The 57,671-nt window shown below is 64.2% G+C and carries 53 protein-coding genes (1 of these 53 running past the window's edge); 30 read left to right on the top strand and 23 right to left on the bottom strand.

The window, feature by feature from the left end:
- Positions 1-146: helix-turn-helix domain-containing protein (locus FJ956_RS22910; protein ID WP_140781987.1), on the bottom strand; the 146-nt coding region annotated here is incomplete at its 3' end.
- A gap of 551 nt (positions 147-697) precedes the next feature.
- Between FJ956_RS22910 and FJ956_RS22915 the strand changes: the two genes are divergently transcribed.
- From FJ956_RS22915 to FJ956_RS22925, 3 genes are all read left to right on the top strand, one after another.
- Positions 698-883 carry a hypothetical protein gene (locus FJ956_RS22915; protein ID WP_140678272.1) on the top strand — a complete coding sequence of 62 codons (186 nt, stop codon included), beginning with the start codon at positions 698-700 and terminating at the stop codon, positions 881-883.
- Positions 884-1,066: 183 nt separating this feature from the next.
- Complete coding sequence (locus FJ956_RS22920; protein WP_246672084.1) at positions 1,067-2,143, top strand: histidinol-phosphate transaminase; 1,077 nt, start codon at positions 1,067-1,069, stop codon at positions 2,141-2,143.
- Between the two features lie 39 nt (positions 2,144-2,182).
- The gene (locus FJ956_RS22925; RefSeq protein WP_140678270.1) at positions 2,183-3,088 is read left to right on the top strand and encodes an allantoinase PuuE; all 906 of its coding nucleotides are present in this window, start codon (positions 2,183-2,185) and stop codon (positions 3,086-3,088) included.
- A gap of 50 nt (positions 3,089-3,138) precedes the next feature.
- Here the strand turns inward: FJ956_RS22925 and FJ956_RS22930 are convergent, their stop codons facing one another.
- The 3 genes from FJ956_RS22930 to FJ956_RS22940 form a co-directional block, all read right to left on the bottom strand.
- Complete coding sequence (locus FJ956_RS22930; RefSeq protein ID WP_140678268.1) at positions 3,139-5,556, bottom strand: FAD-dependent oxidoreductase; 2,418 nt, start codon at positions 5,554-5,556, stop codon at positions 3,139-3,141.
- A gap of 147 nt (positions 5,557-5,703) precedes the next feature.
- Entirely contained in the window at positions 5,704-7,359 is a 1,656-nt protein-coding gene (locus FJ956_RS22935; protein WP_140678266.1) for an ABC transporter substrate-binding protein, read from the bottom strand.
- A 287-nt stretch (positions 7,360-7,646) separates the two neighbouring features.
- Complete coding sequence (locus FJ956_RS22940) at positions 7,647-8,534, bottom strand: LysR substrate-binding domain-containing protein (protein ID WP_140678263.1); 888 nt, start codon at positions 8,532-8,534, stop codon at positions 7,647-7,649.
- 280 nt (positions 8,535-8,814) lie between these two features.
- On the opposite strand from FJ956_RS22940, the gene FJ956_RS22945 reads away from it, so the two are divergent.
- From FJ956_RS22945 to FJ956_RS22985, 9 genes are read left to right on the top strand one after another with little or no spacing between them, the layout of a single operon-like run.
- Complete coding sequence (locus tag FJ956_RS22945) at positions 8,815-10,212, top strand: MmgE/PrpD family protein (protein WP_246672083.1); 1,398 nt, start codon at positions 8,815-8,817, stop codon at positions 10,210-10,212.
- 7 nt (positions 10,213-10,219) lie between these two features.
- Positions 10,220-11,461 carry an FAD-dependent oxidoreductase gene (locus FJ956_RS22950; RefSeq protein WP_140678261.1) on the top strand — a complete coding sequence of 414 codons (1,242 nt, stop codon included), beginning with the start codon at positions 10,220-10,222 and terminating at the stop codon, positions 11,459-11,461.
- 2 nt (positions 11,462-11,463) lie between these two features.
- Positions 11,464-11,730: a sarcosine oxidase subunit delta gene (locus tag FJ956_RS22955; RefSeq protein ID WP_140678259.1), complete on the top strand. Its 267-nt coding sequence runs from the start codon at positions 11,464-11,466 to the stop codon at positions 11,728-11,730.
- A complete protein-coding gene (locus FJ956_RS22960; protein WP_140678255.1) occupies positions 11,727-14,582 on the top strand; it encodes an FAD-dependent oxidoreductase in 2,856 nt (951 codons plus the stop codon). The genes FJ956_RS22955 and FJ956_RS22960 overlap by 4 nt, the downstream gene beginning before the upstream one ends.
- Positions 14,583-15,164, top strand: coding sequence for a hypothetical protein (locus tag FJ956_RS22965; protein WP_140678253.1), 582 nt, complete (start codon positions 14,583-14,585; stop codon positions 15,162-15,164). It abuts the gene before it with no gap.
- A 2-nt stretch (positions 15,165-15,166) separates the two neighbouring features.
- Positions 15,167-16,075 (top strand): dihydrodipicolinate synthase family protein, encoded by a 909-nt coding sequence (locus FJ956_RS22970; protein WP_140678250.1) that lies wholly within the window; start codon positions 15,167-15,169, stop codon positions 16,073-16,075.
- A gap of 7 nt (positions 16,076-16,082) precedes the next feature.
- Positions 16,083-17,051 (top strand): D-2-hydroxyacid dehydrogenase, encoded by a 969-nt coding sequence (locus FJ956_RS22975; RefSeq protein ID WP_140678248.1) that lies wholly within the window; start codon positions 16,083-16,085, stop codon positions 17,049-17,051.
- 20 nt (positions 17,052-17,071) lie between these two features.
- The gene (locus tag FJ956_RS22980; protein WP_140678246.1) at positions 17,072-18,613 is read left to right on the top strand and encodes a trimethylamine methyltransferase family protein; all 1,542 of its coding nucleotides are present in this window, start codon (positions 17,072-17,074) and stop codon (positions 18,611-18,613) included.
- A 7-nt stretch (positions 18,614-18,620) separates the two neighbouring features.
- On the top strand, positions 18,621-20,111 hold the full coding sequence (locus tag FJ956_RS22985) for a D-aminoacylase (RefSeq protein WP_140678244.1): 1,491 nt from the start codon (positions 18,621-18,623) through the stop codon (positions 20,109-20,111).
- On the opposite strand, the gene FJ956_RS22990 is transcribed toward FJ956_RS22985, so the two are convergent.
- Genes FJ956_RS22990 through FJ956_RS23020 form a run of 7 tightly spaced genes read right to left on the bottom strand, consistent with a single transcriptional unit; the run spans position 20,096 to position 27,218 of the window.
- Positions 20,096-20,761, bottom strand: a complete 666-nt coding sequence (locus FJ956_RS22990) for an isochorismatase family protein (protein ID WP_140678242.1) — start codon at positions 20,759-20,761, stop codon at positions 20,096-20,098. The genes FJ956_RS22985 and FJ956_RS22990 overlap by 16 nt on opposite strands.
- Positions 20,758-22,041, bottom strand: coding sequence for a Zn-dependent hydrolase (locus FJ956_RS22995; protein ID WP_140678240.1), 1,284 nt, complete (start codon positions 22,039-22,041; stop codon positions 20,758-20,760). Before FJ956_RS22995 ends, FJ956_RS22990 begins: the two co-directional genes overlap by 4 nt.
- Complete coding sequence (locus FJ956_RS23000; protein WP_140678238.1) at positions 22,038-23,192, bottom strand: FAD-binding oxidoreductase; 1,155 nt, start codon at positions 23,190-23,192, stop codon at positions 22,038-22,040. The genes FJ956_RS22995 and FJ956_RS23000 overlap by 4 nt, the downstream gene beginning before the upstream one ends.
- Complete coding sequence (locus FJ956_RS23005; protein ID WP_140678236.1) at positions 23,189-24,508, bottom strand: Coenzyme F420 hydrogenase/dehydrogenase, beta subunit C-terminal domain; 1,320 nt, start codon at positions 24,506-24,508, stop codon at positions 23,189-23,191. Before FJ956_RS23005 ends, FJ956_RS23000 begins: the two co-directional genes overlap by 4 nt.
- Positions 24,509-24,515: 7 nt before the next feature.
- On the bottom strand, positions 24,516-25,430 hold the full coding sequence (locus FJ956_RS23010; protein ID WP_140678234.1) for a nitrilase-related carbon-nitrogen hydrolase: 915 nt from the start codon (positions 25,428-25,430) through the stop codon (positions 24,516-24,518).
- A complete protein-coding gene (gene hydA, locus FJ956_RS23015) occupies positions 25,415-26,845 on the bottom strand; it encodes a dihydropyrimidinase (protein WP_140678230.1) in 1,431 nt (476 codons plus the stop codon). Before hydA ends, FJ956_RS23010 begins: the two co-directional genes overlap by 16 nt.
- Before the next feature lie 22 nt (positions 26,846-26,867).
- On the bottom strand, positions 26,868-27,218 hold the full coding sequence (locus FJ956_RS23020) for a RidA family protein (protein WP_140678226.1): 351 nt from the start codon (positions 27,216-27,218) through the stop codon (positions 26,868-26,870).
- Positions 27,219-27,512: 294 nt separating this feature from the next.
- On the opposite strand from FJ956_RS23020, the gene FJ956_RS23025 reads away from it, so the two are divergent.
- The 9 genes from FJ956_RS23025 (at position 27,513) to FJ956_RS23065 (ending at position 37,272) form a co-directional block, all read left to right on the top strand.
- Positions 27,513-28,703, top strand: coding sequence for an MFS transporter (locus FJ956_RS23025; RefSeq protein ID WP_140678224.1), 1,191 nt, complete (start codon positions 27,513-27,515; stop codon positions 28,701-28,703).
- A complete protein-coding gene (locus tag FJ956_RS23030) occupies positions 28,700-29,458 on the top strand; it encodes an SDR family oxidoreductase (protein ID WP_140678222.1) in 759 nt (252 codons plus the stop codon). The genes FJ956_RS23025 and FJ956_RS23030 overlap by 4 nt, the downstream gene beginning before the upstream one ends.
- Positions 29,459-29,488: 30 nt before the next feature.
- Positions 29,489-30,511, top strand: a complete 1,023-nt coding sequence (locus tag FJ956_RS23035; protein ID WP_140678220.1) for an NAD(P)-dependent oxidoreductase — start codon at positions 29,489-29,491, stop codon at positions 30,509-30,511.
- Positions 30,512-30,607: 96 nt separating this feature from the next.
- Entirely contained in the window at positions 30,608-31,531 is a 924-nt protein-coding gene (locus FJ956_RS23040; protein WP_140678218.1) for a polysaccharide deacetylase family protein, read from the top strand.
- A gap of 4 nt (positions 31,532-31,535) precedes the next feature.
- Positions 31,536-32,870: a dihydroorotase family protein gene (locus tag FJ956_RS23045; protein WP_140678216.1), complete on the top strand. Its 1,335-nt coding sequence runs from the start codon at positions 31,536-31,538 to the stop codon at positions 32,868-32,870.
- A 5-nt stretch (positions 32,871-32,875) separates the two neighbouring features.
- Positions 32,876-33,649, top strand: coding sequence for a glucose 1-dehydrogenase (locus tag FJ956_RS23050; protein WP_140678214.1), 774 nt, complete (start codon positions 32,876-32,878; stop codon positions 33,647-33,649).
- Between the two features lie 106 nt (positions 33,650-33,755).
- Positions 33,756-34,976: an HlyD family secretion protein gene (locus FJ956_RS23055; protein WP_246672082.1), complete on the top strand. Its 1,221-nt coding sequence runs from the start codon at positions 33,756-33,758 to the stop codon at positions 34,974-34,976.
- Positions 34,973-36,571 carry a DHA2 family efflux MFS transporter permease subunit gene (locus tag FJ956_RS23060; protein ID WP_140678211.1) on the top strand — a complete coding sequence of 533 codons (1,599 nt, stop codon included), beginning with the start codon at positions 34,973-34,975 and terminating at the stop codon, positions 36,569-36,571. The genes FJ956_RS23055 and FJ956_RS23060 overlap by 4 nt, the downstream gene beginning before the upstream one ends.
- A 269-nt stretch (positions 36,572-36,840) precedes the next feature.
- Complete coding sequence (locus FJ956_RS23065) at positions 36,841-37,272, top strand: cupin domain-containing protein (RefSeq protein ID WP_140678209.1); 432 nt, start codon at positions 36,841-36,843, stop codon at positions 37,270-37,272.
- Positions 37,273-37,313: 41 nt separating this feature from the next.
- Here the strand turns inward: FJ956_RS23065 and FJ956_RS23070 are convergent, their stop codons facing one another.
- Entirely contained in the window at positions 37,314-37,769 is a 456-nt protein-coding gene (locus tag FJ956_RS23070; protein WP_140678207.1) for a carboxymuconolactone decarboxylase family protein, read from the bottom strand.
- Between the two features lie 174 nt (positions 37,770-37,943).
- Between FJ956_RS23070 and FJ956_RS23075 the strand changes: the two genes are divergently transcribed.
- The 3 genes from FJ956_RS23075 to FJ956_RS23085 all read left to right on the top strand — a co-directional run bounded on the left by FJ956_RS23075 (position 37,944) and on the right by FJ956_RS23085 (position 39,789).
- The gene (locus tag FJ956_RS23075; RefSeq protein ID WP_140678205.1) at positions 37,944-38,708 is read left to right on the top strand and encodes a copper homeostasis protein CutC; all 765 of its coding nucleotides are present in this window, start codon (positions 37,944-37,946) and stop codon (positions 38,706-38,708) included.
- Positions 38,708-39,217: a GNAT family N-acetyltransferase gene (locus FJ956_RS23080; RefSeq protein WP_246672081.1), complete on the top strand. Its 510-nt coding sequence runs from the start codon at positions 38,708-38,710 to the stop codon at positions 39,215-39,217. The genes FJ956_RS23075 and FJ956_RS23080 overlap by 1 nt, the downstream gene beginning before the upstream one ends.
- A gap of 74 nt (positions 39,218-39,291) precedes the next feature.
- Positions 39,292-39,789, top strand: a complete 498-nt coding sequence (locus tag FJ956_RS23085; RefSeq protein ID WP_140678203.1) for an SRPBCC family protein — start codon at positions 39,292-39,294, stop codon at positions 39,787-39,789.
- A 150-nt stretch (positions 39,790-39,939) separates the two neighbouring features.
- Here the strand turns inward: FJ956_RS23085 and FJ956_RS23095 are convergent, their stop codons facing one another.
- From FJ956_RS23095 to FJ956_RS23115, 5 genes are all read right to left on the bottom strand, one after another.
- On the bottom strand, positions 39,940-41,322 hold the full coding sequence (locus FJ956_RS23095) for an OFA family MFS transporter (protein WP_140678198.1): 1,383 nt from the start codon (positions 41,320-41,322) through the stop codon (positions 39,940-39,942).
- Positions 41,323-41,530: 208 nt separating this feature from the next.
- Positions 41,531-42,553, bottom strand: a complete 1,023-nt coding sequence (locus FJ956_RS23100; RefSeq protein ID WP_140678193.1) for an acyltransferase — start codon at positions 42,551-42,553, stop codon at positions 41,531-41,533.
- 208 nt (positions 42,554-42,761) lie between these two features.
- A complete protein-coding gene (locus FJ956_RS23105) occupies positions 42,762-43,559 on the bottom strand; it encodes a xanthine dehydrogenase family protein subunit M (protein ID WP_140678191.1) in 798 nt (265 codons plus the stop codon).
- Between the two features lie 108 nt (positions 43,560-43,667).
- Positions 43,668-46,013, bottom strand: coding sequence for a xanthine dehydrogenase family protein molybdopterin-binding subunit (locus FJ956_RS23110; protein WP_140678189.1), 2,346 nt, complete (start codon positions 46,011-46,013; stop codon positions 43,668-43,670).
- Between the two features lie 105 nt (positions 46,014-46,118).
- Positions 46,119-46,619, bottom strand: coding sequence for a (2Fe-2S)-binding protein (locus FJ956_RS23115; protein ID WP_140678187.1), 501 nt, complete (start codon positions 46,617-46,619; stop codon positions 46,119-46,121).
- A gap of 22 nt (positions 46,620-46,641) precedes the next feature.
- On the opposite strand from FJ956_RS23115, the gene FJ956_RS23120 reads away from it, so the two are divergent.
- Genes FJ956_RS23120 through FJ956_RS23130 form a run of 3 tightly spaced genes read left to right on the top strand, consistent with a single transcriptional unit; the run spans position 46,642 to position 49,406 of the window.
- Positions 46,642-46,836 carry a hypothetical protein gene (locus tag FJ956_RS23120; protein ID WP_140678184.1) on the top strand — a complete coding sequence of 65 codons (195 nt, stop codon included), beginning with the start codon at positions 46,642-46,644 and terminating at the stop codon, positions 46,834-46,836.
- A complete protein-coding gene (locus FJ956_RS23125) occupies positions 46,811-48,064 on the top strand; it encodes an FIST signal transduction protein (protein WP_140678182.1) in 1,254 nt (417 codons plus the stop codon). The genes FJ956_RS23120 and FJ956_RS23125 overlap by 26 nt, the downstream gene beginning before the upstream one ends.
- Positions 48,065-48,068: 4 nt before the next feature.
- Positions 48,069-49,406, top strand: coding sequence for a hybrid sensor histidine kinase/response regulator (locus FJ956_RS23130; RefSeq protein WP_140678180.1), 1,338 nt, complete (start codon positions 48,069-48,071; stop codon positions 49,404-49,406).
- A 26-nt stretch (positions 49,407-49,432) separates the two neighbouring features.
- On the opposite strand, the gene FJ956_RS23135 is transcribed toward FJ956_RS23130, so the two are convergent.
- The 4 genes from FJ956_RS23135 to FJ956_RS23150 all read right to left on the bottom strand — a co-directional run bounded on the left by FJ956_RS23135 (position 49,433) and on the right by FJ956_RS23150 (position 52,018).
- Positions 49,433-50,224: an outer membrane protein gene (locus tag FJ956_RS23135; RefSeq protein WP_181170224.1), complete on the bottom strand. Its 792-nt coding sequence runs from the start codon at positions 50,222-50,224 to the stop codon at positions 49,433-49,435.
- Positions 50,225-50,295: 71 nt separating this feature from the next.
- Complete coding sequence (locus FJ956_RS23140) at positions 50,296-50,703, bottom strand: hypothetical protein (protein WP_140678176.1); 408 nt, start codon at positions 50,701-50,703, stop codon at positions 50,296-50,298.
- Between the two features lie 59 nt (positions 50,704-50,762).
- Entirely contained in the window at positions 50,763-51,371 is a 609-nt protein-coding gene (locus FJ956_RS23145) for a hypothetical protein (RefSeq protein WP_140678174.1), read from the bottom strand.
- A gap of 371 nt (positions 51,372-51,742) precedes the next feature.
- Entirely contained in the window at positions 51,743-52,018 is a 276-nt protein-coding gene (locus FJ956_RS23150) for a hypothetical protein (RefSeq protein WP_140678172.1), read from the bottom strand.
- 570 nt (positions 52,019-52,588) lie between these two features.
- Here FJ956_RS23150 and FJ956_RS23155 point away from each other — a divergent pair.
- Positions 52,589-52,960, top strand: coding sequence for a hypothetical protein (locus FJ956_RS23155; RefSeq protein WP_140678170.1), 372 nt, complete (start codon positions 52,589-52,591; stop codon positions 52,958-52,960).
- Between the two features lie 235 nt (positions 52,961-53,195).
- Here the strand turns inward: FJ956_RS23155 and FJ956_RS23160 are convergent, their stop codons facing one another.
- Together FJ956_RS23160 and FJ956_RS23170 are read right to left on the bottom strand one after the other, a co-directional pair.
- On the bottom strand, positions 53,196-54,320 hold the full coding sequence (locus FJ956_RS23160; RefSeq protein ID WP_140678168.1) for a hypothetical protein: 1,125 nt from the start codon (positions 54,318-54,320) through the stop codon (positions 53,196-53,198).
- Between the two features lie 1,486 nt (positions 54,321-55,806).
- Positions 55,807-56,490: a response regulator transcription factor gene (locus FJ956_RS23170; RefSeq protein WP_140678165.1), complete on the bottom strand. Its 684-nt coding sequence runs from the start codon at positions 56,488-56,490 to the stop codon at positions 55,807-55,809.
- Positions 56,491-56,696: 206 nt separating this feature from the next.
- Here FJ956_RS23170 and FJ956_RS23175 point away from each other — a divergent pair, with 206 nt between their 5' ends.
- Positions 56,697-57,395, top strand: coding sequence for a fumarylacetoacetate hydrolase family protein (locus FJ956_RS23175; RefSeq protein WP_140678163.1), 699 nt, complete (start codon positions 56,697-56,699; stop codon positions 57,393-57,395).
- A protein-coding gene (gene maiA, locus FJ956_RS23180) for a maleylacetoacetate isomerase (protein WP_140678160.1) crosses the window boundary here: on the top strand, positions 57,392-57,671 show its 5' end (the start). It continues 371 nt past the right edge of the window; only the first 280 of its 651 coding nucleotides appear in the window; the start codon lies at positions 57,392-57,394; its stop codon lies beyond the right edge, outside the window. The genes FJ956_RS23175 and maiA overlap by 4 nt, the downstream gene beginning before the upstream one ends.

Raw genomic sequence — 57,671 nt, forward strand, 5'->3', positions numbered from 1 at the left:
CTGTCCGTCAGCCCTTCCAGTCCCATGTCGTTGTAGCGCGCGAGGATCTTGTAGCCGGTCTTGCGCGAGATATCGAAGTCCCGGCACAGCACCGCCATCTTCTCGCCGTCCAGCAGCCGGGCGATGAACTTCAGCCGTTCATCCATGACGTTACACTCCTTCCAAGGCACCTTGCTCTCCTTGCAAAGGGCCAAAAGTGTAACCCATCTATCCGGAATGAACTGTCACCCATCTCTCGGGAAGGGCACTCAAGGTCTTCAGAGTTTTCAGGACGGCCGAAAATCGGCTGACCTACGGCCTGTGCGCACGCCCGACATGGCTAGGCACCGATCTACTCGGGAAAACCCCCGGCGAGGACCAGCATAGGACGCGCTTCGCTCTGTTACGGTGACAGTGCACTTTTTCCTTCTGTACAGCGCATAGTTGTCAGGCGAGAAGAACAATTGTGCCCGCTCCTAACCTCATTGCGCCACATGATAAGGCACGCTGGGAACGATCACCATGGCGAGGCCAGCCATGCGCTCAATCCAGGAGCGACGGGCTTTGCCAAAAGCCGTTATAGCAAATTTGCGCACTGCCACCGTAGTTCCCTGTCGTCGTAGGCGGTTGTCAGGCCAAGTCGATATATATTAGCAACAGCTTGTATTTCTCGATGCGCAGGCAGATAATATCGATCGGGCATTTGAGGGACTGTCCGATGCGTTGGCCCTTGTTCGTCATCGCGCTCATCATTGGCTTCATTCTCTGGGACCGCTTCGAGAACGACGGCACCTATACCGCCGGAATCGAACGGAGTTTCCATGAGGCATCCTTGGACATGCCGGGTAGTGGCGGGTGGAAGCCACCGGTAATCACCTTCAACCGTAATATGCTGAAGCATTGAGCCACGGCTTTGGAGTGTGGAGAGACCGCGGCGCAAGGAGTTGCTGCGGAACTATCCCCACCCACCCCACATGGGCCAAATTCTCATAGCCATTGCACCGCCGAATTTTGCTTTGCGGGTTGGCCGCCCTGCCTTAGCCTCGCTGCGCAACACCTTGCCCACAAGCCGATAGCCGGACCTGCCGTGCCCCTGAAAGCCACCGCCCATATCGAGGCCATGTCCGCTTTCGCGCTGGCGAATTTCGGCGGCTTTGATCGGCCGACACTGGCCCAGAACGAGAGCGCCTTCCCGCCCAGCCCCAAGGCGATCGAGGCCGGCCGGGACGCCGTGGCGCGCAGCCACCTTTATCCCGACCCGGACTGGACCTTGCTGCGCGACGCGATCGCCAGGGCCTATGGGGTCGAGCGCGATCTTATCCTGTGCGGCGCCGGCTCGATGGAGCTGATCGCCTGCACCATCGCGGCCTTCGCCGGTCAGGGCACGCAAGTGCTGGGCACGGACTTTGCCTATAATTTCGCCGCCTCGGCCGCCGCGCGCGTCGGGGCAGCCTATGTCAAGGCGCCGGAGCGCGGCTTTGAAGTCTCGATCGACGCCATCCTGGCGGCGGTGACGCCCGCGACGCGCATCGTGTTCGTCTGCAATCCGGGCAATCCGACCGGCACGCGAATCAAGAACGCCGAGCTGCTGCGCCTGCGCGCGGCACTTCCCGGCGACGTTCTCCTGGTGATCGACCAGGCCTATGGCGAATTCGACGACCAGGATTCGCGGGCCGTGTTCGCGTTGGCCGGGCGCGGCGACACCATCGTGCTGCGAAGTCTGTCCAAGGCCTACGGGCTGGCCGGCGCGCGCATCGGCTGGGGGTTGTTCGCGCCGCAGATCGCCGCCGAAGTGCGCAAGATGCAGAACTCGAACCAGGTCTCGACGGTGAGCCTTGCCATGGCCGTCGCGGCCGTCGAGGACCAGGCCTATACGCGCGCCATCGTGGCGCGCACCGCCGACATCCGCGACCGTTTTGCGCAGGGCTTGCGGGCCGCCGGATACGAGGTCCCCGAAAGCCGGACGAATTTCGTCCTGGTCCGCTTTGCCGACGCGGCGGCAGCCACTACCGCCGACAACGCTTTGCGCGGCGCCGATATCGTCGCGCGCAGCCTCTCCGGTTACGGCCTCACCGACTGCCTGAGGATAACGGCCGGGCCGCAGGACGTCATGGACCGCACGCTGCGCGCCCTGACCGCCATGCGCGGCCGGCAATGCTGGTAGGGCTCCATCCGAGGGGATTTTCAAGAAGTGACGTCACATATGCCGTATCTGCCCGCCCGCGATTTCATCGGCTATGGCGAGCAGCCTCCGCGGGCTGAGTGGCCCGGCGGCGCGAAACTGGCGCTCAACATCGTCGTCAACTACGAGGAAGGCGCGGAATACTCGATCGGCGAAGGCGACGGCGTTTCCGAAGCGATCCTGTCCGACCTTGCCGTGGCGCCCGCCGCACCCGGCCTGCGCAACCGCAACATGGAATCGCTTTACGAATACGGTTCGCGCGTCGGCGTCTGGCGGCTGATCTCGCTGTTCCAGGACAAGGGCGTGATCCCGACCTTCTACGTCGTCGGGCGCGCGCTGGAGCTCAACCCGGCGGCGGGCAAGGTGATCGCGGCACTTGGCAGCGACATTGTCTGCCATGGCTGGCGCTGGATCGACTACGCGCCGCTCCGCGAAGAGGAAGAGCGCCAGCATATCGCCATGACGGTGGATGCGGTCCGCAAGGTCACCGGCATCGATCCGCAGGGCTGGTACACCGGCCGGCCAAGCCTCAACACGAGGCGGCTGGTGGTCGAACATGGCGGCTTCCTGTTCGACTGCGACGACTACAATGACGACCTTCCCTATTTCGTCGATGTCGGCGCCAGGCGGCACCTTGTCGTGCCGCACAGTTTCGACAACAACGACAGCCGTTTTTCGCGCGGTTCAGGCCTCGAGACGGGCAGCCAGTTCTTCGAATATGTCAGCGACGGCGTCGACTGGCTCTTGAAGGAAGGCCAGAAGACCCCGCGCATGATGACGGTGTCGCTGCATTGCCGGCTGGCGGCGCGGCCGGGTCGCATGATCGGGCTGGAGCGCTTCCTCGACAAGGTCACGTCCAATCCGGACGTCTGGGTTTGCCGCCGCTCCGACCTCGCCCGCCATTGGCTGGACCGGTTCGGCGGCTGAGCCGTCGGCGGCACGGTCGCAGCCGACCAATTCTCACGCAATTGCGGCCACTACGAGCGCAGCCGCTTGCCTTCGGGGTCGAAGGGCGGATGCGCGAGCAGCACCGCGTCATGCGGCTGCCCGAGGATGGCGACAGTCACCTTGTCGCCGGCCTTGGCGGTTCCGGCCTTGACGTAGCCCATCGCCAGCGACTGATCGACGAAATAGCCATAGGCGCCGGACGACACCTGGCCGATCGGCGTGCCGTCCGGCAGGAAGATCGGCTCGCCGCCGGTGGCGTCGGCGTCCTTGGCCGAGACGGAAAGCATGATCAGTTCGTCCCGCGCCGGCTTGTCGGCGACGGCGAGATAGGCTTCGCGGTTGAGGAATTCCTTGTCCGTCTTGATCAACCTGTCGAGCTTGACCTCCTGCGGCCAGTATTCCGGCGAATATTCCCGGCTCCAGCTGCCGTAGCCCTTCTCGACGCGCAGCGACATCAGCGCCCGCGAGCCGACCGGCCCGGCGCCGACTTCCGCGCCTGCCTTGAGCAGCGCGCCATAGAGTTCGACCTGGTCGGCTGCCTGGCAATGCAGCTCCCAGCCAAGATCGCCGGTGAAGGAGACCCTGAGCGCCACGACATCGACGCCGGCGACCGTAATTTGGCGCGAGCGCATGAACGGGAAGGCCTCGTTCGACAGGTCGTCATTGGTCAGCCGCTGCAGCAATTCGCGCGATTTCGGCCCGGCGACGTTGAAGCCGCCGAGATCCTCGGTGCGCGAGCGGAAGGTCGTGCCCGCCGGCAGCGGCACGGATTTGAAGAAGCGCTGATGAAAACGCTCGGCCATGCCCGAGCCGATCACCATGAGCTCGTCTTCCGCGAGCCTCGTCACGGTGAAATCGCCGGCGATGCCGCCGCGCTTGCCGATCAGCGGCGTGAGACAAGAGTTGCCGACCTTGGTCGGCATGCGGTTGGCGAAGACCATATTCAGCCAGGCTTCCGCGTCCGGCCCCTTCACCTCGTATTTGGCGAAATTGGAGATGTCGATGATGCCGGCATGCTCGCGCAGCATGCGGGCTTCGCGGCCGACCGGCGCCCACCAGTTCTGGCGCGTGAAGCCGATCGTCTCCTCGCGCGGCTCGCCTTCCGCGGCGAACCACAGCGGATGTTCCCAGCCGAAATTGAGGCCGAACACGGCGCCCATTTGCTGCTGCATCTCGTAGACCGGACGGGTCCGCACCGGACGGCCGGCGGCACGCTCCTCGTTCGGGAAATGGATCTTGAAACGATGGCTGTACTGGTCCTGCACGCGGGCCTTGGTGAAGGCCTTGCCGGCCCAATGGCCGAAGCGCGCCATGTCCCAGCCGAACATGTCGAGCGTCGGCTCGCCCTCGATCATCCATTCGGCCGCGAGCTTGCCCATGCCGCCCGACTGCGAGAAGCCCGGGATGATGCCGTTGCAGCAGAAATAGTTGCTGAGCTCCGGCACCGGCCCGAACAGCACCGCGCTGTCGGGAGACCAGATCATCGGGCCGTTGATCACCTTCTTGACGCCGGCGGTAGCGGCAGCCGGGACGCGCTGAACGGCGCGCATCATGTTCTCCTCGATGCGGTCGAGATCGTCAGGGAACAGCTCGTGGCCGAAATCCATCGGCGTGCCGTCCTCGGCCCAGAATTTCATGTTGCGCTCGTAGGCGCCGATGAGCAGTCCCAGGCCCTCCTGGCGGAGGTAATATTCGCCGTCGCGATCGGCGACCGAAGGCAGGCGCCGGCCCATCGAGGCGATCTCGGGAATGGTCTCGGTGACGAAATACTGGTGCTCGGTCGGGATCAGCGGCAATTGCAGCCCCGCCATGGCGGCGACCTCCCTGCCCCACAGGCCGGCGGCGTTGACCACCCATTGCGTGCGGATGTCGCCCTTCGGCGTGCGCACGATCCAGCTGCCGTCGGCTTGCGCCTCGGTCGCCGTGACCGGCGTGAAGCGATGGATCTCGGCGCCGCGCTGGCGGGCCCCCGCGGCATAGGCCGCCGTCACCCCCGACGGGTCCACATTGCCGCCCTCCGGCTCATACATGATGCAGCGAATGCCGTCGAAATCGACCAGCGGATGCAGCCGCTCGGCTTCGTCGCGGCCGACTTCGTAGAAATTCATCTTGTAGCGCCGCGCCTTGGCTTCCTGCAGCCTCAGCTGATGCTCGCGCGCCTCCGTTTGGGCGAGGTAGAGCGAGCCCGGCTGGAAGATGCCGCAGCCCTGGCCGGTCTCGGTCTCCAGCTCCTTGTAGAGCGCCATCGTGTAATGCTGCAGGCGGCTGATATTGGTTGAATCATGCAGGCCGTGGATGTTGGCGGCCGCGTGCCAGGTCGAACCGGAGGTCAGCTCGCTGCGCTCCAGGAGGACGACATCCGTCCAGCCGAACTTGGCGAGGTGATAGAGGATCGAGCAGCCGATCAGACCGCCGCCAATGACAACGGCTTGTGCATGAGTACGCATATCGAGGTTTCTTCCCTTTGTTCGGCGACTTGTCTCGCGTTCTTCGAAACGCCCTGCGAGTTGGTTTAGCCGACTGGGCAATCACAGTCGCCGGCGAATTCAGGGGCGCAACACGCGCCCCTGAGATACTTGCTGCGATTGACCGCTTCAGGCCTTGTCCAGCCAGACCTTGTCCAGCTGCAGTTCGAACGTCTGATGCATGCCAAGGTTCTTCACATAGGCGGCGTGGTGACGGTAGAGCGAGCGCCAGAACGCCTGGACGAGGATGCCCGAGTCCTGCAGGGTGAACTCGACGTCCTTCATCAGCTCCTTGCGCTTCTCCGGGTCGGCGATGGCCATCGCCGCGTTGAGCTTCTTGTCGAAGTCCGGATTGGCGTAGCCGGACTCGTTCCACGCCTCGCCGCTGCGATAGGCGATCGCCAGCACCTGGACGCCGAGCGGCCGCATGCCCCAGTCGGTGGTCGACCACGGATATTTCGTCCAGTCGTTCCAGAACGAGGAGCCCGGAATGATGGTGCGCTTGACCTTGAACCCGGCATCGCGCATCTGCGCGGCGACGACGTCGGCCGGATCCTTCACATAGTCGGCGTCGTAGGAGATGAGCTCGAACTCGTGGTCCGTCTGGCCGGCCTCGGCCATCAGCGCCTTTGCCTTGGCGAGGTCGCGCGGGACTTTCGGCAGCTCGTAATATTCCGGATGGATCGGGCAGACATGGTGGTTTTCAGCGACCTGGCCCAGGCCGCTATAGCCGAGCTTGAGCACCGTCTCGTTGTCGACGGCGAGCTGGATGGCGTTGCGCACCCTTTTGTCGTCGTAAGGCTTGTTGGTCACGTTGGTGCGCAGCACGATGGTGCCGGCGGTGACGACCGGTTCCTTTACCAGGCCCATGCTGTCGTAGAGATCCACCGTGCCGCCGACCGTCTGGTAATTGCAGTCGATCTCGCCGGCCTCGAAGGCACTGGCGATCGCCGGGTTGGATGCGTCCGACCCGTAGTCGGTCCAGTCGACGCCGTCGAGATAGGGCTCGCCGCCGAACCAGGTGAAGTCCTTGCGCCGCCGCACCGAGGCGGACTCGCCGACCTTGTAGGAGATCAGCTCATAAGGGCCGGTGCCGGGCGTCTTCAGCATGTCGGCTCCGTTCTTGTCGAAGTCGCGATGGACGATGACCGCCGGATAGTCGGAAAAGCCCGGAATGATGGTGACGTCGGACTGATTGCATTTCAGCTTCACCGTATGGTCGTCGACCTTGGTGATGGCGCCGGTGGCCGCCTTCTTGGTGGCGGCATCGATCAGCGAGCTCATGCGCCCGGCCATCGAATTGCCCTCGGCTGCCTTATCGCACCAGCGTGCGATGTTGTAGACGATGTCGTCAGCGTTGAAGTCGTCACCGTTCGACCATTTCACGCCCTTGCGCAGATGCAGCGTGTATTCGGTGGCGTCGTCGCTCACCTCCCAGCTTTCGACCAGATGACCCTCGAAGGTGAAGTCGGTGGTGTAGCGGATCATGTAGTCGTTGCACTGGCGCATGACGTTGGCGATTTCCGACCAGTCCCAGGCGCGCGGATCCTTCATATCCTTGATGATCATCTGCATCTTCAGGATGCCGCCCTTCTTGCCGGGCACGATCGTAACGGCCTTGGCCGGCTCGATCCCGGCCATCGAATAGGCGAGCGCCGTGGAAGCGCCCATCACGCTTGCCATGGCCAGGAATTCGCGGCGGTCCATCCGGCCGCTTTTGACTTCGGCTGCGTAGCTTTCGATGACCGTCGGGACGCGGTCACCGTTGCTCTTGAACATTGTCATCGTTGTTCTCCGGTTCAGGGCTTTCCGCCCGTTACATTCCCCTTGCGGTTGCGCATGTTAGGGGCGATGCAAAAATCCCGGAAGGGCTCGGCCTTTCACAAACCGCAGAAAGCCGGCCTTAAAGGCCTAAAAAAACAATGTCATTGGCCCGTCAAATTTTTGAATGCGATAGCGCTGCCGCGTCTAATGCATGTCGCGCAAAAGTGTGCAGCGGTTTTGCGATAACGACATGCATGAAAACAAAGGCTTAAAGCGCGTCGCCTGAATCCGCTTCAGCGCGACGCGCTTTAGGCAGCGTCTTCCTTGGCTCTGGACAGGATCCATTCCTTGACCGTGCGGGCGATGTTTCCCTTCGAAAGCTGGCTCTCGGTCAGATAGTAATTCCAGGGGCTTGGCGGCCGGACCGGAAACGGCTCGACGAGCAGCCCTCGGCGCATATAGGCATGAGCCAGCGAGCGCTGCGTGGCGACGAGGCCGGCCCCCATGGCGGCAAGCTCGAGCGCGATGTTGGAAGCATTGGTCGACAGGCCCTTGTCGTGGTCCTCCAGGTCGACGCCGAGCGCATCGGTCACCACCTGCCAATATTCCTGGCGGCCATGCACGAAGATCCAGTCCACCTTGAGCATATCCTGTGGCGTCTTCAGCGCATGCTCGCCCTCGAGCACGGCGGGAGCGCAGAGCAGGACCAGTTCGTCGTTCCAGAGCGGGATCGCCGAAGGCGGCCTGTCGTCGAAGCGCCGCGTTGAGATGGTGATGTCGGCGATCTGCTCGCTCAAGTCTTCCCAGATCGTGCCGTGCAGCACGATCTCGATCTCGGGGTGCTTCTTGCGGAAGGCGGCCATGCAGCCGGCCAGCCAGTTCTCGGCAAGGCTCATCGGGCAGGAAACGACCACCGTGCGGTTGCGCGAGGACGCGACGATCGCCTCGGTCGCCTGGTCGATCTGGTCGAGCGCCTGGCGCAAGGTCGGCAGGAACGCCTCCCCCATCTCGGTCAGCTTCAGGCTGCGCGGATAGCGGATGAACAGCTGCCGGCCGATATAATGTTCGAGGGCACGCACATGCGTGCTGACCGCCGCTTGCGTGTAGCCCAGTTCCTTGGCCGCCGTGGTGAAGCTCAAATGGCGGGCCGAGCTCTCGAACGAGCGGATATAGTTCAAAGGGGGCGGCGGCTTCATCCCGGTCTCCTAAAACCAATTCCAGGAAAGTGTAAGCGGTTTGGGCTCGGCGTTTTCGCCGTAACCTTCCGTCCGGAATTGCGTCAAAACAAAGCACTAGAGCCGTTCGCCGTTTCCGTGAAACAGCGAACCGCTATAGCTATCGCATGGGCAACCGGCCATTCAATCGCAGACAAGCGACATGGCATCAATATTTTTGGTCAAAGCCGCCAAACTAATCGCGTGCTTGCGCGATGAACCCAATTTAATGATGTTGTGGAGAGACAGGGGAGATTAGCGCGTGGCTGTGCCGTCATACCGGCGTGAGGGGCCTGTCGTCAGTTCCGATACGTTCACGCGCCTCGCTGATTTCGTGCTGCGACGCCCCGCTTCCGTCTTCCCCCAGCCGGTGCTGGAACAGGCGCGTTACCTGCTGCTCGACACGCTCGGCATCGCCATCGCGGCCGGGCCGATGGACGCGGGCCGCATCGCCCGCGACGCCGCCGTGCTGCTCTATGGTTCAAGCGATCCACAATATTCGGCCCGCATGCTGTTCGACGGACGCCGCGCCAGCATTGCGGGCGCTGCCTACGCCGTCGCCACGCAGACCGACAATCTCGACGGCCACGACGGCTACAGCCCGACCAAGGGCCATATCGGCGTCGCGGTCGTGCCGGCGCTTGCCGCGCTCGCGGAGGCGAGGCCCGACCTTACCGGACCGGAGGCGCTGGCGTCCCTGGTGATCGGCTACGAAGTCGCCGGCCGGGCCGGCATCGCCTTGCATGCGACGGTGAGCGATTACCATACCTCGGGCGCGTGGAATGCCTTGGGCGTGGCCGCCGTCGCGGCACGCCTGCGGCGGCTCGACGAAACGCAATTGCGCGAAGCGCTCGGCATTGCCGAGTATCACGGCCCGCGCAGCCAGATGATGCGCGAGATCGCCACGCCGACGATGCTGCATGACGGCTCCGGTCCCGGCGCCCTCATCGGCCTTTCGGCGGCGGTGCTTGCCGAGCGCGGCTTCACCGGCGCGCCGGCGATCACGGTGGAGGCGCCTGACGTCGCGACGCACTGGCAGGATCTCGGCGTCTTCTGGCAGGCGCTGCACCAATATGTAAAACCCTACCCGATCTGCCGCTGGGCGCATGCGGCGATCGACGCGGTGCGCGGACTTTGCCTGGCGCACAATCTCGCCCCTTCCGACATCGCCCATGTCCAGGTCAACAGTTTTCACTATGCCGCCACGCTGTTCGACGGCATGCCGGACACGACATCGAAGGCGCAATACAGCCTGCGCTTTGCCGTCGCGACCTTCATCATCCATCGGCGTATCGGGCTCGAGCATATTTCCGGCGCCGGGCTCGCCGCCGCCGCGGTCGCCGACATGCTCACCCGCATCGCGGTGACCGAATCCGAGCGCCACAGCGCCCGCTTCCCGGCCGGCCGCTGGGCCGACGTCGTCATCTCGACCACGGACGGACGCGTGCTGGCGTCGGGCGACGTGCATGCGCGCGGCGGCCCCGAAGCGCCGATGTCGAGGCGGGACGTCGAGGCGAAATACATGGAGTTCGCCGCACCCGTGCTCGGAACCGGCCGCGCCGCGGCGATCCGCGACGCGGTGCTCTCGCTCGACGACCGCGACAGCCGCTTCTCCGATCTCTCGGCGCTGCTCTACGATCCTCCCAAGACTTTGAGCTGAGCGCGCTATGCCCCTCAGGCTTCTGAAATACGGTCTCAGCAGGGACTATCCGGTCAGCGGCGACATCCCCGCCACGCCCGAGCTGAAGCCGGCCTACGACGTCGTCATCATCGGCGGCGGCGGGCATGGACTGTCCTGCGCGCATCATCTTGCCAAATATCACGGCATAAAGAGCGTGGCGGTGCTGGAGAAAGGTTACCTCGCCGGCGGCAACACGGCGCGCAACACCACCACCATCCGCTCCAACTACATCACGCCGGAAGGCATCGCCTTCTACAAGGAGGGCGTCGAGCTGTTCGAGCGCCTGTCGCAGGAGCTCGACTTCAACGTCATGTTCTCGCAGCGCGGCCAGCTCACGCTGGCGCATAGCGAGGCTACGATACGCAGTTTCCACATGCGCGCCGAAATGGGCAAGCATATGGGAACGCGCACCGAAGTCGTCGACCAGAAGGGCGTCGAGGAACTCTGTCCGTTGCTGAACATGGATTATGGTGGCCCGCTCGAAATCCTCGGCGGGCTCTGGCATGCCGACGGCGGAACGGCGCGCCACGATGCCGTTGCCTGGGGCTACGCCGCCCAGGCGTCGCGGCGCGGCGTCGAGATCCATCAACGCACCGAGGTGCAGGGCTTCGAGGTCGTCGGCGAGCGGGTCCAGGCCGTCAGGACGAACAGGGGCCGCGTCACCTGCGGCCAGGTGCTGATCGCCACCGGCGGCATGAACTACGACGTGGCGCTGATGGCCGGCGTCGAGCTTCCGATCCGCTGCTACCCGCTGCAGGCGATGGTGACCCAGCCCCTGAAACCCTGGCTCAACACGCTGGTCTCGTCGGTGTCGCTGCACACCTACCTCGTGCAGTCCTCGCGCGGCGAGGTCGTCATCGGCGGCGGATCCGATCCCTACCAGCTCTACTCGACGCGCTCGACACTCGACATGAAGGAGCACCTCGCTGAAGGCGCCCTCCACCTCTTCCCCTTTCTGCAGGGCGTGCGGCTGCTGAGGCAATGGGCCGGCATCACCGACATGACGCCGGACTACAGCCCGATCATGGGCGCGAGTCCGCTCGCCAACCTGTGGCTCGACTGCGGCTGGGGCACATGGGGGTTCAAGGCGACGCCGGTTGCTGGAAAGCGCATGGCGCAGACCATCGCCGACGGCCGTGTGCCCGACATCCTGAAACCATTTGCATTGGAGCGGTTCGAAACCTTCAGGCTGCTCAATGAAATGGGCGCGACCGCAGCGAGCCACTGACGATGAAACTGCTCACCTGCCCGATGAATGGCCCGCGCAACATCGACGAGTTCCAGTCCTTCGGACCGGTGCGCGCGAGGCCCGACCCGAACGAGACCGCAGACAGGGAGTGGTCGCGGCACCTGTTCCGCGCCGAAAACCGCAAAGGCATCGTGGTCGAGTGGTGGCGGCACGTGCCGAGCAACTATTTCTTCCTGGCCGAGCGCGATCTCGTCAGCAACGAGATCATCCGCACCTTCGACGCTTCCGAGCAACGGGACCGCGCATGAACCGGCTGCCCGCCCCTTTCGGAATCCGGATCGATCGAAGTCGCCGCATCCGCTTCACCTTCGAAGGCAAACCGTTCGAAGGTTATGAGGGCGACAGCATCGCCAGCGCGCTCGCCGCTTCCGGTCAATGGGTGCTGTCGCGCTCGTTCAAATACCATCGCCCGCGCGGCATCCTGTCGATGACCGGGGCCGACGCCAACGCGCTGGTGCAACTGCCGTCCGAACCGAACGCCGCCGCCGAGCGCACGCCGATCAGCGAAGGGCTGCGGGTCAGCGCGCAGAACGTCAACGGCTCGCTCGAGCGCGACCGCGACGCGATCATGGACAGGTTCGGCCGCTTCCTGCCGGTCGGCTTCTATTACCGCGCCTTCATGGGTCCGCGCCGCGACAGCTGGCTGAAATTCTGGGAGCCGATCATCCGCCGCAAGGCAGGCCTGGGCGTGGTCGACACCAAGGCTCCGCATCGGCATTTCGACAAGACGCACCTGCATTGCGACGTGCTCGTCGTCGGCGCCGGCCCGGCGGGACTGAGCGCCGCGATTGCCGCTGCGGAGGCCGGAGCCGATGTTGTGCTGTGTGACGAGAACCCCGAGATCGGCGGCTCGTTGAGCTACGGCCGCTACGATCCAGCCACCCTCTCCGGCCCGTCGTCGCGACTAGAGGCGCTGCCCAATCTCAAGGTGTTGACCGGCACCGTCTGCAACGGCTGGTACGAAGACAACTGGCTGCCGCTGATCGAAGGCGACCGGCTTCACCGCACGCGCGCCCGCGAGGTGATCCTGGCGACTGGCGCCATCGAGCAGCCGGCCGTCTTCCGCAACAACGACCTGCCGGGGATCATGCTCGGGGGTGCGGCCCAGCGGCTGATCCGGCACTATGGCGTGCGGCCCGGTCAGGGCGCCGTGGTTCTGGCCGCGAATGAAGACGGCTACCGGACGGCGCTCGATCTGCTGGACGCAGGCATATCGGTGGTCGAGCTCGTCGATCCGAGACCGGCCGGCGAGGCCGGCCCGCTGGAGGCCGAACTCCGCGGCAGAGGCGTCGCCATCCGGAAAGGCGCAACCGTCGAGGCAGCGGAAGGCACGGCCGGCAACCGCCACCTCGCCCGCGTCCGTGTCGGCGGAAGCTGGATCGCCTGCGACCTGCTGACGGTTTCGATCGGCCAGGCGCCGGCATGGCAGCTGCCGTGCCAGGCCGGCGGCAAGGTCGGCTACGACGCCGGCACGCAAATGATGACGATCACGCACCCGGAAGGTCCCGTCCAACTCGCCGGCGCCGTTGCCGGAACGGACGCGTTGCAGGACGCAATCGCCAGCGGCCGACGCGCGGCTGCAGCCGCGCTTTCGCGGCTCGGCCATGCGGTGGCGACAGAACCTCCGGTCACGCCGAAGAGCGCTCGGCCGCGCTATATGCAGCCGATCATCGCCGATCCCAAGGGACGCGACTTCGTCGATTTTGACGAGGATCTGCAGGTCAAGGATCTGCAGAACGCGACCAGGGACGGCTACCGCGAGATCGAGCTGGTCAAGCGCTTCACCACCGTCGGCATGGGCCCGAGCCAGGGACGTCATTCGGCCCTGGCCACCGCCCGCATCGTCGCCGAGGCAACCGGCCGCACGGTCGGCGAGATCGGCATCACCACGGCGCGTCCTCCGGTCGGACCGGAAACGCTCGGCGTGCTCGCCGGCCACCACGAGGTTCTGGAGCGCCGCACGGCGCTGCATGCGCGGCACGTTGCGCTGAACGCCGCGATGAAGCCGGTCGGCGCATGGTGGCGGCCTTATTACTATGGTGACGCAAGCAGCGTTGAGGAGTCTGTCCGGGAGGAAATCCTGGCCGTGCGCGAAGGCGTCGGCCTGCTCGACGTCTCGACGCTCGGCAAGCTGGAGATCCGCGGGCCGGACGCCGGTGAATTTCTCGACCGCCTCTACACGATGGCGCATGCCAACCAGCCTGTCGGCCGCGTCCGCTACTGCCTGATGCTCAACGAGATGGGCTCGGTGATCGACGACGGCGTCGCCTACCGGATGGCCGAGGATCAGTTCTATGTGACGGCGACCACCGGCGCCGTCGCGCGCGTCTATGCCGACATGCTGTTCTGGAATGCCGAGTGGCGCCTGAAGATCGACGTGCTCAACTTAACCGGCGCATTCTCGGGCCTGAACGTCACCGGACCCAAGGCGCGTCAGGTGCTCGAAGCGCTGGAGAGCGACATCGACTTCAGCCGCGACGCTTTCCCCTATCTGAGTGGCCGCGACGGCACCGTCGCCGGGGTGCCGGTGCGGGTCATGCGCATCGGCTTCACGGGCGAGCTCAGCTATGAATTGCATTGCCCTGCGAGCCTGGCGCCCAGCCTCTGGGACGCGGTGATGGCGGCGGGCCGACCGCATGGCCTGCGTCCCTATGGGCTGGAGGCGTCGCGCATGTTGCGCCTGGAGAAAGGCCATATCCTGATCGGCCAGGACACGGATGCGATCACCACGCCCGACGAGCTGGGCTTCGGCTGGGCGGTCTCGAAGAAGAAGCCGTTCTTTATCGGCAAGCGGTCCATCGAGATGCGCGCAAGGCTCGGGCAGACCCGCAAGCTGGTCGGCCTGCAATTCCCCGCCGGCGCACGGAACATCCCCGGCGAAAGCTGCCTGGTGCTGCGCGGCGGCGCCCCTGTCGGCCAGATCACATCGGTCGGATACTCGCCGTCGCTCGGACGCCATATCGCGCTCGCCTATGTCCATGTCGACGACCAGGCGGAAGGCAGCCGCGTGACGGTTAAGTGCCGCAATGGTGTACTGGTCGAGGCGTCGGTCGTCGCCCATGCCTTCTTCGACCCGACCAACGCGCGGCAGGAGATCTAGATGGCCGCCGGCACCGCGACACGCGTCTACCCCTTCATGCCCGGCGGCGCGGCCGACGGCACGAAGCTGATTTCCGGCGCGGTCGCGCTGGGCGATCTTACAGACAAGCCGCGCTTCGGCCTGAAAGGCGGCGGCAGCGCCGCCTGGTTCGCCACGCAAGGGATTCCGCTCCCGGCCGTCAATCGCATCGGTGACCATCGCGGCATGCGGGTCCTGCGCCTCGGCAACGAGGACATCCTGCTTCTCGCCGAGGACGCCGGCGAGAAGCTCGCCGACGTCAAAAACACCTGGCATGCTGCGGCGGCGCCGAAAGGCTACTCCTCATGGCGCGAGGAAGGCTGGGCGTGGATGCGCCTTTCCGGTCCTCGCCTTGCCGAAGCGATGAGCAGTCTTTGCGCGCTGGACCTGAGACCCCAAAAATTCGGTGCTGACGATATCGCACAAACGCGCGTCGGCCATATCGAGGCCGTGACGTTTCGTTCGCCGGCGGGTTTCGACATACTCTTCGACATCACCGCTTCGGCCTACTTCGCCCGCGCCGTCGCGGCGGTGGCCGGCCACGCAGATCAGCATAGAGGATAGTCATGACCCGCCCGCAAGGAACCATCGCCCCGATCCTGACGCCGTTCGAAGGCGATGGCCGCATCGCGCGCGATCTCTGGATATCCCACGCCAAATGGGTGCTCGGCCAGGGCGCGCATTTCCTCTCTCCCTTCGGCACGACGGGCGAAGCGCTGTCGGTGTCCCTGCGCGAGCGCATGCAGGCGCTGGAATGGCTGGTCGAGGCCGGCATCGCGCCGGACCGGCTGATGCCCGGCACCGGCGTCACCGCGCTGCCGGAAACGGTCGAATTGTCGGCCCATGCCGTTGGCCTCGGCTGCGCTGCCGTCATGGTGCTGCCATCCTTCTTCTACACCGGCGCCGGCGACAACGGTCAGGCGCGTTACTACAGCGAGCTGATCGAGAAGGTGGCAAAACCTTCGATGCGCGTGATCCTCTATCACATCCCGCAGAACTCCGGCGTGCCGGTCAGCCCCGCCCTGACGGCCAGGCTGAGCAAGGCCTTTCCGGACACGGTCGTCGCCTACAAGGACAGCGCCGGCGACTGGAACAACACGGCCGCCGTCATTGCCGCCGCGCCCGGTATTTCGGTCTTTCCGAGCTCCGAGGCACAGCTCACCAAGGGCCTCGCCAGCGGCGCGGCCGGCTGCATTTCGGCCACGGTCAACCTGAACGCCGCCGCCATCCGCCGCCTCTATGACGCGACCCGCAAGGGCGAGGATGTCGCCGAGGCGGATGCCGCCATCAAGGCGTTCCGGAAGGTGATCCAGGATGCCGGGCTGATCCCGGCGATGAAGGCCGTGCTTGCGGTCAAGTCCGGCGACCGGCGCTGGCTGAACCTGCGCGCGCCGCATGAGAATGCGACGCTGGAAAACGGCCGGGCGCTGCTTGCCGCCCTCGGCAGCGCCGCCGACCATATCGGCCGCAGTTGAGGTCGCGATGTCGGCGCGCCCAACCGTTATCCTGCACACCGACAAGCCGGCCGGCGCGCTTGCCTTGCTCGCCGAAGCGCATCCGGACCTCGATGTCCATGCCAGCGACACCTATGCCGGCCTCCCCGCGCTGATCGAACAGACGGGCGCTGAGGTGGTCTATTCGATCCGTTTCGACGGCACGCCGCGCTATCCGCGCCAGGCGCTCGTCGAGAGCCCGACGGTGAAATGGGTGTCGATCGGCGGCTCCGGCACCGACCATCTCGGGCGCTGGGATCCGGCGCATGTGACGGTGACGAACTCGGCCGGCGTCGCCGCCGGCATGCTGGCCGAGTATGCGCTGGGCGCCATGCTCTCCTTCTCGCTCGACCTGCGCGGTTTCGAGCGCCTGCAGCAGGCCCGCCAATGGGGCGGCGGCCGCGTCGAGCCGATCGATGGCAAGACCGTCCTCATCCTCGGCCTCGGCAAGACCGGCGAGGCCGTCGCGCGCCGCGCGCAGGCTATGGGCATGCGCACGCTCGGCATCCGCGCGCGACCGAAAGCGATGCCGGCGCTCGACGAGGTGCATGGTCCCGACGCATTACTGGCATTGGTTGGCCGTGCCGATTTCATCGTCTGCTGCGTGCCATTGCTGCCCACAACGCGCGGCTTGCTTGGCAAGGCCGCCTTTGCCGCCATGAAGCCGTCCGCCGTGCTGATCGACATTTCGCGCGGCGGCGTCGTCGAGGAAGCCGCACTGCTCAACGCGCTCGACAGCGGGCGGATCAAGGGCGCGGCGCTCGATGTCTTCGCCACCGAGCCGCTGCCGGCCGGGCATCCGCTCTGGGCTTACGAGAACGTCGCCGTCACCCCGCATTGCGCGGCGGTCTATGACGGCTGGGACATCAAGTCGGTGCGCATGTTCGCCGACAATCTGGCGCGCTACCGCAAAGGCCAGCCGCTGGAAAACGTGGTCAATCCGGAACGCGGGTACTGAAGCCGGAAGGGAACAAGCTTATGTCACAGGACAGGCGTGGCGGCGGTCGCCGATCGAAACTCGGGCGCAGCGGTGGTGGCATCGCGCAACTGCCTTGGCAGAGCGTGAAAAACCCCTACCCGCCCATGCAGCTTCTCGACGAAGAGCGCATGGAACAGCTGCACAAGACCTCGATGCGCATCCTGTCGGAGCTCGGCATCCGCGTCATGAGCGAGAAGGTGATGGACCTGTTCGCCGCTGCCGGCGCCGTCGTCGATCGCGAGGAAAAGACCATCAGGATCGATGAAAGCCTGGTGACCGAGGCGCTGCGCAACGTTCCCTCCTCCTTCACGCTGACTAGCCGCAACCCGGAAAAGCAGGTCCATCTCGGCGACAATTCGCTGGTTTTCGGGCTGGTCGCCGGACCGCCCAACGTGCATGACCGCATCAATGGCCGCCGCCAGGGCAATCTTCCCGACTACCAGAACTTCATCCGGCTGGCGCACCACTTCAACGCCATCCACATCATCGGCAACCAGGTGGTGGCGCCGATGGAGCTGCCGGCCAATGCGCGTCACCTCGACACTTACCACGCCAATCTGACGCTCAGCGACCTCTCCTTCCACTGCACCGCGATCGGCCGCGCCAGGGCAATGGACGGCATCAACATGATGGCGATCGCCCGCGGCATCAGCGTCGAGGAGATGCGCGCCTCGCCGGGCGTGACGACGATCATCTCGATCAACTCGCCGCGCCTGTTCGACGATGCGATGGCCGAAGGCTTGATCGCCATGGCCGAGCACGGTCAGCCGGTGACCATCACGCCGTTCACCCTGATGGGCGCGATGACGCCGGTGACGTTGGCCGCCGCCCTTTGCCAGCAGAACGCCGAAGCGCTGTTCGGCATCGCGCTGACGCAGCTGGTCAATCCCGGCACGCCGGTGATGTATGGCGCCTTCACCTCCAATGTCGACATGAAGTCCGGCGCGCCGGCTTTCGGCACGCCAGAAAACGCCAAGGCCAACATCATCGCCGGCCAGTTGGCGCGGCGCTACAATTTGCCCTACCGCACCTCCAACGCGAACGCCTCCAACGTCGTCGACTTGCAGGCGGCCTACGAGACAGAAATGGCGACCTGGGGCGCGGTGCTCGGCGGCGCCAATTTGATCTATCACGCCGCCGGCTGGCTCGAGGGCGGCCTGACGGCGTCCTACGAAAAGCTCGTGCTCGACGTCGAGATCCTGCAGAACATGATGGAGTTCCTGCGCCCGCTGCCGTTCCAGGAAGACGATCTCGGCTTCGAGGCGATCAAGTCGGTGCCGGCCGGCGGCCATTTCTTCGGCGCCGAGCACACCATGTCGCGCTACACCACCGCCTTCTACCAGCCGATGCTCTCCAACTGGCAGAACCATGGCGCGTGGCAGGAAGCAGGCGGCAAGGACGCCTTGGAGAGGGCGACCGAGCTCTGGCAGCAGGCGCTGCACGACTATGAGGAACCGGTGATGGACCCCGCGATCCGCGAAGAGCTCGACGCCTATGTCGCGCGCCGCCGCGAGGAGATCGCCGCCAATCCGGAAAGCTAGCCGCCCCATGCCCTATGATCTCCTCATCCGCCACGCAACGCTGATTTCCGGAGACGGTTCTGACCGCTTCGAGGCAGACATCGCCGTCACGATGGGCCGGATCGCCGCCATTGGCCGGCTGGACGATGCGCGGGCCATCGAGGAAATCGATGCCAAAGGCAAGGTGGTGGCGCCAGGCTTCATCGACGTGCATACCCATGACGACGGCGCACTGCTGGCGCCGCGCGGCATGGACCCGAAGATCAGCCAGGGCGTGACGACGGTGATCGCCGGCAATTGCGGCGTCAGCCTGGCCCCGCTGCTGCTCGACGGGACGCCGCCTCCGCCCTTCACGCTGGTCGGCGGCCGCGAGAACTTCCGTTTCGACCGCTTTGCCGACTATGTCGCGGAGCTGAAGCGCCGCGGCATCGCCACCAACGCTGCGCTGCTCGTCGGCCACACCACCTTGCGCCAGCGTTGCATGCCGGTGACCGACCGTCCGGCCAATGAAGCGGAAACGGTGGCGATGCAGGAGGCGGTCGCCGAGGCGATGGCCGAGGGCGCCTTCGGCCTCAGCACCGGGCTCGACTATCCGCCTGCCGTCAACTCATCGACCGACGAAGTAAAGGCCTTAGCCGCCACGGCGGCCGGCCTCGGCGGTCCCTATGTCACTCATACGCGCAACTATTTCGAGGCGATGGACGAGGCGATCGAGGAAGCGATCGACATTGCCGATCATGCTGGCGGCAAGCTGTTCATCTCACACCACCAATGCACCGGCCGCGCCAATTTCGGCAAGAGCCGGCCCTCGCTGGAAAGAATCGATCGGGCGCGCGAGACGATGGACATAGGCATGGACGTCTATCCCTATGCCGCGAGCTCGACGGTGCTTCGGCTGGAGCGCTGCGACACCGGCTTGAAGATCCTCGTCACCTGGTCCGATCCGCATCCAGAGATGGCCAGGCGCGAGATGGCCGACATAGCGCGCGAATGGAACTGCACCGAGCGTGAGGCCGGTGAGCGTCTGCTGCCGGCGGGTGCTGTCTATTTCCAGCTCGACGAGGACGACGTCCGCAACATCATCGCGCATCCGCGCACGATGATCGGCTCCGACGGTCTGCCGCACGACATCCATCCGCATCCGCGGCTGTGGGGCACCTTTCCGCGCGTGCTCGGGCACTACGCGCGCGATGTCGGTCTGTTCAGCCTGGAGGAGGCCGTGTCCCGCATGACCGGCCTGCCCGCGCGTGAGTTCGGCATCCAAGAGCGCGGCATTCTGGCGGAAGGCAATTTCGCTGACCTCGTCATCTTCGATGCCGAGACGATCATCGACGCCGCCACCTTCGAGGAGCCGCGCCGACCCGCCACCGGCATCGAACATGTCTTCGTCAACGGCGTATCGGTCTGGCGCGGCGGCAGGGCGACCGGAGCGCTGCCGGGTGCGGTGCTCAAGCCTTCGGCTTCAAAGATGGTCGTCAGAGGCGGGTGCGGCTGCGGCGCCGATCACAGCGCCTCGTAAATCCGGTCGACGCTCTCCAGCGTGTAGGTAAATTCCACCGGCCGGGTGCAGCGCCACCCGTCGAAGGACTGGCCGGCGAACACCTTCAGGGCTTCGGGCAGATGCAATATACCGCCGCCATAGAGCCGGTTCGCCATGTCGAGCATGCCGGTGCGGTGCATCGCCTCCGTCATGCTGCCGCAGGCTTCCTTGACCAGCCACACGCGAAAGCCCTGGTAAACCGCGTCGAACACGCTTTCGGTCACGCAGCTGTCGGTCAGCACGCCGGCGACGATGAGATTTTCGGTGCCGAGCGCGGCGAGCCGTTGCGAAAGCTCGGTGCGGCGAAAGGCGCTCGGCCAGTGCTTGTGGATGACGATGTCGCCGGGTTGGGCCGCCACCTCGGCGCAGATCGCGGCGCCGTCGCTGCCCGCGATCGCCGAGCGGAATTCCTCGGTGAGGATCTCTTCCTGCCGCGCATAGCCTTCACGCTCTTCCGGCTTGACCCAGGCCTGCGCATGAATGACGGGCACGCCCGCGGCCCGAGCGGCCTCGATCAGCGCGGCGGCATTGGCAAGCACGGCGTCATAGCCGACGACCGGCCAGGCCGCATTCAGGCGGTATTCGTTCTGCAGGTCGATGACGAGCAAGGCAGTCTTGGCGAGGTTCATGGCTGGTCCGGTGAGTTGTCGAAATCGGTGACGAAACGCAAGAGCAGCCGGATCGCCTGATCGAGGTCGGCGATCTCCATCGCTTCATGCGGGTTATGGCTGCCGTTCTCGTTGCGCACGAAGAGCATCGCGGTCGGAATGCCGGCGCCGGCGAATGTGGCTGCATCGTGCCCCGCCCCGCTCGGCACATGCGGCGCGCGCATCTGCAGCGCCGCGGCGGCGCGGTCCAACCTCGCCATCAGCGCCGACGACATGGTCGCCGGCTCCCAGGTGAAGCGCGGGCCAGGCTCGAAGGTCACCCCGCGTTTGCGGGCAACCTCGGCGAGGATGGTCTGAAGCCTGGCCTCGATCCGCTCCAGGACGACAGCTTCGGCGCTACGCACATCCAGCGTGAAGCCAAGCTCGCCCAGCACCCGGCTGCCGCCATGCTGTGTCGGATCGGACTGCACGCGGCCAAAAGTAATCGTCGCCTCGTGGCCATCGCGTTCGAGCGCGTCCCATTCGTTTTCGAGCGAGGCAACCAGATCGGCAAAGCCGAGCACGCTGTCATGGCGGGCAAAGCGCGGCTCGGCGCCGGAATGGGCATAGGCGCCAAGGCATTTCGCGTCGACATAGCGGAAACCGCCGGCGATCCCAGTGACGATGCCGACCGGCGCTCCGGCGGCAATTAGGCGCGGCCCCTGCTCGATATGCACCTCGACGAAGGCAGCGATCCGGCCGGCATCGATGCCCGGCACCCCGCGTCGCACGGCGTCGGGATCGAAACCTTCCTCGCGCATATGCTCGGCCAGCGTGCGGCCGCTATCGGAGCGCCTGGCTTCGAGCGCCTGCGGCTCCAGCAGGCCAAGCGCCGCCTGGCTGCCGGGATAGGAGAGCGGAAACCAGACCGCTTCCTCGGCGCGAGTCGCCAGCACGATGAGGTCGCGCGACAACTGGATATCTTGCCCGACCAGTTCGGCCATCACCGCCAGGCCCGCCACGACGCCGGCGGCGCCATCGAAATTGCCGCCATGCGCCACACTGTCGAGATGCGAGCCGATGACGATCGCCGACAGCTCCGGGTTAAGGCCGCTGAGCGTCAGATAGACATTGCCGGCCGCGTCGACGCGCGCGGCCGCGCCGAGCTTTTCCGCTTCCGCTCGCACGAGATCGTGGGCGAAGCGCTCGCCCGGCCCGTAAGCGACGCGCGTGATCCCCGGCGCATCGGTGGTGGCTTGCGCGAGTGTCTCCAGGAGACGCCCGGCCAGCCTGCCGCCGGCCGTCAATGCGGCGCTGCTCATGAGGCGGCCAGCCGAGCCTGAGCACCGCGCAGCCGATGCGGCGTGAGTTCCGCAAGCGAGACGCCTTGCCTCGCGACATCGTCCGGCAGGCCGTCGTCGGCGATCAGGCTGGCGCAGACACGCGACAGCGCCGGCGAGGTCTTGATGCCGTAGCCGCCCTGCCCGACCAGCCAGACGAAATCCGGAAACTCGTCGTCCGGACCGACCACCGGCGAGCCGTCGGCGACGAACGTCCTCAAACCCGCCCAGGAGCGCGAAACGCGTTGCACCTCGATCGTCGTCGCCCGTTCGAGACGCTCGGCGCCGATCGCCACATCGATGTCTTCGGCAAAGGCGTCCACCGGCTCCGATGATGTCGCATCGGCCGGCGAGACAAAGAGCTGCCCGGCATCCGGCTTGAAATAGAACTCCGCGCCGATATCGTTGACCAGCGGCCAGTCGCTAATGTCGAGACTGGCCGGCGCTGGAATGTTGAAGGCGGTGCGGCGCTTCGGCTGCAGGCCGACCGGACGCACTCCGGCCATCGCCGCGATCTCGTCGCCCCAGGCGCCGGCCGCATTGACGATCAGCGGCGCAAGAAATGTGCCCGCTTCCGTCTCGACCCGCCACTGTCCGCCCTGCCGCCCGATGCCTCTCACGCCGGCCTTGGTGACGATGCGCGCGCCCCGCGCCCGCGCTCCGCGCAAGAACCCCTGGTGCAGGCCGTTGACGTCGATATCCATCGAATGCGGTTCGATGTAGGCGCCGGCGAGATAGTCCTCGCGAAGCACCGGCACGCGCGTGATCGCTTCGGCCGGCGTCATCGCCACGATCGATGGCACCAGCGCCTGCGCCGCCTCCAGATCCTCGCGCAGCAGGTCGAGCTGGTCGGCCCGCGCCACGGTGATCATGCCGCGCTTGCTGAGCAGCGGATAATCGCAAAAACCTGTCGGCGGCTCGGTAAGAAACGCCCGGCTTGCCAGCACGATGCGGCGGATGACGCCATTGCCGTAGTTCTCGGTGAAGCTTGCGGCCGAACGTCCCGTGGTGTGGTAGCCGCAATGGCTCTCACGCTCGAGCAGCACGACTTTCGAAGTGCGTGAAATCTCGAAGGCGGCACCGGCGCCGGCCATGCCGCCGCCGATGACGATCACCTCGGTCTGCTCGCTCATGGTTGCCCATCCTTTGAAACTGTTTCGCGCTGCACCGCAGGCGGCTCGCCCAGGCGGCCGCGCCGGGCTCGATCGCGGGCGCCACGTCCCTCGGCCAGATTCTCGGCCACTGAATTCTGTGACGCGCATTCGCGCAAGGCGAGACCGGTGACGAAAGGCACCGGCTTGCCGGCGATCTCCATGCCCTTCAGCCGCGCCCAGACCGCGCAGCGTTTGCGCACCTGATGCGACTGCAACTCGCTGATCTCGGCGATCCCGCTCTCCCGCTTGATCTGCACCGCGCCGGCCTCGACAGCTGCGTCGAACAGCTCCAGCCCGCGCTTGGTGCGCACGATGATACCGTTGAGCGGCTCATCCTCGACGGCTGGTCCGCCATTCAGCCAGGAATCCGATACCGCGATATCCGCCACCTGGCCGATCGCGTCGGGGCAGATCTTGCAGCGCGGCTGGATCATCCATTTGTCCTCGTCCTCCCAGAGCTGCCGGTAGCTGATCTCAAAGGCGCGGCCGTCGCGAGTTTCGATGCGGTTGAGTCCGGGATTGCCATGGCCCCGGTAGCGGAAGAGAGCAAGCTCCTCCTCGCCGAGGCCAAAACGCTGCAGCACCTGTTCCGACTTGGTCAGGTCCGAGGCGCCGCCGCAGACGAAGGCGAGCGCATAGCGCATATGCTCGTCAACGCGCGGATCGAGCCGCGCCAGATTGCGCACGGCGGTGATGTCGCAGGGCTTGGCGATCAGCGCGAACGGCTCGCCGCGGTCGAGAATGGCGTTGAAATCCACCAGCGTCGCCGCCGGCCCATAGCGCGAGCCGGCGCCTTCGAGCACCGAGGCGGCGTCGAAGCTCAGCTTGCGTTCCGTGCGCATCGGCATGGAACGCGAAGCCGCGACATGCAGCACGAACTTGACCCGGCCCGAGTTGAGCAGGAATTGGCCGAGCGCCGTCAGCGTCCCGCCGCCGGAACCGACGAACCGCACGCTGGGATCGCCGGCGAAGCCGAGCACCAGCCGTTCGACCGATCCCCAGACCGTGTCCGCCGACGCGGCGTCATTCATCTGCGCCGGCGGCGGACCGGCGATGCGCGTTCCCGGGCAGACGGCGTTGATCTTCGCCAGTGTCGGCTTGTCCAATGTCCGCAACGCCACCGGCCGCTCGCGTCCTTGCGGCGTCATCACCATGTCGACGTCGCCGGCACCGGCGATAGAGTGGCAAAGGCCGCAGCCGATGCAAAGGCCGTTCTCGACGATCTCGCCGAGCGTCAGAGGATCGGTCGAGGGCGACATCGACCCTTGGCTCTGGCTTCTTTCGATCAGGCCCATCGCGGTCTCAGACCGGTTCCGAGATGCGCTTGTATTGATCGGGGCGGCGATAGAGCGCGAAGTTGAAATTCACCTTCCGGCAGACCTCGATCAGATCGAGATCGGCTCGGTGCATAATGACCTCGTCGTCGAGCGACATCGCTTGTGCCGCGATCTCGCCGGTCGGCGCGATGATGCAGGAGCCGCCGATCAGCGCCTGCCCGTCTTCCAGACCTGCCTTGGCGGCGGCGGCGACCCAGAGCGTGTTCTGGTAGGCTCCGGCCTGCATCGGCAGATGGTTATGGAACATTCTCAGATGCGCCAGCGCCGGCGCTTCGTCGAGCAAAAGCGGCGTGTTGTAGCCGAGCAGCGCCACCTCCGCGCCGTTGAGGCAGAGCATGCGGTAAGTTTCCGGCCAGCGGCGGTCGTTGCAGATGGCAAGCCCAACACGCACGCCGCGACAGTCGAAGACCGGAAAGCCGAGATTGCCCGGCTCGAAATAGCGTCGTTCGAGATGCGTGGTCGTGCCCGCCTCCGGCTCGCTCGAGCCCGGCACATGCATCTTGCGATAACGGCCGATGAAGGCACCGTCCGGCCCGACCAGATCCATGGTGTTGAAGTGACGCGTGCGGCCCTCTTCCTGCGCAAGCTCGCAATAGCCAAGCGCGAAGCCGACCTTCAGCCGCGCCGCCGCATCGTAGAGCCGCTGCGTCTCCGGCCCCGGCATCGAGGCTTCGAAGAAGGCGTCGATCTCGGCCTGGTCGTCGATGCGCCAGCGCGGGAAGAAGGTGGTGAGCGCCATTTCGGGAAACACCGCGATCTCGGCGCCGCCGGAAGCGGCTCTCTCCAGGAGATGCACCAGGCGCCCGACCGTCTCGGCGCGCGTGGCGCTGCGCTGGATCGGTCCGGTCTGGCAAACGGCAATGGTCAGGCATCGAGCCATGGTGTCCAATCCTCGACTGGTTTCCCTGAAAGCGCCGGATCGGCGGCGGTGCGTGCCACAAAACGCCCGAAGCCCGGTTCGGCCTGCAGCTTGCCGTCGGCGACCACCGGCACGCCGCGCACCAGGACGGTGGTCGGCCGGCCGGTGACAACCCTGCCCTCATAGGGCGTGAAGTCGACGCGCGAATGCAGCGCCCTGTGCCCGAGCGTCCAGCGCGCCGTCGGATCCCACAACGCCAGGTCCGCGTCGAGCCCGACGGCAATGCGACCCTTGCGATCGGCGAAGCCGTAGATCGAGGCTGCATTCCGCGAGGTGAGGTCGAGATAGCGCTCGAGCGTCAGGCGGCCGGTGAGCAGCCCTTCCGAAAACAGCAGCGGCAGTCGCGTTTCGATGCCGGGAATGCCGCTCAGCGTCGTGGTGAAACCGGGTGTCTCGGATCGGCCGATCTTGTCGGCGAAATAATATGGCGAATGATCGGACGACCACAGGTCGATGCCGCCATTGATCAGTTTTTGCCACAGATGCTCATGGCTGCGCGGCGAGCGCGGCGGCGGCGAGAAGACGAAGCGCGCCGCATCGACTGCCGGGCGATCGAGATCGGCCGCGCCGAGAAAGAGATATTGCGGGCAGGTCTCGGCGATAGCGTCGACGCCGCGCATCTTTGCCCGCGCCACCTCCTCGGCCGACTGCCAGGACGAGACATGCACGATGGTCATGCGCGCGCCGGTCATCTCGGCGAAGGCCAGCGCGCGATGCGCCGCCTCGCGCTCCATCGTCTCGCTGTGGGCAACCACATGATAGCGGATATCGATGCGGCCGAGATCGATCAGCCGCTGGCGCGTGCGCCGGATCGCGGCGTCGTTCTCGGCATGGACCATGACGATCCAACCCAGCCGCCGCGCCGTATCGAGAACCTTGAAGAAGAGGTCGTCGTCGACGGCGAAACCCTGATAGGTCATGAACAGCTTGACCGAGGCGATGCCGCGCTGGGCGAGAGCGCCAAGCTGAGCCTCGACATCCGCGCCGGTGCCCATGGTGACCACGGCATGCAGCCCGTAGTCGATCACCGCGCGTCCCGCCGCGCGCTCCAGCGCGCGGTCCATGGCGCCGACAGTCGTCATGTCCTGCCCGGGCATGCCGAACGGGACTATGCAGGTCGTGCCGCCAAAAGCGGCGGAGATCGTGCCGGAATAGAAATCGTCGGCATTGCCGGCTCCACCCCAGACCGGCTGGTCGAGATGGCAATGCGCGTCGATGCCGCCGGGCATCACCCAACGGCCGCCGGCATCGATCGCCTTCTCGCCCGAAAGGGCCTTGCCGATGGCGGCGATGCGGCCATCGTCGATACCGACGTCGCGCTCGGCCCAGCCGCCGTCGAGCGCCACGCGCCCGCCCTTGATCACCAGCTCATGCATTGGCGTACCCTCGCCGGCCGGCTCAGCCGACGGCCGCCGTCACCATGATCTCGACGCGATACTGGTCGCCGGCAAGCCGCGCTTCCACCGTTGCGCGCACCGGCATGGCGCCCCTGTCGATCCAAGCGTCCCAGGCCGTGTTCATCATCTCGAAGTCGGCGATGTCCCTGAGCCATATCTGCGCGCTGAGCAGCTTCGACTTGTCGCTGCCGGCCTTGGCGAGAAGCGCGTCGATCTTGGCAAGGATCTGCTTGGTCTGGCTGGTGGTGTCGCCCGAAAGATCGTCCGCGGTCAGCCCGGCCACATAGACGGTGCCGTTATAGCGGAGCACCCGGCAGAAGCGCTGTCCGTTTTCCAGGCGTTCGATCGTCATGATGTTCCCTTCCGCTGGTTTCCCAGATTTGGTTTTTGCCCATGGTAAGGAGGGTGCAAAACCGCTGTAAAGCCCACAGCGCGCCGAGACGCTGCTTTCCTTCGCCGGCATGGCCAAAAAAATTTGAGCCATAGCCGCGCCAATCTTCGTTTGTGGCAATCGCCACAAAGTGTAGCTTCTGCTCGGGCTGCCGTCGGTCAACGGTGCCGCCAGGGAGCCGCCGCAGCCGCATTCATGAGGTCGATCGCTCAATCCGCGATGAGGCTTTGGCAAAATGCAGAGCGCTCCCGCGCCATGCTGCCGATCATGGTCGGCATCTGCCTCGCTTGTATCGGCAGCGCCATGCTGACCACCGCCGTCTCGCTGCATCTTGCCAAGCCCGGCATTTCTCCCCAGGTCGTGCAGATCGTCTTGACGGCCTATCCCGTGGGCTTCCTCATCGGATGCCTGGTGACCCGCCCGGCCGTCGCCCAATACGGCCATGAGCGGACCTTCGTTGCCATTGTCGTCGTCGCGTTGCTGGCGGCTTCCGGTTTCGTCTTCACCGACTTCCTGCCGATCTGGATCTGCTTTCGCCTGCTCGGCGGCCTCGCGATGGCATCGCTGTTCGTCGTCTGCGAAAGCTGGATCAACCTCTATGCCGAGCAGCACAATCGCGGCGCGATGTTTTCGATCTATATGCTGACAACGGCAACCGCCGTGCTGCTCGGGCAGGTTCTGGTCGCGATGGTCGGCCCGCAATCGCCGCATCTGTTCCCGGTGGCGGCGACGACGGTGCTGCTGGCGCTGATCTCCAAATTCGCCGGTGGGCGCTGGCCGGCACTGCCTGCCACCGATCCGGAGCACGCAAGTTCGGCAAGGCCGGTCAAGCGCCTCGGCCCGCTGGCGCTTTTCCGGCTGGCGCCGGTGACGGTCGTGGCGATCTTCCAGGGCGGCATCACCAACATGAACATCTTCGTGCTGACGCCGATCTACGGCACGCAGATCGGGCTGTCGGCGGCAACGACCGTCGGGCTGGTCACGACCATCAGCATCGCCGGCATGCTGGCGCAGACGCCCGTCGGCTGGCTGTCCGACCGGTTCGAACGGCGGATGATACTGCTTGTCCAGGGCATCCTGTCGGTCACGCTCTGCGCTACGATCGCCTGGCTCGGCAATTTTTCGGTGCCGCTGCTCTTCGTGCTGTTCTTCGTCTATGGTTGCACGGCGCTCACTGTCTATCCCGTGGCGATGGCGTTCGGCGCCTCGCAATTGCACAGCCGGCACATGGTCGGGGCCTCTGGCACGCTGCTCCTGCTCTATTCGATCGGCAATGTCGCGACGCCGGGCATTTCGGCCGGCCTGATGGAGCATATGGGCGCGCCGGCCATGTTCCTGCTTCTGGGCGGCGGCGCCGTGCTGGTGACCTTGGCCGCCTGCTACAATTTGTTGCGCCGTCCGGTCACGCTGGCGGCCATGCAGGCGATCGAGGAGCAGGCCGGATGACAGACATGAGGCGTCTCGAAGGCAAAGTCATCCTGATCACCGGCGCCGCCAGCGGCATCGGCGCGGCGATAGCGCACCGCTGTGTTGCCGAGGGCGCAAGGGTCGTCTGCGCCGATTACGATATAGAGCCGGCGACAAAGCTCGTTGATGCGCTCGGGTCTTCCGCGGCCGCTTGCCGGTGCGACGTGACGAACATCGAGTCCGCCAAATCAGCCGTTGACTTCGCCGAGCAGAAATTCGGCCGGCTCGACGGATTGGTGCACAACGCGGCCGCACCCTCGACCAGCGCCACCGTCGTCGATCTCGACGAAAGCGCCTGGCGGAACGAGATCGATGTCGGCCTGACCGGCGCCTTCCTGATGAGCAAGTTCGCCGTGCCGCTGATCGCCGCGAGCGGCGGCGGCTCGATCGTCTTCATCGGCTCGCAATTCGGGCGCGTCGCCACCACCAGGGCCGTCGCCTATTGCGCCGCCAAGGCCGGCCTGATCCACCTCGCCAAGGCGATGGCCGTGGACCACGCGCCCGACAAAATCCGCGTCAACAGCCTGTCGCCCGGTGCGGTGGCGACGACGCGCCTGCTGCGCAGGTTTGCCGATTTCGAGGCCGCCAATGCCGGCCTTGGTCCCGCCCATCTGCTCGGCCGCATCGCCGAGCCCGACGAGATCGCCGCGGCAGCCGCCTTCCTGCTTTCCTCCGACGCATCCTTCGTCACCGGATCCGACATGCTTGTGGACGGCGGCTATGCGACGCGCTGAGCCCGAAACCTCACTTCCGAAGGAGTTCCCATGACTCTCCTCGTCACCGGCGGCACCGGCTTTGTCATGAGCGTGGTCGCGCGCGCATGGCTGGACCGCGATCCGCAAGCGCGCGCCGTGATCCTCGATCGGTCGGGCCTCGACGCGGCGGCCGAAAAGCATTTCGCTCCGGTGCGCGACCGGCTGACGGTGATTTCCGCCGATATCCTCGACCCGCAAGCCTGGTCCGCGACGCTTGACAAGCAAGGCATCACGGCAATCGTCCACGGCGCGACGATCACGCCGATCTCGCGCGGCAGCGCCTCGGAGGCAAAGCGCCAGCCGGAGGCCGAAGACCCGGCCAGGATCTTCGACGTCAATCTCATGGGCACCGTGCGCATGCTGGACTGGGCGCGCGCGAGACCCGGCCTCAACCGCTTCATCTATGTCAGTTCCGGTTCCGTCTATCGGCACAACGGACCCGATTGGGGCGGCGAGCCGTTGCCGGAAGACGGTTATGTCGCGCCGCTGACGCTCTACGGCATCTCGAAATTCGCCTCCGAGATGGTCACCAACCGCTATGCCGACCTGTTCGGCCTGTCGGCGGCCTCGGTGCGGCTCGCTTCCGTCTATGGCCCGATGGACCGCGCCACCGAGAGCCGCAACTTCCGCCATGTTCCCAACCGCGTCGCGCATATGGCTTTGGCCGGCGAGACGATCAGGCCGAACAGCCTGGAGCCCGTCGGCGACTACGTCACCTCGACCGACGTGGCCGCCGCGATCCTGGCGCTGATCGATGCGCCCCGCCTCAATTACCGCCACTACAATATCGGCTCCGGGTCCAGCCAGACCATCGGCGAGATCATCGGCTGGGCAAGGGAACGCGTGCCGGGCCTGAAGGCGGAGGTGACGCCTGGAGACGACGCCAACATCGTCCAGGATGTGAGGCTGAAAAGCGGCATGTGGGGCGCCTATGACATCGCCCGCATCCTGCGCGACACCGCATGGCGGCCGCGTCCCGGCAAGGAAGCGTTCCACGACTACATGGACTGGATTGCCGCTAACGAGAGCTAGAGCAACTCCAGGAAAAGTGTGAGCGTTTAGGCTCGGCGACTTCGCCGTAGCCTTCCGTTCGGAATTGCGTAGAAACAAAGAGATGGAGAACGCAAGATGCCGATCGATTTCCAGCAGCCGCGCGATTTCGTCGGCTACGGCCCGCACCCGCCCTTCGTCGCCTGGCCGGGCGGCGTCAAGCTCGCCGTCAACCTCGTGCTCAACTACGAGGAGGGCTCGGAATATTCGTGGCTCGAAGATGGCCGCAACGACAATTGGGGCGAATACAATCTTAGCGGCAGCATGCCGGTGCGCGATCTCGGCACCGAGACGCATTTCGAATATGGCAGCCGCGCCGGTGTCTGGCGCCTGGCCAGGCTATTCGACCGCTACGACATTCCAGTCACCTTTTCCGCCTGCGCCGTGGCGCTGGAGCGCAACCCGCCTTTGGTCGAATGGATGAAGAACCGCCGGCATGACCTTATGGGCCACGGCCTGCGCTGGATCGACTACACGACCATGGAGCGCGGCGAGGAAGAACGCCAACTGCACGAGGCGATCGCGCTCTACGAAAAACTGCTCGGGAAGCGCCCTTTGGGCTGGAACTGCCGCTCGCTGCCCAGCGTCAACACGCGCGACCTGCTGGTCGAGGAAGGCGGTTTCCTCTACCACTCCGATCCCTGCAATGATGACCTGCCCTATTTCCTCGATCACCGGGGCACCGAGATCCTGGTCGTCCCCTACTCCAAGACGCTCAACGACAGCCGCTATCTGGTGGCACCGGGCTACAGCAATCCGCGCGACTTCGCCGAGGACTGCCGCGCGGCCATCGACTATATGCTCTCCGAAGCCGACGAGACCGGCGGCCGCATGCTGACCATCGGCATCCACGCCCGCTGGACGGGCCAGCCCAACCGTGCCTCGGGCCTGCGCGAGGTGATCGAGCATGTCCAGAAATCCGACGGCGCCGCCTTCATGCGCCGCGAGGACATTGCCCGCTTCTGGCACGCGAACCATGCGCGCTTCGAGCAGCGCGGCTGAGGGCATGTTCGAGACCTTGATCCGCGGTGGAACGGTGGTGAACGCCGATGGCCTCGGCCGGGGCGATATAGGCATCGCCGCGGGCAAGGTCGCCGCACTCATCGCGCCCGGCGAAGCCGCGGAAGCCAGCACGCTCATCGACGCCTCGGGTTGCTTCCTGCTGCCGGGCCTTGTCGATGCGCATGCGCATCTGCGCGACCCCGGCCTGACCCACAAGGAAGACTTTTCCTCCGGCACCCATGCGGCGGCGCTCGGCGGCGTCACCACGGTGCTCGACATGCCGACCGACGAGCCATGGACGGCCACGCCCGAGCAACTTGCCGACAAGATGGCGATTGCGAAGGGCCGCATCCATGTCGATGTCGGCCTGCAGGCCGTGGTCAGCCGAGACCTGTCGCTTGTCCCTCGCCTCCTTCGTCTCGCGCCGGTGTCGTTCGAGCTGTTCACCGCCGACGTGCCGGACGCCTTCCTTTTTGCCTTGCTCGACACGGTTGCCGAAGCGCTGAAAGCGTTCACTGGCGCCGATGCGCTGATCGGCATCTCGCCGGGCGACCAATCGATCCTGGCCGGCAGCGCCGCGCGCGACCGCTCCGGCAGCATCGCCGCCTTCCTGGACAGCCGACCGCCACTGGCGGAAGCCAACGGCATCGCCCGTGCGCTGGTCACCGCCGCCTCGACAGAGGCAAGGATCCACGTCCGGCAGATCAATTCCGAACTTGGTGTCGAGACCTGGAGCCGGCTGCGCGGCATCGCCGACGCCAGCGTCGAGACCACGCCGCAGAACCTGTTCTTCACGGCGCAGGATTACGAAACGCAAGGCGCCGGCCTGAAAGCCTCGCCGCCCTTGCGCTCGCCACACGATGTCGACGCGCTGCGCGCCGCTCTCAGCGCGGGACTGATCGACATCGTCGCCACCGACCACGCCCCGCACGCAACGACCGAGAAGGCGGCGCCTTATGCAGCTTTCGCGGACATTCCAGGCGGCATGCCGGGATTGCAGACGCTGCTTCCCACCATGCTGAAGCTGGTCGACGAAGGGCTCATCGCCCTGCCAGATCTGGTGCGCATGTGCGCCCGCACTCCGGCCGAGCGCTTCGGCCTCGGCCGGAGCAAGGGGCAGGTCGCCGCCGGATACGACGCCGATCTGCTGATCCTCGATCCGCGCCAGTCCAGCACCATCGCCAATGCCGATCAGGTGTCGCGGGCGGGCTATACGCCCTTCGATGGCTGGACCGTCAAGGCGCGGCTGATCAACGTCCTCCTGCGCGGTCGCGAGATCGTGCGCGAGGGCAGGCTGATCGGCCAGGCGCAGGGAAAGATCGTCACCCGGGAGAGCTGAAGACCATGACCTTGCTCGCAGGTAAAACCGCCATCGTCACCGGAGCGGGCTCCGGCATCGGTCGCGCGATCGCCCTGAAATTCGCCGCCGAAGGCGCCAACATCGTCGTTGCAGACATGGTGGAGCAGCCGATCGAGGGCGGAAAAAGCACAGTTGAGTTAATCCGCTCCGCCGGCGGCAATGCCGTCTACATGAAAACCGACATCTCGGACTGGAGCGCCGTCGATGTGCTCGTCGGCGTGACGGTCGCGCAATTCGGGCGGCTCGACGTGATGGTCAACAATGCCGCGATCTACACCAGCACCAACCTGATCGAGACCACGCCGGACCAATGGAACCGCGTCATCGGCGTCAATTTGACGGGCTTCTTCTACTGCAACAAACGCGCGGTCATGCAGATGCTTGCCCAGGCGCCGGTCAGCGATGTGCGCGGCCGCATCATCAACATCTCTTCGCAGCACGGCATGGTCGCCTGCCCCGGCGATTTTCCCTATTCGGTCAGCAAGGGCGGCGTCGTCCAAATGACGCGGCAGATCGCCGTCGACCACGCCGACGACCTGATCGTCTGCAATGCGATTGCTCCCGGCAAGATCATCACCGGCAAGCCGGGCGTGGCCAACGACCCCGACGCGCTCGACTATTCGCGCCGCCGCACGCCCTGGCCGCGGCTCGGGCATCCGAACGACGTGGCGGGCACGGCGCTGTTCCTAGCCAGCGACATGGCGAGCTACGTCACCGGCATCAACCTGATGGTGGATGGCGGCTGGATGGCGGGCTGACGGCCGCCAATCGGACTAAGACCCGGCATCCGGCGACAGGAACCTTTGCGGAAACCACCCGTTGACCATGCTGCGAGGGGGTCGACGATATCTGGGATCCGTTGCCTTGGACGCAAAATCTGAAAGAAAAGAGCGCGAAGCCGCTCCCACCGAGGAACCGCGGGCTCTGCCGCGGGCTGATCGGCGGCAACGCCCGCCGGGCGACGACAAGCCCATTGAAGACAAGCGCGTCGAAGACAAGCGCGACGACGACACGCAAGCGCAAGGCACTCAGGCGAATGACGGTTCGTTCGACGGCAACAAACCCGGCCTCATCAGACGCCATCCCTATATAGCGGCGATCGTCGCCATCCTAATCCTGTTGGTCATCGCGGCGGTGGTCATCTGGTGGATCAACGCACGGCAGTACGAATGGACCGACGACGCCTTCATCGACGCCCGCACGGTGACGATCGGCGCCGAAATTGCCGGGCGCATCACCGACGTTGCCGTGACCGACAACCAACCGGTCGAGGCCGGCGCCGTGCTTCTGCGTATCGACGACAGCGATTATCAGGCCTCGCTCAAACAGGCGGAAGCCGGCGTGGTGGCGGCGCGGGCCGAGATTGCCAACGTCCAGGCCCAGACCCAGGCGCAGAACGCCAAGATCGATGCCGCCGGGAAACAGGTTGCCCAGGCGCAGGCCGCGCTCGAATTCGCCAAATCCGAGGACCAGCGCAACCGCGAGCTGCTCGCCAAGGGCACGGCGACGCAACAACAGGCACAGCAGGCCGCTTCGACCTTGCGCCAGGACCAGGCAGCGCTGGACACGGCCAACGCCAATGCCGAGGCGGCGAAAAGCCAGGTTGCGGTATTGCAGGCACAAGGCAAGAGCGCCGAGGCCAAGCTTCGGCAGGCCGAGGCCACCGAGGATCAGGCCAAGACCACCCTCACCCGCACGATGATCACGGCGCCCGTGGCGGGCCATGCCACCAACATCACGGCGGCGAAAGGCACCTACGCGCAGCCCGGCCAGGTGCTGATGATGTTCGTGCCCAAGGACGTCTGGGTGAAAGCGAACTTCAAGGAGACGCAGCTCGACCTGATGCGGCCGGGTCAGCCCGTCGACATCGCCATCGACGCCTATCCGGAAAAGACCTTCCACGGTCATGTCGACAGCGTCCAGGCAGGCAGCGGCACGGCGTTCAGCCTGCTCCCGGCCGAAAACGCCACCGGCAATTTCGTCAAGGTGGTGCAGCGCGTGCCGGTCAAGATCGTCTTCGACCAGCCGCCCGGCGTCTATCTCGGTCCCGGCATGTCGGTGGTGCCGACGGTCAAGGTCAGATGAGCGATGCCGCGACAGCCCAGGGCGACCAAAGCCGGTCGGCGGCCGGCGGTCGCAATCCCTGGCTCATCGCGATCGTCGTCTCGATCGCGACCTTCATGCTGGTGCTCGACACCTCGATCGCCAATGTCGCGCTGCGCAACATCGCCGGCAGCCTGGCCGCCGGCATGGACGAGAGCACATGGGTGATCACCACCTATCTCGTCGCCAACTCCGTCATCATCCCGGTCAGCGGCTGGCTGACCAGCGTCATCGGCCGCAAGCGCTACTACATGATCTGCGTGGCGACCTTCACGCTCGCATCGCTGTTGTGCGGACTGGCCCCCAATCTGCCGACGCTGATTGCCTTCCGCATCCTGCAGGGGCTCGGCGGCGGCGGCATGGCGCCGAGCGAGCAATCGATCCTCGCCGATACTTTCCCGCCTGAGAAACGCTCCCAAGCTTTTGCCCTCTACGGCATCGCGGTCATCGTCGCGCCGACCGTGGGGCCGACCATCGGCGGCTGGCTGACGGACAATTTCTCGTGGCACTGGATCTTCTTCATCAATGTGCCGTTCGGCATCATGTCGCTGGCGCTCGTGCAATGGCTGGTGATCGAGCCCGACATTCTCGAACGCGAGCGCCGCGAGCGGTTGAGCAAGGGGCTGAAGGTCGATTGGATCGGCTTCATCCTGGTGGCGATGGCGCTCGGTTGCCTCGAAGTCTTTCTCGACGAAGGCCAGCGCAACGACTGGTTCGCTTCGACCTTCATCACCACCTTCGCGGTGGTTTCGGCGGTGTCGTTCCTGCTGCTCGTCCCCTGGGAATGGACAAGACGCGACCCGATCGTCGACATCCGCCTGCTTTTCAGCCGGCAGTTCGGCATGTCGTTCCTCGTCATGATGGCGGTCGGCGCGGTGCTCTTCAGCACCACGCAGCTTTTGCCGCAGCTGCAGCAGACGACCTTCGACTACACCGCCACCCTTTCCGGCCTGTCGATGATGCCGGGCGGCATCGCCATGCTGATGCTGATGCCGATTTCGGGCTTTGCCGCCGGTGTCGTTCAGCCGCGCTATCTCATCATGATGGGCATGTCGGTGGTCGCGGTCGCGCTCTGGCACACGACCTCGCTGACGCCCGACGCCAGCTTCGGTTTCTTCGCCTATGCACGCGTCTACATGATGATCGGCCTGCCATTCCTGTTCATCCCGATCTCGACCGCCGCCTATGTCGGCCTGCCGCCGCAAAAGACCGACCAGGCGTCCTCGCTGATCAATGTCGCGCGCAACATCGGCGGCAGCATCGGCGTGTCGCTGTCCAACACGGTGATTGCCCAGAACGCCCAGCTCCATCAGTCGGTGCTGGTCGGTCACACGGCGCAATCGAGCGACACCTATCAGCAGACGCTTCGCCAGGTGACGGACCATTTCGTCGCCGAAGGCTCGCCGCTGGCCGAGGCCAGGCAACAGGCCGTCGGCTGGATCGGACAGGAAATCGGTCGCCAGGCTTCACTGCTCGCCTATGTCGACGTGTTCTTCTATTGCGCGGTAGCGACGGCAGTGCTCGTGCCGCTCGCCCTGTTGCTGCGACCGCCGAAACCGGCGCCGGCGAAACGCTAAAGCGCGTCGCGCCGAAGCGGATTCAGGCGACGCGCTTTAGGCCTTTGTTTTCATGCATGTCGTTATCGCAAAACCGCTGCACACTTTTGCGCGACATGCATTAAGCAATTCCAGAAAAAGTGTGAAACGGTTTTCCGTCCGGAATTGCTTCAAAACAACGAGACAGGAGCAGTTTGCCGTTTCCGTGAAATCGTGAACCGCTCTAATCCGCCGTCCGGAGCTTGCGCCTCAGCGCCTGCCACGCCAAGCTGGCGGCAAGGGAGGACTCAATGCGCAACATGCCGGCTTCGGCGCTGCTTTTGGCGGCGGCATTTTTCACGACCAACGCGAATGCCTTGGACAGCTCGAACACCCCAGTCGTGGTGACGCCTCTGGCCGCCAGGACGACGACCGCATCGGGCCAGCCGATCACGCTGCCGCAGAAGAACGTCGAGGTTCAGGTCTCATCCTATCAGATTGCGCCGGGCGCGACGCTGCCCGTGCACAAGCACCCCTTCCCGCGCTACGCCTATGTCGAGCAGGGCACGCTCAGGGTCGCCAATGTCGAGACCGGCGCCGCCAACACCTACAAGACTGGCGACTTCATCGTCGAGATGATCGGGCAATGGCACCAGGCCACCAACATCGGCACCGATCCGGTGAAGCTTCTGGTGATCGACCAGGTCGAGCAAGGCGCCAAGAACACGATCCTGAAACAGTAGCCGGCGAAGCGCCGCTTCGAAGCGGGCGCCCTCCTCGAGCCTCACCCCCAGGCGCCCACGGGTTGCCGCGTCGTGGCGTTCAGGCGGTTGAACGCATTGATCAGCGCGATCTGGATCACCAGGGCGGCGAGGCCCTTGTCGTCATAGTGGCGCGCCGCTTCGTCCCAGACGTCGTCCGGCACCGCGTCGGAGCGGTCGGCCATGCGCGTCGCGGCTTCGGCCAGCGCAAGCGCCGCGCGCTCTGCGTCATTGAAATAAGGCGTTTCGCGCCATGCCGACACGGCGAAGATCCGCTCGTCCTTCTCACCGGCCTTCTTCAGCTCACGCGCATGCATGTCGACGCAGACGGCGCACGCGTTGATCTGGCTGGCGCGCAGATGAACGAGCTTGCGCGTCACATAGGGCACGTCGCCGGCTTCGGTCGACTTGTCGAGCGCCAGCAGCGCCTGTAGCGCGCCGGGAATGAGCATCACCGGGTTCTTCAATCTTGCTTCCATCGTCGGTCTCCTTGGTCAATGGGTTCGCGCGAATCAATAACTTTTCAGTTATGAGTTGTTATCCATAACTACGCAGTTATGCATTGTCAAGCGACTTCCAGAGCTGGACCGATCGTTGCGGCTTTCGCGGCTGCCCGCCCGATGCTAGGGCTGCCCATCTCGTCGAAAGCATGGATGGAACCGGTGGCGGACACGCAAAAACCCCTGATCGAAATCTGCGTCGAAGGTATTGACGGGCTGCTTGCCGCGCAGGCCGCCGGCGCCGACCGGGTCGAGCTCTGCGCCAGCCTCATCGAAGGCGGCATCACGCCGAGCATGGGCACGGTGCGCGCCGCGCTCGAAAGCGCGACCATTCCCTTCCATGTCATCGTGCGTCCGCGCGGCGGCGATTTCCTCTACAGCGAGGCCGAATACCGCTCGATGCTCGCCGATGTCGAAGCGCTTCGCGAGCTCGGCGTGGCCGGCGTGGTGGTCGGCTGCTTGACCGCCGACGGCGCCGTCGACGAGGCGCGCATGAGCGCGCTGGTTGAGGCCGCAGGCCCGCTCAATGTCACCTGCCACCGGGCCTTCGACATGACGCGCGATCCGGTTGAGGCGCTCGAAGCCCTGATCCGCTGCAAAGTCGGCCGCGTGCTGACCAGCGGCCAGCGCGACACGGCGGTCGAAGGCGTCGAGCTTCTGGCGGAGCTTGTTCGCCAGGCGGGCGCGCGCATCATCATCCTCGGCTGCGGCGCGCTTGCCCCCGACACGATCGGCGAGGTACGCAGACGGACCGGACTGACCGAGATGCATTTCGCAGCACTGGCGGACGTGCCGAGCGCCATGCGCTACCGCAACCCGGATGTCGGCATGGGCGGCGCCGACCTCGATCGCGAATACCGCAACACGGTGACCGACCAAGCCAAGGTGGCGGCGACGATCGCAGCCGCGAGAGCCTGATGGCGAAGACGATGAGCAAGGAATTGCTGCCGATCGAACAGGTCTCGCCCGCCGACGAGGCCGCCATCCTCGCGCTCAACAACGAGCATGCGGCCGAACTGTCCTGGCTCGAGCCGGAACGGCTTTCATTCCTGCTCAGCGAAGCGTTCTACACCCGCCGCATCGGCGCGCTCGAAGCCTTCATCCTGTGCTTCGACCAGGATGCAAGCTACGACAGCCCGAACTTCCTCTGGTTTCGCGGGCGCTATCCGCGCTTCGTCTATGTCGATCGCGTCGTCGTGGCCGCGGACGCCCGCGGCCGCGGCCACGCCCGCCGGCTTTATGAGGATCTGTTCGAGCAGGCCCGGCGCGCCGGCCACGCGTTCGTCACCTGCGAGGTCAACGCCGATCCGCCCAACCCGGCTTCCGACGCCTTTCACGCAGCGATCGGTTTCGCCGAAGTCGGCCACGCGGTGATCCATGGCGGCAAGAAGTCGGTACGCTATTGGGCGAAGCCCGTCGCCGCCTGAAGACGCACCGAACCCGCTGGCAAGGAAAACAAGCCGCAGCTAATATGGCCGCTCCGCTGGCTGGGGGCGACATCATGGCGAGCAACGTCTTCCGCTTCGACGAAAGCTGGGACATCCCCGAAGGCACGCCCCAGGAAGTGTGGGACGTGCTATCGGACGCCCAGCTTCTGCCGCTCTGGTGGGGCGATGCCTACAAGGAGGTCGAGCCGCTCGACAAGAAGGGCAAGGGCGTCGTCGGCGCCCGCGCCAGGGCGAGAGCGCGCGGCGCCCTGCCATATGAGCTGAACTTCATCATCGAGGCCGCCGAACTCGAGCCCGGCCGGCTGGTGGTGGTGAAGACCTTCGGCGATTTCGACGGGCTCTGGCGGGCGCAGCTGTCACCGTCCGGACGAGGCACGCATGTCGACGTGATCTGGCAGGTCACAGTCGAGAGGCCGATCCTCAAACTGCTGGCGCCGGTCCTGAGACCAGCCTTCGCCTGGAACCATCGCTGGACCACGCCGCGCGGCGAAGCCGGGCTCCGCCGCTACCTGGCCGCGCAGAAGGCTGGCCATATCGGCCTCGCCGGCTGAGGCCCCGACTTACCCGAACAGACTTACCGGAACAACGGAACGGCGCTGACCACCGTCGTCCAGAAGCCCCAGACCAGAGGTATGCCGACCAGCAGCCAGGCGAGCGTGAGCTTGACGGTATAATCGTTGTCTTGTGCCATCTGGATCTCCTTATGCCCTTGCCGCTTCCGGCTTCATGTGGAAGCGCTCGGCCACCGGCCGCATCATCAGGTTGAGTAGGAAGCCGACGACGAGCAAGCCGGCCATGATGTACATGGTCACCGTATAGGCGTCCGCCTTCGCCACGCCGCTGTCGATCTGGTACTGGCGGATGTAGTTGACCAGGACCGGGCCAAGCACGCCGGCAACCGACCATGCCGTCAGCAACCGGCCATGGATGGCGCCGACATAGCGCACGCCGAAGACATCGCGCAGATAGGCCGGAACGGTGGAGAAACCGCCGCCATACATGCTGAGGATGATGCCGTAGAACAGCACGAACAGGAACACGTTGCCGGATTTGCCGGTCCACGGCACGGCCGCGTACAAGATCACGCCCAGCACGAAAAAGATCGCGTAGGTCAGCTTGCGGCCGATATAATCGCTGGTCGAGGCCCAGAAGAAACGGCCGAGCATGTTGAAGATCGAAAGCAGGCCGACAAAGCCCGCGGCCGCCGCAGCCGTGATGCGTCCCGGGAACATCTCCTGGCTCATCGCCGAAGCCTGGCCGAGCACGCCGATGCCGGCCGTCACGTTGAGGCAAAGCACGCCCCACAACAGCCAGAACTGCGGCGTCTTCAGCGCATCGTCGAGATGAACATTGGCGCTGGTGACCATCGCTGCTTGCGTTGCGGGCGGTGTCCAGCCGGCGGGTCGCCAGCCTTCCGGCGGCACCCTTACGATGATGGCGCCGATCATCATGAAGATGAAATAGACGATGCCGAGCGTGATAAAGGTTTCGGCGACGCCGATATGCTCGGGAGTCGAGAACAGGCTCATCAGATAGACCGATAGCGGCGAGGCAATGAAGGCGCCGCCGCCGAAGCCCATGATCGCCATGCCGGTCGCCATCCCTGGCCGATCCGGAAACCAGGTGATCAGCGTCTTTACCGGCGAAATGTAACCGAGGCCGAGACCGATGCCGCCAAGCACGCCATAACCGAGATAGATTATCCATAGCTGGTGCAGATAGACGCCGAGCGCCGAGATTATGAAGCCGCCACCGAAACAGCAGGCGGCCGCGACCATCGCCTTGCGCGGCCCGACACGGTCGAGCCAACCGCCACCGAAGGCCGCTGCAATGCCGAGGAACAGAATTGCGATCGAGAATATCCAGCCGAGCCCTGTCAGCTTCCAGTCGTCAGGTGCCGACTCGGTGATGCCGATCAGCTTCGACATCGGCAGGTTGAACACGCTGAACGCATAAGCCTGACCGATGCACAGATGAATGCAAAGCGCCGCCGGCGGCACCATCCATCGGCTGAATCCCCGCTCGGCGATCGTGTGAGAGCGATCGAGCCAACCGCCCGCTCCTTCGACAGTGGTCGTTGTCATTTCTTCCTCCCGTTGTCCTGTCTGGAAAACCTAGAAGGAGAAACGAGAGCGGCAATAAAGAATTCCTGCCCTAGTACCAATGTCTAATGGCGAATGTCGCAACGATCCAAAGCAGATACCGGGTATTTTTCTCATGTTAAATTATAAGTATCTAATTTAGATATTTCTTAAAGATCTGAAAGTCGACCGCCATGAGCAGGGCCGATGCTCACCAGTTGCGGTTGAGCCAGCCGCGTGCTGGCTTTTCGACGATGTAGTAGCTGGCCAGCGCGCAGGCGAATACAGCCGCCAGCATCGGCATCGGCGCGCGACCGTGCTCATCGACGAATTTGTAGAAAGGCTGCTGCCACAGATAAAGCGAATAGGACCACAGGCCGAGCATAACCATGGGCCGAGACGACAACGGCCCCGTCAGGTAGCCGCCCGCGAAGTCGAGCGTGTTGACGGCGAGCGCCAGCAGCGGCACGCCGACAAGATAGTGGATCGTGGTCGGCACCGGATCGAGGAACAGCAACAGGCCGCCAATCGCCGCCGCCAGCGCCACATGCTGGCTTTGCAGGAAAGCCGGCAGGCGCCCGTCGGCCTTGAGCAGGCAGATCGCGGCGGACAGCAGGATCGAGGCGATATGCACGTCGGTCCGCCAGTAACTGGTCTCGTAGCTCATGCCGAGAACCCCGTACGAAATGGCGCCGTTGGCCATTGCCAGCAAGGCCAGCACGACCAGCAGCCGCACGACGTTCGTTCTTCCGGTAACCACCACGCTGATCAGCGCCAGCAGGATATAGGAATGCTCCTCGACGCAGAGCGACCAAATGTGGTCGAGCGCGCCGGCGCGAGTGATCAAGATGCCGGCGTAATTGTAGGTGAAGGTCAGCGCCGTCAGCGCCGCCTTCCACTTGAAGGCGATGAAGGTCCCGGTCAGGCCGATCATGGCGGCAATCACGAACACCAGCAGCGCGGGATAGATGCGCGAGAAGCGGCGCTTGAAGAATTTCTTCAGCGGAAAGCGCTCGATGAACAGGATTTCGCCCATCAGCCGGCCGCTCAGCACGAAGAAGAACTCGACGCCCAGCACGCCGAGATTGAGTCCCGGGACCGGAAAGAAATGGCCGATCAGCACCATGGCGATCGACAGGCCTCGCCAGCCGTCGAGATAGGCCAGTCTTGTCCTGGCTTCCCTGTCGGCTGCGGCCCGCGGCAGGACAACGGACGCTGCGGAGATGTCGGTCATACCGTGCCTTCGCAACTCGAGGTCCGCATGCCAAGCATCGCCTGCGTCTCGGACCGTCTGGTATTCCCGCCGCAGTCATTTTGCAGTGCGGGATATTATTGTGCAAGTGCGAAACCGCGAATACTCCGGTAATTCCCGCCAAGTCGTTGCGAATACAAAAGAAAAAGGGGCCGCGGCGGCCCCTTTCCTTCACTCAGGCTGAGAGCGCTCAGGCGTTGGCGGCGGCCACGGCACGCTTGGCCATCACCGCGATCAGATTGGCGCGGTAGTCGGCGGAGGCATGGATATCGCTCATCAGCCCCTTTGCCGACACTTTGAGGCCGCCGAGCGCCGCGACATCGAAATTCTTCGCCAGCGCCGCCTCGATTTCCTTGGAGCGGAAGACGCCGTCCTCTCCGGCCCCGGTCACCGCCGCCCTCACCCCGTCCTTGCCCTTGGCCACGAACACGCCGACGATTGCGTAGCGCGAAGCCGGGTTGCGGAATTTCTGGTAGGCCGCCTTGGCCGGAGCGGTAAAGCTCACCGCGGTGATGATCTCGCCTTCCTTCAGCGCTGTCTCGAACAGGCCCTTGAAGAATTTGTCCGCCGCGATCTCGCGCTTGTTGGTGACGATCGTCGCGTCCAGAGCCAGCAGCGCGGCCGGATAGTCGGCGGCCGGATCGTTGTTGGCGATCGAGCCGCCGATCGTGCCTTTATAGCGCACCGCCGGATCGCCGATCAGGGATGCCATATGCGCAAGCGCCGGGCAGGCCTTCTTCAGCTTCTCGTCGGTGGAGGCGTCGTAATGCGTCGTCACGGCGCCGATGGTGACCGTCTTGCCGGACACCTTGACGCCCTGCAGGTCCTTGAGCCGCGAGACGTCGACGAGGTCCGACGGCGCGGCAAGCCTCGTCTTCATCGCCGGGATCAGCGTCATGCCGCCGGAGAGCAGCTTGGCATCGCCGTTCTTCAGCAGCTTGGCGGCATCGGAGACCGAGGCGGCGCGGTGATAGTTGACGGAGTACATTGGGATCCTCCCCTAAAGTGGTTGGGCAGTAGTGAGTAGTCAGTAGTCGGTAGGGCCGCTGCCGGAGGTGGCACGGTCCCTATTCGCTACTCACTACTCCCTATTCACTCATTTCTTCGCCCGGATCGTCGCCCACACCGTCGCGGGCGACGCCGGCATGGCGATGTCGACGACGCCGAGCGCATCGGTGATGGCGTTGATGACCGCCGGCGGCGAACCGATGGCGCCGGCCTCGCCGCAGCCCTTGACGCCGAGCGGATTGCCAGGGCATGGCGTGTTCGAGGTCGAGACCTTGAAGGACGGCAGGTCGCCCGCGCGCGGCATGGTGTAATCCATGTAGCTTGCCGTCAGAAGCTGGCCGCTGGCATCGTAATGCGTGCCTTCCAGCAACGCCTGGCCCACGCCTTGGGCGATGCCGCCGTGCACCTGCCCCTCGACGATCATCGGATTGATGATGTTGCCGAAGTCGTCCGCCGCGACGAACTGGACGATCTCCGTCGTACCGGTTTCCGGATCGATCTCGACCTCGCAGATGTAGCAGCCGGCCGGGAAGGTGAAGTTGGACGGATCGTAGAAGGCCGTTTCCTTCAGCCCGGGCTCCATGCCCGCCGGCAGGTTGTGGGCGGTGTAGGAGGCAAGCGCCACCTGGAACCAGGGCAGGCTCTTGTCGGTGCCCGCGACCTTGACCTCGCCATTCTCGATGACGATGTCGCCCTCGTCTGCTTCAAGCAGGTGCGCGGCGATCTTCTTGGCCTTGGCCTCGACCTTGTCGAGGGCCTTGACGATGGCCGACATGCCGACCGCGCCGGAACGCGAGCCGTAGGTGCCCATGCCCATCTGCACCTTGTCGGTGTCGCCATGCACGATCGAGACCGAGTCGATCGGCACACCGAAGCGCTGGGTGACCAGCTGCGCGAAGGTCGTCTCGTGGCCCTGGCCATGGCTGTGCGAGCCGGTCAGCACCTCGATGGTGCCGACGGCGTTGACCCGCACCTCCGCCGATTCCCAGAGGCCGACGCCGGCGCCGAGCGAGCCGACCGCCGATGACGGCGCCAGGCCGCAGGCCTCGATGTAGCAGCTCATGCCGATGCCGCGCAGCTTGCCCTGCTTGGCGGCGTCGGCGCGGCGCCTGGTGAAGCCGGCATAGTCGGCGGCCTTCATCGCCGCATCGAGCGAAGCGTTATAATCGCCCGCGTCATAGGCCATGATCACCGGCGTCTGGTGCGGGAAGGACGTGATGAAGTTCCGGCGCCTCAGCTCCGCCGGCGACACGCCAAGCTCGCGCGCCGCGGTTTCCATCATCCGCTCGAGCACGTAGGTGGCCTCCGGCCGCCCTGCCCCGCGATAGGCATCGACGGGCGCGGTGTTGGTATAGACGGTGCGCACATTGGCGTGGATCGCCGGGATGTTGTACTGGCCCGACAAGAGCGTCGCGTAGAGATAGGTCGGCACGCAGGACGAGAACAGCGACATGTAGGCGCCGAGATTGGCTATTGTGTCGACCTTCAGGCCGGTGATGCGGTTGTCCTTGTCGAAGGCCATCTCCACCGTCGAGACATGGTCGCGGCCATGCGCGTCGGAAAGGAAGCTTTCGGTGCGGTCGGCGACCCATTTGACGGGAACGCCGGTCTTCTTCGATGCCCACAGGCAGACGATCTCTTCCGGATAGATGTAGATCTTGGAGCCGAAGCCGCCGCCGACATCCGGCGCGATGACCCTGAGCTTGTTCTCCGGGGCGACGTTGTAGAAGGCGCTCATCACCAGCCGCGCCACATGCGGATTCTGCGACGTCGTCCAGCAGGTATAGTGGTCCTCGGCCTTGTCGTAATGGCCGAGCGCGGCGCGCGGCTCCATGGCGTTGGGCACGAGGCGGTTGTTGACGATCTTCATGCGCGTGACATGGGCGGCCGACTTGATCGCCGCGTCGGTCGCCTTGGCGTCGCCAAGCTCCCAGTCGAAGATCAGATTGTTGTCGGCCTCGGCGTGGATCTGTGGCGCGCCGGCTTGAATGGCCTTCGTCGCGTCGACAACGGCCTTCAGTTCCTTGTAGGTGATCTCGACCGCTTCCGCCGCGTCGCGCGCCTGGCCCTTGGTGTCGGCGACGACGATGACCACGGCGTCTCCGACATAGCGCACCTTGTCGACGGCTAAAGGCGACCATGCGCCCATCTTCATCGGCGTGCCGTCCTTGGAATGGATCATCCAGCCGCAGATCAGGTTGCCGATCCCGTCGGCCTTGATCTCCTTGCCGGTGAGCACGCCGACGACGCCGGGCATCGCTTGCGCCTTTTTCACATCGATCTTCTTGATCTGCGCATGCGCGTGCGGACTGCGCACGAACACGGCATGTTTCATGCCGGGGACCACCATGTCGTCGACATAGCGGCCGCCACCGGTGATGAACCTCTTGTCTTCCTTGCGCGCCACGCGGGCGCCGACGCCTTCGATACCCATAGGAATTCCTCCGGAATTTAAGGGACTAGGGCAGTAGGGGAGTAAGGGAATAGGGAAATGAGGAGCTGGTCGCTTACTGCCCTACTCCCCTACTCCCTTACTCCCTTAAGCTGCCTGCTTCGCCCTGCCCTTGGCGCCCTTCGCCATCGTCTCCGATGCGGCGAGGATCGCCTTCACGATGTTGTGGTAGCCGGTGCAGCGGCAGATGTTGCCGTCGAGCTCGGCGCGCACCGTCGCCTCGTCGAGGCCTTGCGGGTGACGCGCGATCATGTCGGTCGCCGTCATGATCATGCCCGGCGTGCAGAAGCCGCATTGCAGCCCGTGATGCTCCTTGAACGCGGCCTGCACCGGATGCAGCTCGGCGCCGTCGGCGAGCCCCTCGATGGTGACGATGGTCGATCCGGACGCCTGCACGGCAAGCATGGAACAGGACTTCACCGCCCTGCCGTCGACATGGACGACGCAGGCGCCGCACTGCGAGGTATCGCAGCCGACATGCGTGCCGGTGAGGCCGAGATGTTCCCTGAGAAAATGCACCAGAAGCGTTCGGTCCTCGGCGTTCCCGCTGACCCGCCTCCCGTTCACAGTCAACGACACGTCCGACATGCAACCTCCCTGGGTATCAACCTTGGTCATTGCCGAATGCCGCGCTTGTGCTTCGGCAGTGCGTTATTCGGCAACGTACAACGGGCAAAACAGCGCTGCCAGCGCCGGTTCCATTGTACTTTCGATCATGGCAAAAGCTATGTGCAGCGCAGCAACCGGCCCCATTGCCAAAACCGGGATTGAAGGCAAAGATGCCTTCGACGCGAAGCGTGCCTGACACGCATAAGAAAAGACACGCACAAAACAGCGTTGGAGGAAATTGCGGAGGACGGCAGCTGGCCAGTTCGAGCACACGCTATGCATCGGGCCTTTCGGCGCTCACCACGGATGAGCCCGACCCGAATGCCTTTGCACGGGCCATCGCGGCCGAAGCGGCAGCCGTCGACGCCGGCTTTGCGCTTCTGTTCTTCTCCCAAAGCCTGGTCGACGCGGCGGCGCTTGCGCAAGCGCTGAAGGTCCATGCGCCGTCGCTCGCCTATGCCGGCTGCTCGACCGCCGGCGAAATCACGCCGCAGGGACTGGAGGAAGGGCATGCCCTTGCCCTGCTTTTGCCGTCGGCGTCGTTTTCGACCGTCAGCACCATGGTCGAGAACCTCTCCTCCTCCGGCATGGACGGGATCACCGGCGAGGTCGTGGAACTGCGGCGCCTGCTGCGCTGCCGCGCCGGCCAGGAACGGGCGAAGAGCATCTTCGCCCTTTGCTTCATCGACGGGCTTTCCTATGCCGAGGAAGCGGTGACCTCGGCCATCCATTGGGGGTTGGACGACATCCCGCTGATCGGCGGCTCGGCGGGCGACGACCTGAAATTCGAGACGACCAGCCTGATCTCGAACGGCAAGGTCACGTCCGACAGCGCCATCATCGTGCTGGTCGCGACCGAGATCCCCTTCCACGTCTTCAAGACCGACAATTTCATTCCGACCGACGAGAAGCTGGTGGTGACATCGTCCGACCCGGACCATCGCATCGTGCGCGAATTCAACGCCACCAACGCGGCGGAGGAATACGCGGCCTCGGTCGGCACTGTGGCGCAAGCGCTGACGCCGCTAAGCTTCGCCTCCCATCCCGTCGTGGTGAAAGTGGCCGGCGAATATTACTGCCGCTCCATCCAGCGCATGCATGTCGATGGCTCGCTGTCGTTCTTCTGCGCCATCGACGACGGCGTCGTTCTGTCCATCGCCCAGCCGAAGAACATGGTGGAAGCGACGCGCGCCGCGTTGCAGGACGCCGAACGCAAGCTCGGCGGCATCGACATGATCCTCGGCTTCGACTGCGTGCTGCGCCGGCTCGATGCGCGCAACCGCCAGGTCTACCGTGACATTTCGGAGCTCTACCGGACCAACAAGGTCATCGGCTTCGGCACCTATGGCGAGCAGTACCGCTCGATGCACCTCAACCAGACCTTTACCGGTATCGCCTTCGGCGAGCGCCAGGCAGCCGAGTAGCGAGATGCCGCTTCGCGACATCAACGACCTCGAAAGGCTGAAGAAGATTAACGCGGCCCTCGTCAGCCGCGTCGAACGTTCGATGGACCAGCAAGGCAACGCCTTCTCGCTGTTCCAGACCGCCATCTCGCTGGAAAACCGGGTGCGCAACCGCACCGAGGAACTGCACGCGACGCTGCGCCGGCTCGAGCAGTCGAACATCGACCTCAGCGAGGCGAAGGAGAACGCCGAACTGGCGAACCTCTCCAAGACAAGGTTCCTCGCCGCCGCCAGCCACGACGTGCTGCAGCCGCTCAACGCCGCGCACCTGTCGGTCTCGGCGCTGGCCGAGGTCCAGGCCAGCGACGAAGGCAGGAAGCTTGTCCGGCAGGTCGAGCGCTCGCTGGAGACGATGGAAGACCTGCTGCGCACGCTGCTCGACATCTCGAAGCTCGACGCCGGGGTGGTGCAACCGGAAGTCGTCGACGTCAGCCTGGAAGCGCTGTTTTCCTCGCTGCGCTCGGATTTCCTGCCCGAAGCGGAAAAGAAAAGCCTGTCGCTGAAATTCAGGCCGGTGAACGTGGTGGTGCGCTCCGACCGCACGCTGCTCAGGCGCATCCTGCAGAACATTCTTTCCAATGCGCTGCGCTACACCCGCTCGGGCGGCGTGCTGGTCGGCACCAGGCATCGCGGCGACATCATCCGCATCGACGTCGCCGACACCGGCTGCGGCATTCCCGAGGACCAGCGTGAGGCGGTGTTCGAGGAATTCCACCGCGGCACCTCGACGCTTAACGATGCGGAGCTCGCCGGCGGGCTTGGCCTCGGCCTCGCGATCGTGCGCCGCATGGCGGCGGCACTCGGCCACCCCATCACCTTTTCCTCGAGGGTCGGGCGCGGCACCATCTTCCATATCGACGTGCCGGTCGGCATGGCCACGGCCGAGCCGGCGATGGCCGCCGCCGACATGGAGCGGCCGCGCGGCTACGGCCTGTTCGGCACCAGGGTGCTGCTGGTCGAGAACGACTTGGACGTGCTCTCCGCCATGACTTCGCTGCTCGAGCGCTGGCAATGCCTGGTGCGCGCCGCCACCTCGACCGATGATGCGCTCGACCTGCTCGGCGACACCGCCTGGGTGCCCGACATCATCATCGCCGACCAGCATCTCGACGGCGGCGACCTCGGCACCTCAACAATAGCCGAAGTGCGCGACTATCTCGGCCGAGCCGTGCCGGCGCTGATCGTCACCGCCGACGGCTCCGAGCTCGTCGCCAAGGCTGCCCGCGCCGCGGGGATCGAATTGATGCGCAAGCCGCTAAAGCCGGCGCAGTTGCGGGCGCTGCTGGCGCATTTGCTGGCTTGACCCTCCCATGGCAGATGCTAGGCCGTCTAAAAGCGGTAGTTGATCCCGATCCTGAGCGTTTGAATCTCGGCGCTCACTTTGCCGGGGAACGGCACGACATCTGGAGCGTTGGCGAGGGAAAAATCCTCTTTGCCGACATCGGCAAACAAATATTCGCCTTTGATAGAGATCTTTTCGGTCAGGCCGATTTCTGCACCACCACCAATCGTCCAACCCAAGTTGGTAGTAGTAGTGCTTCCACCGGCGCCTTCCAGCTTATAGTTGGCCACGGCGAACCCACCGGTTACGTAGGGCAGGATACTATTAAAGGTATAGCCCACTTTTCCACGGAATGTGCCGAAGACCCTCAATGTCTCGTCATAATTCGCGGGACCATAGGCCGTTACCAGGAAGCGGTGCCCCTTAACATTACCAAAGGATACATCGCCTTCTATGCCATAGACCACCGCGCCATCTTGCCAGTTGTAGCCTGCCTGTACGCCGCCGAGAAATCCATCGCCATCTTTGCGAAGAAAGGAGATTTCGTCGAAGACTAGGGGGTCGTTGTACTTCGTGCGCCCCCATGCATATCCTGCGTGTCCACCGACATAGGCGCCTGACCAATTATAGATCGATGAGACCGGCAATCCATCTACAGTATCTGCTGCCACGGCACCTGTCGCGAATCCAGCAAGCATAGTTACTGCAAGAATAATTGACTTCATCATATAAACCTCACTTGACCGAATATGCGTTGTGCATCTGTCACGATCAGAACCTTGCTGGAATTGGACGAACACTTTATTGCCCTGCCTGGCGAGCGGCTTGACTACCGACATGCCAAGCGCCATTGGAGGCCAAACGGCGAAGCAGGAAACTACCGCAGCACCGAAGAACGCTCCCACCGAGCTCACATTGAGGCTGCGCCTCTTCCCTTCGGCATTGGAACGGTGTCTGCGGCAGGTGTGATCGGCTCACGCTCATCTTGTCCCTGGCCTTTTTTTCGCTGTTTGCTGCGGGTCGCCATCAGGAATACGCAGAAAGCGACACCCGCACCTGTAGCGTATCTGAACCAGGCGGGACCAATCGCGCTGGAGCCAATCCAGCCGTGCATCGCGGCGACGACGAAGGTCATCAGCAACAACCCGATGCCGAACGCCTCCGCAGCTGACAAATCCCCCAGAAGCCACCCCAACCGTCGGCTCGTGACCCTTCGACTGAGAGACCTCAGCAGATTCCCGGCAATTGCTCCCGCAAACGCGATAACGGCGGCCGCGCTCGCAATACCGCCGAGAAAGCGTAAGACATCCAGGAACATTCTCCTCCTCCTTATTGCCCCAAGCGGCAATTGCTGCGTTCGACCTTCCGCCCTCGCCGTCAGCCGCGAATGCCGGTGCCGGACATTTTAGGCGGTGGCTGTTTCTTCGGGTTGGCGTCGGGCTGCAGCAGGTGTTTTGTGACAAAACTCCGGATGGCGCCTCCGAAGGTATTGACCAAGGAAGGTTCTCCACCCGTGTGCGGACTGCATTGCCTGTCGATCAAATCTCCATAGGCATCGGCGAGGCCGGATGCCGATGACACCTTCTTGCGCGGGCTTGGCCCAACGTTGAGGTTGGCCATCGCCCCGTCCTTCAGCCGGATATTCATCACTCCAGACTGCTTCTGGGTGTTGTAGTGCACGAATGTTATCGTCCCTCGGCCTCCGCAGACCGGGACGTTGACGGGTCCGCTCAAGTCTCGAGTGGGCTTTTCGCTCTTCTCGGGACGCGTTACGCCTTGGCTCTCGGCGGACACGGCTTCGACATTCCCCATGCGCGCAACCTCCCAGCTGCACACGCCGCCGTAGGTGGTTTGCCGATAGGTTCCGCTCATGGTCGATCCGTTGATCGTGCCTGAGAAAGACGCCGTGTTGCCGAAGATGTTGCCTGAAACGAAAGATATGGAGGACCCGGTTGCTCGCCCGGATTTGACGGTGCCGTTGGTCAAGCTTCCAGATACGTTCCCAGCCGGGTCTACTTTGAGGGATATCGACCCTGATCCATAAGGACAACGGATACGTCCCGTCCAAACTCCAGAACTGTTAGCCGCACTTGCCTGGGAGGCGAACAAAATCAAGCAGAGCGAGAACGCCCCGAACGCGGCCGCGGAAGATGTCTTGTACAAAGTCATAGCCCCCAATCCGTTGGCGCTGATCGCGCTTCATCAATCCCAGACACGTCAACGCGCTCGCTGCCGCTCGGGAAGATCAATCCTTCAATCGGTGCTCCCCCCTGTTTGGCCAGCTCCGCTTTAAGGCCGTTCACGTCATTTCCACCTTCAGCAGAACGCCATTGCGACCATTAGGATGCCAAGAGTTCTCAGTTGTTCACGTTGTCGTCTTGTGTGTCGATAGATTCTTGGGCCTCATCCACGAGCGCGTCAGGAACAGTCGGAGTGTCGTCGGCAAGATCTGTAAGGTCTTGGGCCGCTTCGCATTCGCCGCCTGCCGCTTCTGAGCAGATATCGTCGGCGAAAGAGGCTTGAGTGCTTAACGTAAGCCCGAGGCATGCAGTAGAGAGCAAGGTACATACCATGATCGCTTTCATATATTCCTCTATGTTGTTGATTTCCGAACACGAATTGATGAGCGGCAAATAGCCGTCTCTCCCACCGAATCTCGGCCAAGATCGCCTTCAACCTGCAAAAATTCTCGAACGCCAGCCACTACCAAATGGGGGTTGGCGGAAAGGATCTGTCAGAGAAAATAGGAATCCGGCGCGCCGAGTGCGGATCGCCACAGTGGCAACTTATGCGAGGCATTTTGACGTATGGAGGGGGAGTTTGCGTAACTTACTCATCGGGCTTGCGTTGCTGTGTTATTTTACAGCCGAATCGGTTGCCTGTGTGGTCATGACCGAGAATAGGCGGGGAGACAACTGCAACTCAGCAAATAGCTTGAGTGTCGAAGTTAAGAACTATTGCAGCACATCAGTGCGTGTAGTGATCTGTCTTCGGGGGGCTGACGGCAATTGGGATTGTGGATCAGATTCCAGTTTGATGCCCAATTCCAGTCATTCTAACTTTATATGTGATGCCTATGGTGTCGACGACATAGATGTATCGTACTGTGAGGCTTTTGGCCATTGTAGAGGGCGCCGTTGATGGCCAGCTCTCGGTGCTTAAGGACTCCCCTTTGGCTTGCGGCTCTAGTGGATGGAGTTGCATTGAGGCAAATTGTCCGCGTCGTCCTCGCCTTGCTTTTTGTCTCATTTCCGGCATTCGCAGAGGCGGAAATAATTCGACTGCAGTGTTCCCACGATTGGGCAAAAGCCGAGATCGTCGACATCGATCTTGAACGGCGCGCCTTCAAATTTATTCGCGTGCGAGGTCAGGGATCACTTGATGAACTAAACAGCGATAGGATCGATTTTCACGCTCGTCGCGACGCTGAGACCTCCATGTGGTATCATATAGACCGCAATGACGGCACACTTTCTGTGAACGTCTATTTCACCATTGATGGCAAGGTAAATAGGACTCCTAGCGTATTGTCGGGAGAGTGCAAGAAGATCGAACGCAAGGTTCAAGGGTTTTAGAGCCTGATCCGAAACGCGGCATTGGGCGTGACGGACATTTGATATTTACGATAGCTCGAGGCCTATCTCAACGCCACAACCGCAACTCCAGCGCTGACCAGGATACCGCCGGCCGTCGGTTGACGCGGCGACCCGTGATCGGGGTACGGAGCAGCTTGCGGGCGCGACTGACGGGGGATGACATGGCCGCCTATCAAGGTCACCTCGACAGCGAGGATGACAGTCGCCTTCTTGGCTATCGCGCCCGTGACAAGAGCAGCATGAGCTGTCCCTGCCGCGAGGTTCCCGTCTTCTGGAGGATGGCTTTCAGCCTTGTCCTGGCGGTCCCCTCCGTAATGGCGAGCTGGTTGGCGGCATCGGTCACGGACTCCCCGAGCATCAGTCTCTTGCAGAAGACTATCTCCGAAGGCGTGAGGCCGTAGAGCGTGGAGAGCGACGCAAGGTTGTCTGCATCCGCGCGTTGCAGGCCGAGATCGACCACCAGGACCAAGACCATCTGGCGCGGAGGAAGCAAAGACATGATACTCGCGGGCGACGGTCGAGGGAGCGGGATGGCGGCGACCGACATCTGCCAAGCTCCGGTGGCGGTGCGGAAGGCGATGCGCGAGGCGAGCGTCGGCGTTCCCGTCGATAGCTTCTCAAGCGCCGCTCCGAAGCGTGCATCCGCGTCCTTGTCCATGAGGTGGCAGCGGCTGTTGCGGACTGCCACGCCACGCCCCGAGGAAAAAAGCTGCTCGGCCATCGGGTTTGCTTCGCGCAGCAGCCGGTCGCCCGCAACTACGAAAGCCGCGCACCGACTGCGCTCCACCAGAGCCGCCTCGGCGACCGACGCCTCGGTGTCGGCGCGGAGCAGGCGGGCGAGGTTGACGGAGCGCTCCAGGCTGCCACGGATTCGGCGCAGTATTTCCAGGCCGGCCCTGTCGTAGACGCCGGATTTCGAAAGCGGGAAATGCAGGAGCACGTGTACCGCCTCGTCGCGCTCGCCGACGAGCTTCATACCGGCGGCGGCTACGGCCTGGTTCTGCGGTAGCAGCCAATCATTGTAGAACTCGGATTTGGCGATACGTCTTGCCGGGTACACCTCCTCGGAAGCGGCGATCGTGGTGCTCTTTAGCGAGGCCCAGTATGCCGCCCACGGATTGACGTAGGCGAAGTGGTCGACAAACGACTTGACGAAGGCGGGATCCATGTTCTGGATCGACAGGAAGTTCAGGCGGCTTTCCGGGAAATTCATGTTGTAGAGGCAGCCCCACGACCCGGGGAAAGCGCTGCTCAGCGCGGCAGGCACCGAGTCCCACTGTCCGCTGCCAAAGGTGGCAGCGTCTATCGCCGCGGCGATTTCAGCACTGATCGCCGCCACTCGCTGCTCGTCGTAGACGTCAACAGGCCGTTGCCCCATGCCCCCGGCAGTTCCCAACCGCCCGCACAGGCGGGCCCCCAAAAGTCGATTCCGCGGGGGAAAGATAGCGTGCGACGCCGCGATTGGAAACCCGGCGGGTTTACATTAGCAAAGCATGGAAAGCCGGGCATTGAGGGACGCATGGTCAATCGCGCGGCAAGAAACATCGCTTTCTTCGCGAAAGTCACTCGGCTTCCACCCCCATTTGGGGGCCGCTTCAAGGGATTTTTCTATGCAAGAATTGGAATAGCTGCGGCTCAAAAGAATTCCAGAGGTCTCCATGCGCTTTCGTTTGATCATTGCCATGTTCGTCGCGCTCGTCGTGGGCGCGTTTGATTCGATCAGTTCGAGCGAGGCCGATTCGCTCTGCGGTCCAGCAAACCCATCTGGCATTTAATGCGCGGGGCTGCCGACCTATCGCGCCGCCTGATCGGCCCCATCTCCCATTTCCGGACATAGCTCAGCGTCCGCTGCCGGACAGCCTCACCACGATAGTCCTCGCGCCGGTCCCAGTAACGGACGTGGCGGCGGCCGGTTGGAAGTCAGAACAACTATCCCTTTTTAGCACCCGAATTGCTGACAAGATTGGTCTATCAGATGTTGGTGGGTGATTGGAGGCGCACTTTGCGGGTTATAGCAGTTTCTCTGTTGTGCATGTCTACGCTGGTGAATGGGGCGGCGGCAGCATCGTTATATGAACGATACGCAGGGACAAAGATCACCATTCACACGACCAACACGTTTCCGGACGGTCAGGTGACTAATTTTGACAGCTCTTTCACTATTACTGAAAAGGGGCTGGCAGCACCAGGCGTCCCCACCATGAGGGATCGATCCGTAGTAAAATCTGACGCGTACACGACTGAATCGTTGTCAACAAACGGCGATACGTTCACGCTCGAGACAACCCAGCCGAAAACAAAATCCTGGCCCACCCCGTTCCGACATACCCTTACAGTGACCATGAAGGGCGACACGTGCCGCGCGACAGCGAAATCAAGTCACTATCGATCGGTGATTACCTGCGTGGTGGTTTCTCGCGGAATACCTCAAGCCAAAGACAACGGCAAAGCCTGCAAGGCGGTACAGAGCGCGATAGCGCAAATAAGGCGGTTGGCTCCAATGAAAGGAAGCACCCATAGCCTCAGGTCGGCCATGAATTGCGACAAAATGATTTCGATCGCCAAAAGCATAAAGGGAGCAGGATGCCCATCGATGTTTACGAAGGTTGATGCAGCATTATCCGAGTCGCAGCGATTTTGCATCGGAGAAGGCCCCGATCCTCGCGGCCCTACCGGCGAGCTCGGCGTACGCGGTTAGTCGTTGGTCTCAGCCTTTGCCGGCGTAGATCGGCGCTCAGCGAAGTTGATCTGTGTAGATATGCTGTAGATGAGCCGTCTTTCGGCCAATCCCGAATTATCGTAACAGCGCACTTTTCAGCCGGCGTTCAAAACCCCGCCTGGTCGCGAAACAGCTCCGCATTGTCGAGCTTCGACACCTCGATCACCGCTTGCGTGCGGCTGTAGACGTTGAGCTTGCGCAGGATCTCCGAGACATGCGCCTTCACCGTCGTCTCGCCCACCTGCAGCTCGTAGGCGATCTGCTTGTTGAGCATGCCTTGTCTCAGCATCTGCAGCACCCTTAGCTGCTGCGGCGTCAGCCTGGCCAGGCGCTGTACCATGTCGGCGCGGTCGGTGCTGTCGGGATCGGGCGGCTGGCCCTCGTAATTTTCCGGCACATAGACCGCGCCATCCATCACCGAGCGGATGGCGGCGGCGAGATCGCTCTTGCGGGCCGATTTCGGGATGAAGCCGGCGGCGCCGTAGGACAGCGCCTCGGAGATGATCTTCGGCTCCTCATAGCCCGACACGATCACCACAGGCAGCCGCGGATAACGGGTCCTCAGCTGCAACAGCCCCTCGAAGCCATGCACGCCGGGCATGCTCAAATCGAGCAGCGCGAGGTCGAACGGCTTGGCGTCGGCAAGAAGCTCGATCGCTTCCGCGATCGAGCGCGCCTCGACCGTGTCGACGTCCGGATAGGCCATCTGCACGGCGCTGTGCAGCGCCTCGCGAAACAGCGGGTGGTCGTCGATGATCAGGAAGCGGGCGCGATCGCTGACGGAGGTCATTGCACGGGTTCAGGCATCGGTTCGGTTTCAGCCGGCACAGGATAGTCCCGTGATCATGGCCAGATTATTGGCAAATAGTACACGCCCAATGGTACAGCGCATTGTCACTGAAACGACAGGCCGATGTGCAGGGGACGCCCGAGTCTTGCCGGCCGGTGGAAATCGGCCGAAGGTGCGGACGATTCATGCCAACACAGAGAAAAATCATGCCAGAATTCGTCCTTCCGCCACCGGCGATTGCTTCGGTTGCCGTCGCGGGCTCGGCGGAGCGGTTTGCCGTGCGCCGCGTCTTCTGCGTCGGCCGCAACTACGCCGCGCATGCGCGCGAGCTCGGCAATGACGAGCGCGACCCGCCCTTCTTCTTCACCAAGCCGGCCGACGCGGTGGTCGACAGCGGCGCCGAGATCCCCTACCCGCCGCTGACCTCGAACCTGCACCATGAGATCGAGCTGGTCGTCGCCATCGGCGAGGGAGGCCTTCACGTACCCCGCGCGGATGCGCTCGCCCATGTCTGGGGCTATGGCGTCGGCGTCGACCTCACCCGCCGCGACCTGCAGGATCAGGCGAAGAAAGCAGCCCGCCCATGGGACTGGTCGAAGGCATTCGATCAGTCCGCGCCTTGCGGCCCGCTGGTTCCAGCCGCGAAAACGGGACATCCGGAAAAAGGCCGTATCTGGCTTGCCGTCAACGGCGCAGTGAAACAGGACGGCGACCTTGCCGAGCTGATCTGGCCGATCGCCGACATCGTCTCGATCTGCAGCGAGGCGGTCGAGCTTCGGCCCGGCGACCTGATCTTCACCGGCACGCCGGCCGGCGTCGGGGCGGTCCAGGCGGGCGACAGGATCACCGGCGGCGTCGACGGCATCGGCGAGATCGCGGTGACCATCGGGCAGCCGAGGCGATGAGCGACCTCGTCCTTCACAATTACTATCGATCCTCCACCTCCTACCGGGTGCGGATCGCGCTGGAGATGAAGGGGCTGGACTACACCTATGTGCCGCATCATCTGCGCCACGGCGAGCATCTCGAGCCCGCCTATCTCGCGGTCAACCCGCAAGGCCTGGTGCCGGCGCTGGTGCTGGACGGCGGCACGCTTTTGACCCAGTCGCTGGCGATCATCGAATATATCGACGAGATCCAGCCGGAGCCGCCGCTGCTGCCGAAGGATGCGCTGGGCCGGG

The organism is Mesorhizobium sp. B2-4-3 (assembly GCF_006442815.1).
Taxonomy (GTDB): Bacteria; Pseudomonadota; Alphaproteobacteria; order Rhizobiales; family Rhizobiaceae; genus Mesorhizobium.

Bases quoted from the DNA above. Each gene is read 5' to 3' on its own strand.
- FJ956_RS23065 (WP_140678209.1), top strand. From the start codon at position 36,841: ATGCGCAACATGCCGGCTTCGGCGCTGCTTTTGGCGGCGGCATTTTTC.
- FJ956_RS22990 (WP_140678242.1), bottom strand. From the start codon at position 20,761: ATGAACCTCGCCAAGACTGCCTTGCTCGTCATCGACCTGCAGAACGAA.
- FJ956_RS23125 (WP_140678182.1), top strand. From the start codon at position 46,811: ATGCCTTCGACGCGAAGCGTGCCTGACACGCATAAGAAAAGACACGCA.
- FJ956_RS23035 (WP_140678220.1), top strand. From the start codon at position 29,489: ATGACTCTCCTCGTCACCGGCGGCACCGGCTTTGTCATGAGCGTGGTC.
- FJ956_RS23115 (WP_140678187.1), bottom strand. From the start codon at position 46,619: ATGTCGGACGTGTCGTTGACTGTGAACGGGAGGCGGGTCAGCGGGAAC.
- FJ956_RS23095 (WP_140678198.1), bottom strand. From the start codon at position 41,322: ATGACAACGACCACTGTCGAAGGAGCGGGCGGTTGGCTCGATCGCTCT.
- FJ956_RS23025 (WP_140678224.1), top strand. From the start codon at position 27,513: ATGCTGCCGATCATGGTCGGCATCTGCCTCGCTTGTATCGGCAGCGCC.
- FJ956_RS23010 (WP_140678234.1), bottom strand. From the start codon at position 25,430: ATGGCTCGATGCCTGACCATTGCCGTTTGCCAGACCGGACCGATCCAG.
- FJ956_RS23000 (WP_140678238.1), bottom strand. From the start codon at position 23,192: ATGAGCGAGCAGACCGAGGTGATCGTCATCGGCGGCGGCATGGCCGGC.
- FJ956_RS22975 (WP_140678248.1), top strand. From the start codon at position 16,083: ATGTCGGCGCGCCCAACCGTTATCCTGCACACCGACAAGCCGGCCGGC.
- FJ956_RS23070 (WP_140678207.1), bottom strand. From the start codon at position 37,769: ATGGAAGCAAGATTGAAGAACCCGGTGATGCTCATTCCCGGCGCGCTA.
- FJ956_RS22980 (WP_140678246.1), top strand. From the start codon at position 17,072: ATGTCACAGGACAGGCGTGGCGGCGGTCGCCGATCGAAACTCGGGCGC.
- FJ956_RS23060 (WP_140678211.1), top strand. From the start codon at position 34,973: ATGAGCGATGCCGCGACAGCCCAGGGCGACCAAAGCCGGTCGGCGGCC.
- FJ956_RS22950 (WP_140678261.1), top strand. From the start codon at position 10,220: ATGCCCCTCAGGCTTCTGAAATACGGTCTCAGCAGGGACTATCCGGTC.
- FJ956_RS23110 (WP_140678189.1), bottom strand. From the start codon at position 46,013: ATGGGTATCGAAGGCGTCGGCGCCCGCGTGGCGCGCAAGGAAGACAAG.
- FJ956_RS23085 (WP_140678203.1), top strand. From the start codon at position 39,292: ATGGCGAGCAACGTCTTCCGCTTCGACGAAAGCTGGGACATCCCCGAA.
- FJ956_RS23075 (WP_140678205.1), top strand. From the start codon at position 37,944: ATGGAACCGGTGGCGGACACGCAAAAACCCCTGATCGAAATCTGCGTC.
- FJ956_RS23105 (WP_140678191.1), bottom strand. From the start codon at position 43,559: ATGTACTCCGTCAACTATCACCGCGCCGCCTCGGTCTCCGATGCCGCC.
- FJ956_RS23040 (WP_140678218.1), top strand. From the start codon at position 30,608: ATGCCGATCGATTTCCAGCAGCCGCGCGATTTCGTCGGCTACGGCCCG.
- FJ956_RS22965 (WP_140678253.1), top strand. From the start codon at position 14,583: ATGGCCGCCGGCACCGCGACACGCGTCTACCCCTTCATGCCCGGCGGC.
- FJ956_RS22970 (WP_140678250.1), top strand. From the start codon at position 15,167: ATGACCCGCCCGCAAGGAACCATCGCCCCGATCCTGACGCCGTTCGAA.
- FJ956_RS22985 (WP_140678244.1), top strand. From the start codon at position 18,621: ATGCCCTATGATCTCCTCATCCGCCACGCAACGCTGATTTCCGGAGAC.
- hydA (WP_140678230.1), bottom strand. From the start codon at position 26,845: ATGCATGAGCTGGTGATCAAGGGCGGGCGCGTGGCGCTCGACGGCGGC.
- FJ956_RS22930 (WP_140678268.1), bottom strand. From the start codon at position 5,556: ATGCGTACTCATGCACAAGCCGTTGTCATTGGCGGCGGTCTGATCGGC.
- FJ956_RS22940 (WP_140678263.1), bottom strand. From the start codon at position 8,534: ATGAAGCCGCCGCCCCCTTTGAACTATATCCGCTCGTTCGAGAGCTCG.
- FJ956_RS23050 (WP_140678214.1), top strand. From the start codon at position 32,876: ATGACCTTGCTCGCAGGTAAAACCGCCATCGTCACCGGAGCGGGCTCC.
- FJ956_RS23170 (WP_140678165.1), bottom strand. From the start codon at position 56,490: ATGACCTCCGTCAGCGATCGCGCCCGCTTCCTGATCATCGACGACCAC.
- FJ956_RS22935 (WP_140678266.1), bottom strand. From the start codon at position 7,359: ATGACAATGTTCAAGAGCAACGGTGACCGCGTCCCGACGGTCATCGAA.
- FJ956_RS23045 (WP_140678216.1), top strand. From the start codon at position 31,536: ATGTTCGAGACCTTGATCCGCGGTGGAACGGTGGTGAACGCCGATGGC.
- FJ956_RS22955 (WP_140678259.1), top strand. From the start codon at position 11,464: ATGAAACTGCTCACCTGCCCGATGAATGGCCCGCGCAACATCGACGAG.
- FJ956_RS23135 (WP_181170224.1), bottom strand. From the start codon at position 50,224: ATGTCGGTAGTCAAGCCGCTCGCCAGGCAGGGCAATAAAGTGTTCGTC.
- FJ956_RS23100 (WP_140678193.1), bottom strand. From the start codon at position 42,553: ATGACCGACATCTCCGCAGCGTCCGTTGTCCTGCCGCGGGCCGCAGCC.
- FJ956_RS22960 (WP_140678255.1), top strand. From the start codon at position 11,727: ATGAACCGGCTGCCCGCCCCTTTCGGAATCCGGATCGATCGAAGTCGC.
- FJ956_RS22995 (WP_140678240.1), bottom strand. From the start codon at position 22,041: ATGAGCAGCGCCGCATTGACGGCCGGCGGCAGGCTGGCCGGGCGTCTC.
- FJ956_RS23140 (WP_140678176.1), bottom strand. From the start codon at position 50,703: ATGTTCCTGGATGTCTTACGCTTTCTCGGCGGTATTGCGAGCGCGGCC.
- FJ956_RS23130 (WP_140678180.1), top strand. From the start codon at position 48,069: ATGCCGCTTCGCGACATCAACGACCTCGAAAGGCTGAAGAAGATTAAC.
- FJ956_RS22925 (WP_140678270.1), top strand. From the start codon at position 2,183: ATGCCGTATCTGCCCGCCCGCGATTTCATCGGCTATGGCGAGCAGCCT.
- FJ956_RS23175 (WP_140678163.1), top strand. From the start codon at position 56,697: ATGCCAGAATTCGTCCTTCCGCCACCGGCGATTGCTTCGGTTGCCGTC.
- FJ956_RS23030 (WP_140678222.1), top strand. From the start codon at position 28,700: ATGACAGACATGAGGCGTCTCGAAGGCAAAGTCATCCTGATCACCGGC.
- FJ956_RS23020 (WP_140678226.1), bottom strand. From the start codon at position 27,218: ATGACGATCGAACGCCTGGAAAACGGACAGCGCTTCTGCCGGGTGCTC.
- FJ956_RS23005 (WP_140678236.1), bottom strand. From the start codon at position 24,508: ATGGGCCTGATCGAAAGAAGCCAGAGCCAAGGGTCGATGTCGCCCTCG.
- FJ956_RS22915 (WP_140678272.1), top strand. From the start codon at position 698: ATGCGTTGGCCCTTGTTCGTCATCGCGCTCATCATTGGCTTCATTCTC.
- FJ956_RS23080 (WP_246672081.1), top strand. From the start codon at position 38,708: ATGGCGAAGACGATGAGCAAGGAATTGCTGCCGATCGAACAGGTCTCG.